Source organism: Pseudomonas shiyinii, assembly GCF_056725765.1.
This window is the reverse complement of the sequence record NZ_CM161522.1, coordinates 792959-850629: the sequence shown is the minus strand read 5'-3', so window position 1 is coordinate 850629 and position 57671 is coordinate 792959. Positions and strand designations below refer to the sequence as shown.

47 protein-coding genes (2 of these 47 running past the window's edge) are annotated in these 57671 nt (G+C 64.0%); 32 read left to right on the top strand and 15 right to left on the bottom strand.

Going from position 1 to position 57671, the window contains the following annotated elements; translation table 11 throughout:
• On the bottom strand, positions 1-447 hold the 5' portion of the coding sequence (locus ACXHGZ_RS04045; protein WP_084856025.1) for a peroxiredoxin. It extends 156 nt beyond the left edge of the window; 447 of the gene's 603 nt are visible here — the first part of the coding sequence; it begins with the start codon at positions 445-447; its stop codon lies beyond the left edge, outside the window.
• A gap of 215 nt (positions 448-662) precedes the next feature.
• Here ACXHGZ_RS04045 and ACXHGZ_RS04040 point away from each other — a divergent pair, with 215 nt between their 5' ends.
• Both ACXHGZ_RS04040 and bfr read left to right on the top strand, forming a co-directional pair.
• Complete coding sequence (locus ACXHGZ_RS04040; RefSeq protein ID WP_084856023.1) at positions 663-884, top strand: bacterioferritin-associated ferredoxin; 222 nt, start codon at positions 663-665, stop codon at positions 882-884.
• Positions 885-1083: 199 nt separating this feature from the next.
• Positions 1084-1557, top strand: coding sequence for a bacterioferritin (gene bfr / locus ACXHGZ_RS04035; RefSeq protein WP_084856022.1), 474 nt, complete (start codon positions 1084-1086; stop codon positions 1555-1557).
• 83 nt (positions 1558-1640) lie between these two features.
• Here the strand turns inward: bfr and grxD are convergent, their stop codons facing one another.
• Entirely contained in the window at positions 1641-1976 is a 336-nt protein-coding gene (gene grxD / locus ACXHGZ_RS04030) for a Grx4 family monothiol glutaredoxin (RefSeq protein WP_043206518.1), read from the bottom strand.
• A 439-nt stretch (positions 1977-2415) separates the two neighbouring features.
• On the opposite strand from grxD, the gene argF reads away from it, so the two are divergent.
• Positions 2416-3336: an ornithine carbamoyltransferase gene (argF, locus tag ACXHGZ_RS04025; protein ID WP_480462517.1), complete on the top strand. Its 921-nt coding sequence runs from the start codon at positions 2416-2418 to the stop codon at positions 3334-3336.
• The gene (locus ACXHGZ_RS04020) at positions 3333-4442 is read left to right on the top strand and encodes an ABC transporter ATP-binding protein (RefSeq protein ID WP_480462516.1); all 1110 of its coding nucleotides are present in this window, start codon (positions 3333-3335) and stop codon (positions 4440-4442) included. The genes argF and ACXHGZ_RS04020 overlap by 4 nt, the downstream gene beginning before the upstream one ends.
• 179 nt (positions 4443-4621) lie before the next feature.
• Here the strand turns inward: ACXHGZ_RS04020 and ybaK are convergent, their stop codons facing one another.
• A complete protein-coding gene (ybaK, locus tag ACXHGZ_RS04015) occupies positions 4622-5092 on the bottom strand; it encodes a Cys-tRNA(Pro) deacylase (RefSeq protein WP_084856014.1) in 471 nt (156 codons plus the stop codon).
• A gap of 302 nt (positions 5093-5394) precedes the next feature.
• Between ybaK and ACXHGZ_RS04010 the strand changes: the two genes are divergently transcribed.
• From ACXHGZ_RS04010 to ACXHGZ_RS03955, 12 genes are all read left to right on the top strand, one after another.
• Positions 5395-6246, top strand: a complete 852-nt coding sequence (locus ACXHGZ_RS04010; protein ID WP_480462513.1) for an MIP/aquaporin family protein — start codon at positions 5395-5397, stop codon at positions 6244-6246.
• Positions 6247-6313: 67 nt separating this feature from the next.
• Positions 6314-7813, top strand: a complete 1500-nt coding sequence (glpK, locus tag ACXHGZ_RS04005; RefSeq protein WP_084856010.1) for a glycerol kinase GlpK — start codon at positions 6314-6316, stop codon at positions 7811-7813.
• Positions 7814-8031: 218 nt separating this feature from the next.
• Positions 8032-8787 (top strand): DNA-binding transcriptional repressor GlpR, encoded by a 756-nt coding sequence (glpR, locus tag ACXHGZ_RS04000; protein WP_084856008.1) that lies wholly within the window; start codon positions 8032-8034, stop codon positions 8785-8787.
• Positions 8788-8988: 201 nt separating this feature from the next.
• Complete coding sequence (glpD, locus tag ACXHGZ_RS03995) at positions 8989-10521, top strand: glycerol-3-phosphate dehydrogenase (protein WP_480462511.1); 1533 nt, start codon at positions 8989-8991, stop codon at positions 10519-10521.
• A 131-nt stretch (positions 10522-10652) separates the two neighbouring features.
• Entirely contained in the window at positions 10653-14792 is a 4140-nt protein-coding gene (locus tag ACXHGZ_RS03990; RefSeq protein ID WP_480462509.1) for an NEL-type E3 ubiquitin ligase domain-containing protein, read from the top strand.
• A 304-nt stretch (positions 14793-15096) separates the two neighbouring features.
• Positions 15097-16017 (top strand): glutamate/aspartate ABC transporter substrate-binding protein, encoded by a 921-nt coding sequence (locus ACXHGZ_RS03985; protein ID WP_084856003.1) that lies wholly within the window; start codon positions 15097-15099, stop codon positions 16015-16017.
• Between the two features lie 145 nt (positions 16018-16162).
• Positions 16163-16909, top strand: coding sequence for an amino acid ABC transporter permease (locus ACXHGZ_RS03980; protein ID WP_084856001.1), 747 nt, complete (start codon positions 16163-16165; stop codon positions 16907-16909).
• Positions 16910-17581: an amino acid ABC transporter permease gene (locus ACXHGZ_RS03975; RefSeq protein ID WP_084855999.1), complete on the top strand. Its 672-nt coding sequence runs from the start codon at positions 16910-16912 to the stop codon at positions 17579-17581.
• Complete coding sequence (locus ACXHGZ_RS03970; protein WP_043206506.1) at positions 17578-18312, top strand: amino acid ABC transporter ATP-binding protein; 735 nt, start codon at positions 17578-17580, stop codon at positions 18310-18312. The genes ACXHGZ_RS03975 and ACXHGZ_RS03970 overlap by 4 nt, the downstream gene beginning before the upstream one ends.
• Before the next feature lie 64 nt (positions 18313-18376).
• Complete coding sequence (aauS, locus tag ACXHGZ_RS03965) at positions 18377-20281, top strand: two-component sensor histidine kinase AauS (protein WP_480462506.1); 1905 nt, start codon at positions 18377-18379, stop codon at positions 20279-20281.
• 64 nt (positions 20282-20345) lie between these two features.
• A complete protein-coding gene (aauR, locus tag ACXHGZ_RS03960; protein ID WP_480463986.1) occupies positions 20346-21620 on the top strand; it encodes a two-component response regulator AauR in 1275 nt (424 codons plus the stop codon).
• A gap of 24 nt (positions 21621-21644) precedes the next feature.
• On the top strand, positions 21645-21971 hold the full coding sequence (locus ACXHGZ_RS03955) for a GlpM family protein (RefSeq protein WP_368829702.1): 327 nt from the start codon (positions 21645-21647) through the stop codon (positions 21969-21971).
• A gap of 65 nt (positions 21972-22036) precedes the next feature.
• On the opposite strand, the gene ACXHGZ_RS03950 is transcribed toward ACXHGZ_RS03955, so the two are convergent.
• Positions 22037-23035: an alpha/beta fold hydrolase gene (locus tag ACXHGZ_RS03950; RefSeq protein WP_480462505.1), complete on the bottom strand. Its 999-nt coding sequence runs from the start codon at positions 23033-23035 to the stop codon at positions 22037-22039.
• A 195-nt stretch (positions 23036-23230) separates the two neighbouring features.
• Here ACXHGZ_RS03950 and metR point away from each other — a divergent pair, with 195 nt between their 5' ends.
• A complete protein-coding gene (gene metR, locus ACXHGZ_RS03945; protein WP_084855990.1) occupies positions 23231-24148 on the top strand; it encodes a transcriptional regulator MetR in 918 nt (305 codons plus the stop codon).
• Here metR and ACXHGZ_RS03940 read toward each other — a convergent pair.
• Positions 24132-24545: an NUDIX hydrolase gene (locus ACXHGZ_RS03940; RefSeq protein ID WP_480462504.1), complete on the bottom strand. Its 414-nt coding sequence runs from the start codon at positions 24543-24545 to the stop codon at positions 24132-24134. The genes metR and ACXHGZ_RS03940 overlap by 17 nt on opposite strands.
• Before the next feature lie 152 nt (positions 24546-24697).
• On the opposite strand from ACXHGZ_RS03940, the gene ACXHGZ_RS03935 reads away from it, so the two are divergent.
• From ACXHGZ_RS03935 to ACXHGZ_RS03925, 3 genes are all read left to right on the top strand, one after another.
• Positions 24698-28984: a DEAD/DEAH box helicase gene (locus tag ACXHGZ_RS03935; protein ID WP_480462502.1), complete on the top strand. Its 4287-nt coding sequence runs from the start codon at positions 24698-24700 to the stop codon at positions 28982-28984.
• 167 nt (positions 28985-29151) lie between these two features.
• On the top strand, positions 29152-30771 hold the full coding sequence (locus ACXHGZ_RS03930; RefSeq protein ID WP_480462501.1) for an FMN-binding glutamate synthase family protein: 1620 nt from the start codon (positions 29152-29154) through the stop codon (positions 30769-30771).
• 155 nt (positions 30772-30926) lie between these two features.
• Entirely contained in the window at positions 30927-31439 is a 513-nt protein-coding gene (locus ACXHGZ_RS03925) for a YkgB family protein (protein WP_480462499.1), read from the top strand.
• 149 nt (positions 31440-31588) lie between these two features.
• Here ACXHGZ_RS03925 and ACXHGZ_RS03920 read toward each other — a convergent pair whose 3' ends face one another.
• Entirely contained in the window at positions 31589-33007 is a 1419-nt protein-coding gene (locus ACXHGZ_RS03920) for an amino acid permease (protein ID WP_480462497.1), read from the bottom strand.
• A 420-nt stretch (positions 33008-33427) separates the two neighbouring features.
• On the opposite strand from ACXHGZ_RS03920, the gene ACXHGZ_RS03915 reads away from it, so the two are divergent.
• The 3 genes from ACXHGZ_RS03915 to ACXHGZ_RS03905 all read left to right on the top strand — a co-directional run bounded on the left by ACXHGZ_RS03915 (position 33428) and on the right by ACXHGZ_RS03905 (position 38040).
• The gene (locus ACXHGZ_RS03915; RefSeq protein ID WP_480462496.1) at positions 33428-36550 is read left to right on the top strand and encodes a transglycosylase domain-containing protein; all 3123 of its coding nucleotides are present in this window, start codon (positions 33428-33430) and stop codon (positions 36548-36550) included.
• A 198-nt stretch (positions 36551-36748) separates the two neighbouring features.
• Entirely contained in the window at positions 36749-37282 is a 534-nt protein-coding gene (locus tag ACXHGZ_RS03910; protein ID WP_480462495.1) for a PadR family transcriptional regulator, read from the top strand.
• Positions 37279-38040 (top strand): siderophore-interacting protein, encoded by a 762-nt coding sequence (locus tag ACXHGZ_RS03905; RefSeq protein WP_480462493.1) that lies wholly within the window; start codon positions 37279-37281, stop codon positions 38038-38040. The genes ACXHGZ_RS03910 and ACXHGZ_RS03905 overlap by 4 nt, the downstream gene beginning before the upstream one ends.
• A gap of 61 nt (positions 38041-38101) precedes the next feature.
• Here ACXHGZ_RS03905 and ACXHGZ_RS03900 read toward each other — a convergent pair whose 3' ends face one another.
• Positions 38102-38743 carry a Pr6Pr family membrane protein gene (locus tag ACXHGZ_RS03900; RefSeq protein WP_480462492.1) on the bottom strand — a complete coding sequence of 214 codons (642 nt, stop codon included), beginning with the start codon at positions 38741-38743 and terminating at the stop codon, positions 38102-38104.
• Positions 38744-38965 (bottom strand): VF530 family protein, encoded by a 222-nt coding sequence (locus ACXHGZ_RS03895; protein ID WP_480462490.1) that lies wholly within the window; start codon positions 38963-38965, stop codon positions 38744-38746.
• Between the two features lie 181 nt (positions 38966-39146).
• Here ACXHGZ_RS03895 and ACXHGZ_RS03890 point away from each other — a divergent pair, with 181 nt between their 5' ends.
• From ACXHGZ_RS03890 to cmoB, 7 genes are all read left to right on the top strand, one after another.
• Positions 39147-41186, top strand: a complete 2040-nt coding sequence (locus ACXHGZ_RS03890) for a TonB-dependent receptor (RefSeq protein WP_480462488.1) — start codon at positions 39147-39149, stop codon at positions 41184-41186.
• 337 nt (positions 41187-41523) lie between these two features.
• Positions 41524-42870 (top strand): carbohydrate porin, encoded by a 1347-nt coding sequence (locus ACXHGZ_RS03885; protein WP_480462486.1) that lies wholly within the window; start codon positions 41524-41526, stop codon positions 42868-42870.
• 30 nt (positions 42871-42900) lie between these two features.
• Positions 42901-45312 carry a glucose/quinate/shikimate family membrane-bound PQQ-dependent dehydrogenase gene (locus ACXHGZ_RS03880; RefSeq protein WP_480462484.1) on the top strand — a complete coding sequence of 804 codons (2412 nt, stop codon included), beginning with the start codon at positions 42901-42903 and terminating at the stop codon, positions 45310-45312.
• A 234-nt stretch (positions 45313-45546) separates the two neighbouring features.
• Positions 45547-47967, top strand: a complete 2421-nt coding sequence (lon, locus tag ACXHGZ_RS03875; RefSeq protein ID WP_480462482.1) for an endopeptidase La — start codon at positions 45547-45549, stop codon at positions 47965-47967.
• A gap of 218 nt (positions 47968-48185) precedes the next feature.
• On the top strand, positions 48186-48578 hold the full coding sequence (locus tag ACXHGZ_RS03870) for a protease inhibitor I42 family protein (RefSeq protein ID WP_224458138.1): 393 nt from the start codon (positions 48186-48188) through the stop codon (positions 48576-48578).
• Between the two features lie 88 nt (positions 48579-48666).
• The gene (cmoA, locus tag ACXHGZ_RS03865) at positions 48667-49410 is read left to right on the top strand and encodes a carboxy-S-adenosyl-L-methionine synthase CmoA (protein WP_224458137.1); all 744 of its coding nucleotides are present in this window, start codon (positions 48667-48669) and stop codon (positions 49408-49410) included.
• A complete protein-coding gene (gene cmoB, locus ACXHGZ_RS03860) occupies positions 49407-50363 on the top strand; it encodes a tRNA 5-methoxyuridine(34)/uridine 5-oxyacetic acid(34) synthase CmoB (protein ID WP_368829663.1) in 957 nt (318 codons plus the stop codon). The genes cmoA and cmoB overlap by 4 nt, the downstream gene beginning before the upstream one ends.
• Positions 50364-50563: 200 nt before the next feature.
• Here the strand turns inward: cmoB and ACXHGZ_RS03855 are convergent, their stop codons facing one another.
• A complete protein-coding gene (locus ACXHGZ_RS03855) occupies positions 50564-50767 on the bottom strand; it encodes a DUF2790 domain-containing protein (protein ID WP_084855957.1) in 204 nt (67 codons plus the stop codon).
• Between the two features lie 265 nt (positions 50768-51032).
• On the opposite strand from ACXHGZ_RS03855, the gene ACXHGZ_RS03850 reads away from it, so the two are divergent.
• The gene (locus ACXHGZ_RS03850) at positions 51033-51707 is read left to right on the top strand and encodes a heavy metal response regulator transcription factor (protein WP_084855955.1); all 675 of its coding nucleotides are present in this window, start codon (positions 51033-51035) and stop codon (positions 51705-51707) included.
• Positions 51704-53086 (top strand): heavy metal sensor histidine kinase, encoded by a 1383-nt coding sequence (locus tag ACXHGZ_RS03845; protein WP_480462478.1) that lies wholly within the window; start codon positions 51704-51706, stop codon positions 53084-53086. Before ACXHGZ_RS03850 ends, ACXHGZ_RS03845 begins: the two co-directional genes overlap by 4 nt.
• 55 nt (positions 53087-53141) lie before the next feature.
• Here the strand turns inward: ACXHGZ_RS03845 and pdxJ are convergent, their stop codons facing one another.
• The 6 genes from pdxJ to lepA form a co-directional block, all read right to left on the bottom strand.
• Entirely contained in the window at positions 53142-53864 is a 723-nt protein-coding gene (gene pdxJ, locus ACXHGZ_RS03840; RefSeq protein WP_411969630.1) for a pyridoxine 5'-phosphate synthase, read from the bottom strand.
• A gap of 62 nt (positions 53865-53926) precedes the next feature.
• Entirely contained in the window at positions 53927-54610 is a 684-nt protein-coding gene (gene recO, locus ACXHGZ_RS03835; RefSeq protein ID WP_084855949.1) for a DNA repair protein RecO, read from the bottom strand.
• 151 nt (positions 54611-54761) lie between these two features.
• Positions 54762-55664 carry a GTPase Era gene (gene era, locus ACXHGZ_RS03830; protein ID WP_084855948.1) on the bottom strand — a complete coding sequence of 301 codons (903 nt, stop codon included), beginning with the start codon at positions 55662-55664 and terminating at the stop codon, positions 54762-54764.
• Positions 55657-56346: a ribonuclease III gene (gene rnc, locus ACXHGZ_RS03825; RefSeq protein ID WP_084855946.1), complete on the bottom strand. Its 690-nt coding sequence runs from the start codon at positions 56344-56346 to the stop codon at positions 55657-55659. Before rnc ends, era begins: the two co-directional genes overlap by 8 nt.
• 164 nt (positions 56347-56510) lie before the next feature.
• Positions 56511-57365 (bottom strand): signal peptidase I, encoded by an 855-nt coding sequence (gene lepB, locus ACXHGZ_RS03820; RefSeq protein ID WP_084855944.1) that lies wholly within the window; start codon positions 57363-57365, stop codon positions 56511-56513.
• A gap of 5 nt (positions 57366-57370) precedes the next feature.
• Positions 57371-57671, bottom strand: partial view of a translation elongation factor 4 gene (gene lepA / locus ACXHGZ_RS03815; RefSeq protein WP_196144276.1) — the end only. The gene runs 1499 nt beyond the window's last position; 301 of the gene's 1800 nt are visible here — the last part of the coding sequence; the start codon falls outside the window, past its right edge; its stop codon occupies positions 57371-57373.

Here is a 57671-nt window from a genome sequence, read left to right as displayed (position 1 = left end):
GCGGCCCAGCGGCAGGTCGTTGACGATCTGCGAACGGACAACGCCGTTCTTGTCGATCAGGAAGGCGCCACGGAAGGCTACGCCGCCTTCGGACTCAACGTCGTAGGCCTTGCAGATGTCGTGGGAGATGTCTGCAGCCAGGGTGTACTTGACCGGGCCGATGCCGCCGTTGTTGACGGGGGTGTTACGCCAGGCGTTGTGGGTGAAGTGCGAGTCGATCGACACGCCGATCACTTCCACGCCGCGCGCCTGGAAGTCAGGGATGCGGTGGTCCAGGGCGATCAGCTCGGATGGGCAGACGAAGGTGAAGTCCAGTGGGTAGAAGAACACCAGGCCGTATTTGCCCTTGATGGCCGAAGCCAGGTTGAAGCTGTCGACGATCTCGCCGTTGGCCAGTACGGCCGGAACGGTGAAGTCGGGGGCTTGTTTACCAACGAGTACGCTCATTCGTTATCTCCTTGATGGTGGTGAAATCAGATACCCGGGAGGGTCGACCTGCCCCGGCATCCAGCAAAGGTTGCCCATCATACACGGCTTCTGGTGACAGGCCGAATCCAACCGCCGGTCGCACCGACACAAAGCTGGAGGAAAGTTCTTTGACACGCATTCTCATTACCATTAAGCTCCACCCCATCGAGCCTCTACCCTGATGGTCTGATCTTATGTATGTGTGTCTTTGTGTCGGCGTCACCGACGGACAGATTCGCGATGCGATCTATGAAGGATGCTGCAGCTACAAGGAAGTCCGGGCCGCCACCAATGTCGGCAGCCAATGTGGCAAATGTGCATGCCTGGCCAAGCAGGTGGTCCGCGAGACCCTGACCGAACTTCAGGTCAGCCAGCAGGCCGCCCTGCCCTACCCCGTTGAATTCAACGTGGCGTAAATCACCGAATTCGAAGAGCCGGACCCAGTGTCCGGTTTTTTTATGCCTTCAATTCAATAAGTTAGCGTTCTAACGCGGTTCACAAACATTCTTATTCCTATTAATTTTCACTTACTATTCAATAACTTAGGTTTGACAGAGGCCCAGGTCGGGCTCAGACTTCCTGTATTGGCATACTTCAACAGGGCAGGAACCCGACATGAAAGGCGACGTAAGCGTCATCCAGCATCTCAACAAGATCCTCGGAAACGAGCTGGTCGCGATCAACCAGTACTTCCTGCACGCGCGGATGTACGAGGACTGGGGCCTGAACAAACTCGGCAAGCACGAGTACAAGGAATCCATCGACGAGATGAAGCACGCTGACAAATTGATCAAGCGTATTCTTTTCCTCGAAGGCATCCCCAACGTGCAGGACCTGGGCAAGTTGCTGATCGGCGAACACACCAAGGAAATGCTCGAGTGCGACCTGAAGATCGAACAGAAAGGCCTGGTCGACCTCAAGGCCGCCATCGCCCATTGTGAAACCGCCGGTGACTTCGGCTCCCGCGAACTGCTTGAAGACATCCTCGAGTCCGAGGAGGAGCACATCGACTGGCTGGAGACCCAGCTGGGCCTGATCGATAAGGTGGGTATCGAGAACTACCTGCAATCGCAGATGGGTGAGGAATAAACCTAGGCGGGCAGGCGACGCGTTCCCTCCATGAAAAAGCCCCGCCTAGGCGGGGCTTTTTCATGCCTGCGACAAAAGCCGGATCAGGCTTCGGAGGCCTTGGCCTTGGCGGCGGCTTCCTTGATCAGGGTCTGCAGCTCACCCTTTTCGAACATTTCCAGCATGATGTCGCTGCCGCCGACCAGCTCGCCACCGACCCACAGTTGCGGGAAGGTCGGCCAGTTGGCGTACTTGGGCAGGTTGGCGCGGATTTCCGGGTTCTGCAGGATGTCGACGTAGGCGAACTTCTCGCCACAACCCATAACGGCCTGCGCAGCACGCGCCGAGAAGCCGCACTGTGGGGCATTCGGCGAGCCTTTCATGTAAAGCAGAATGGTGTTGTTGGCGATCTGCTCTTTGATTGTTTCGATGATATCCATGAAGCACCTCGGCTGAACTTTCCGACGCGATCGTCGGCACGGTGACGCATTGTAACGGAAAGCCGAGCTGCATGCTCGGCCTTGCCAGCCCCGTTGCGGCCTGCGCATGCACAGGGGCGTCGCAAGGTATTTGTCGAGGCTGGGCGCTCCGGACTTCACGACACCGGCGGCATGATTCGCGACGCAGGGTTTGCCAAAGGGCGGACAAGCCGTGTACAACCCACCTGTGGAAAATAAAAAACAGTACGCTCACAAGGGCTTACGACATTCCTTGCAACAGAGCTGCTGTGCCCCCTCTTGGTTTCAGGCGACATTTAATTATAGTATTGCGCCTTCCCCCTATTCCGTCCGCCCCGTGCGGCTTACGCCGCAGGTCGCTCCCGTTGTCAACAAAACCATACGGTCGACCTGCAAACCGTTGCAGATAAGGTAGTCAATCATGAGCGCTAGGCACTTTCTCTCCCTGATGGATTTCACCGCTGACGAACTGCTCGGCGTGATCCGTCGAGGCATCGAGCTGAAGGACCTGCGCAAGCGAGGCGTGCTGTTCGAGCCACTGAAGAACCGCGTGCTGGGGATGATCTTCGAGAAGTCCTCCACCCGTACCCGGGTGTCGTTCGAGGCCGGCATGATCCAGCTCGGCGGCCAGGCCATCTTCCTCTCGCCCCGCGATACCCAACTGGGCCGTGGCGAGCCGATCGCCGACAGCGCCATCGTCCTGTCGAGCATGCTCGATGCGGTGATGATCCGCACCCATGCCCACAGCACCCTCACCGAATTCGCCGCCAACTCCCGGGTCCCGGTGATCAACGGCCTGTCCGACGAATCGCACCCCTGCCAGCTGCTGGCCGACATGCAGACCTTCCTCGAACACCGCGGCCCGATCCAGGGCAAGACCGTGGCCTGGATCGGCGATGGCTTCAACATGTGCAATTCCTACATCGAGGCGGCCCTGCAGTTCGATTTCCAGCTGCGCATCGCCTGCCCGGAAGGCTACGAGCCCGATCCGCGCTTCCTCGCCCTGGGCGGTGATCGCGTGCAGGTCATTCGTGACCCCAAGCAAGCCGTGCAAGGTGCCCATCTGGTGACCACGGATGTCTGGACTTCCATGGGCCAGGAGGAGGAAACTGCACGGCGCCTGGCGCATTTCGCGCCTTACCAGGTCACCCGCGAACTGCTCGACCTGGCGGCACCCGATGCCCTGTTCATGCACTGCCTGCCCGCCCACCGTGGCGAGGAAATCAGCCAGGACCTGCTCGACGACCCTCGTTCGGTCGCCTGGGACCAGGCTGAAAACCGCCTGCATGCACAGAAGGCCCTCCTGGAATTCCTTGTAGAACCGGCTTACCACCACGCATGAGTCAACCGCTATTGCTCAACCTGCGCGACCTGGCCTGCGGCTATGGCGACCAGCGCATCGTCCAGAACCTCAATCTGCACCTGAACGCAGGCGACATCGGTTGCCTGCTGGGCTCCTCAGGTTGCGGCAAGACCACCACCCTGCGCGCGATCGCAGGCTTCGAGCCAGTGCACGAAGGCGAGATCCAGCTGGCCGGCGAAGTCATCTCCCGCGCAGGGTTCACCCTGGCACCGGAGAAGCGCCGGATCGGCATGGTGTTCCAGGACTACGCCTTGTTCCCCCACCTGACCGTGGCGCAGAACATCGCCTTTGGCCTTGGCAGGCATCCACGCCCGAACGAGGTGGTCGAGGAAATGCTCGAGCTGGTCAAGCTCGGCGGCCTGGGCGGGCGCTACCCCCACGAGCTGTCCGGCGGCCAGCAGCAACGGGTGGCCCTGGCCCGGGCCCTGGCACCGGAGCCGCAGTTGCTGTTGCTCGACGAGCCCTTCTCCAACCTGGACGTGGAGCTGCGACGGCGCTTGAGCCATGAAGTGCGCGACATCCTCAAGAGCCGAGGCACCAGCGCCATCCTGGTCACCCATGACCAGGAAGAAGCCTTTGCCGTCAGCGACCAGGTCGGGGTATTCAGGGAAGGCCGCCTGGAACAGTGGGACACGCCCTACAACCTCTACCATGAACCGCAGACCCCCTTCGTCGCCAGCTTCATCGGCCAGGGCTACTTCATCCGTGGCCAGATGAGCAGCCACGAGGCGGTCAAGACCGAGGTAGGCGAACTGCGCGGCAACCGTGCCTACACCATGGCGCCGGGTAGTTCGGTGGACGTGCTGCTGCGTCCGGACGACATCATCCACGCGCCGGACAGCGACCTGCGGGCGAATATCGTCGGCAAGAGCTTCCTCGGTGCCTCGACCCTGTACCGACTGCAACTGCCCACCGGCAGCCAGTTGGAAGCGATCTTCCCGAGCCACGTCGACCATCAGGTCGGCCAGGAAATCGGCATCAACGTGGCCGCCGACCACCTGGTGCTGTTCCCGGTACCAGGCAGTGTCGCAGCGCAACTGCCGCGGCAGGAAAACGGCGTACGCCGCTACAGCTCGGCGACCTGATCGCCGTTTCGGTTGCTGCCCGGTCTTGTGGGCTTGTCCCGCTGATCGGGCGCGCAGCGGCCGTCAATCAGCCAACTCGTTCTACTTGATGAATTGCAGTTGCTGGTTTTACGGCCGCTGCGCGCCCGATCGCGGGACAAGCCCGCTCCTACAGATGTTGAGCGCTGTGGCTGAAGCCTTCAGCCCCGGCCGATCTCGGCGAACGTCCCTTGGGTATGCTCGGCCAGCACCGTTGCGGCCAGTTCTACCTCCAGCCCACGCCGCCCGGCGCTCACATGGATGCTGTCAAATTGCTGTGCCGATGCATCGATGAACGTGCGCAGGCGCTTCTTCTGCCCCAACGGGCTGATCCCGCCCACCAGGTAGCCGGTTGAACGCTGTGCTACCGCCGGGTCCGCCATTTCGCACTTCTTGACTCTCGCTGCCTGCGCCAGCGCCTTGAGGTCGAGCGTGCCGCCTACCGGTACCACCGCCACCAGCAATTCCCCCTTCTCACTGCTGGCCAACAGGGTCTTGAACACACGCTGCGGATCAAGCCCCAGTTTTTCTGCCGCCTCAAGGCCATAGGACGCAGATTTCGGATCATGTTCATAGCTGTGCACGCGATGTTCGGCACGCGCCTTCTTCAAAAGATCGAGGGCGGGGGTCATGTACGGCTCCAATCGGTGGCAAGTCGGCGGCTACTTTAGGCCAATTCCTACAGCCCGACCAGCGTAGCGCCAACGCGCCAGTCTGGCCCAGGAGTTACGAGCGCGCTATGCATCCAGAATGTGACCAATCGTTCACTTTCGACCTTTGACATCAGCGTTTCTTGTCTATATTTTTTCGTTTCTGAATAAATGACACTTTTTTAAAGGTGCATTCCTACACTTGTCCGGCGTCAACGGGGATAGACACCGGACCTTGCTGTCGAGCGCCCAGTGCCTCACAACAACAAGAAACGAGGTCATACATGACGACTGCTCTACGACAACCGACCCTGTCCGGCCAATGCATGGCCGAATTTCTCGGCACCGCACTGCTCATCTTCTTCGGCACCGGCTGTGTCGCAGCCCTCAAGGTCGCCGGTGCCAGCTTCGGGCTCTGGGAAATCAGCATCATCTGGGGGGTCGGCGTCAGCATGGCGATCTACCTCACCGCCGGCATTTCCGGCGCGCACCTGAACCCGGCCGTGAGCATTGCCCTGTGCCTGTTCGCCGGCTTCGACAAACGCAAACTGCCGTTCTACATCCTCGCCCAGGTCTGCGGCGCCTTCTGCGCCGCCGCGCTGGTCTATGGGTTGTACAGCAACCTGTTCTTCGATTTCGAACAGGCCCATGCCATGGTCCGCGGCAGCGAAGCCAGCCTGGAACTGGCGTCGGTGTTTTCCACCTACCCACACCCGGCCCTGTCCATCGCCCAGGCGTTCCTCGTCGAAGTGGTGATCACCGCCATCCTCATGGCCGTGATCATGGCCCTGACCGACGACAACAACGGCCTGCCCCGAGGCGCCATGGCGCCGCTTTTGATCGGCCTGCTGATCGCGGTGATTGGCAGCGCCATGGGCCCTCTGACCGGCTTTGCGATGAACCCGGCACGCGATTTCGGGCCTAAACTGATGACATTCCTGGCCGGTTGGGGCGAGATAGCCTTTACCGGCGGGCGCTCCATTCCCTATTTCCTGGTTCCGGTGTTCGCACCGATCCTCGGCGCATGCCTGGGGGCAGCCCTGTACCGAGGCCTGATCGCCCGTAACCTGCCGATGGCGCAAACCGCGAACCCGCAAACAGACGACAACCCACAGGGCGATACCCAGGCTTCCTGAGGCCAGCGCGCCGGCAAGACACCCGGCCACCCCCTGACCACTCCCTATTTTGTGCAAGGCCACCGACATGACAGATTCCCAGGACAAGAACTACATCATCGCCCTGGACCAGGGCACCACCAGTTCGCGGGCCATCATCTTCGACCGGGACGCCAACGTGGTCGGCACCTCCCAGCGCGAGTTCGTGCAGCATTACCCGCAAGCCGGCTGGGTCGAGCACGACCCGATGGAGATCTTCGCGACCCAGAGCGCGACCATGGTCGAGGCCCTGGCCCAGGCCGGCATCAGCCATGCCCAGGTCGCCGCACTGGGTATCACCAACCAGCGTGAAACCACGGTGGTCTGGGACAAGGAAACCGGGCGCCCGGTATACAACGCCATCGTCTGGCAATGCCGGCGCAGCACCGAGATCTGCGAGCAGCTCAAGCGCGACGGCCACGAAGCCTACATTCGCCAGGCCACCGGCCTGGTCACCGACCCCTACTTCTCCGGCACCAAGCTCAAGTGGATCCTCGACAACGTCGAAGGGGCCCGGGAACGTGCGGAGCGCGGCGAGCTGTTGTTCGGCACTGTCGATACCTGGCTGATCTGGAAGTTCTCCGGCGGCAAGGTACATGTCACCGACTACACCAATGCCTCGCGCACCCTGATGTTCAACATCCACACGCTGCAATGGGACGAGAAGCTCCTGCAGATCCTCGGCATCCCTCGCCAGATGCTGCCCCAGGTGCGTCCCTCCTCCGAAGTCTACGGCCATACCAAGAGCGGTATCGCCATCGCCGGCATCGCCGGTGACCAGCAGTCCGCCCTGTTCGGGCAGATGTGCGTCGAGCCCGGCCAGGCCAAGAACACCTACGGCACCGGTTGCTTCCTGCTGATGAATACCGGCGACAAGGCGGTGACCTCCTCCCACGGCCTGCTCACCACCATCGCCTGCGGCCCGCGCGGCGAAGTGGCCTATGCGCTGGAGGGCGCGGTGTTCAATGGCGGCTCCACCGTGCAGTGGCTGCGCGACGAGCTGAAGATCGTCAACGACGCCTACGACACCGAGTATTTCGCCAGCAAGGTCAAGGACAGCAACGGCGTCTATTTGGTACCGGCCTTCACCGGCCTGGGCGCCCCCTACTGGGACCCTTATGCCCGCGGTGCCCTGTTCGGCCTGACCCGGGGTGTCAAGGTCGACCACATCATCCGCGCCGCCCTGGAGTCGATCGCCTACCAGACCCGCGACGTGCTCGACGCCATGCAACAGGACTGCGGCCAGCGCCTGAGCGAACTGCGCGTGGACGGCGGTGCGGTGGCCAACAACTTCCTCATGCAGTTCCAGGCCGACATTCTCGGCACCTGCGTTGAGCGGCCGAAAATGCGCGAAACCACAGCCTTAGGCGCTGCCTACTTGGCGGGCCTGGCCTGTGGTTTCTGGAGCGGCCTGGACGAATTGCGAGACAAGGCGATCATCGAGCGTGAGTTCAGCCCGCAATTGGACGAAGCGCAAAAGGAAAAGCTCTACAAAGGCTGGCGCAAGGCCGTGGACCGAACCCGCGATTGGGAAGATCACGAGGCCTGAGCCTGCAGATCTCGTCTGCCTGGCCCGACCGATCGCCGGCAAGCCGGTTCCCACTTGTATTGCGCTGCGGTTGTAGACACCGCCGAACCTGTGGGAGCCGGCTTGCCGGCGATAGGGCCAAGGCAGGCAATACGCCGAACCTGAGGTAGCAGGCTGGCCGTCATCCTCTTCCTACGGCATCATTGCAGAATTTGTCCGGCTGCCCCCAAGGACCGCCCATGAATCTGCCTCCCCGCCAACAACAAATCCTCGAACTGGTGCGCGAGCGTGGTTACGTCAGTATCGAAGAAATGGCGCAGCTGTTCGTCGTCACCCCCCAAACCATCCGCCGCGATATCAACCAGCTCGCCGAAGTGAACCTGCTGCGGCGTTACCACGGCGGCGCGGCATACGACTCGAGCATCGAGAACACCGCCTATGCCATGCGCGCCGACCAGATGCGCGACGAGAAGCAGCGCATCGCCGAAGCCGTGGCCCAGCAAATTCCCGACCATGCTTCATTGTTCATCAACATCGGCACCACCACCGAATCCATTGCCCGTGCACTGCTCAACCACAGCCACCTGAAGGTCATCACCAACAACCTGCACGTGGCCGCGATCCTGGGCGCCAAGGACGACTTCGAGGTGCTGGTGGCCGGCGGCACGGTACGGCGCGACGGCGGTGTGGTCGGCCAGGCCAGCGTCGACTTCATCAACCAGTTCAAGGTCGACTTCGCCGTGGTCGGCATCAGCGGCATCGACGAGGATGGCAGCCTGCTGGATTTCGACTACCAGGAAGTGCGGGTCTCCCAGGCGATCATCACCAACGCCCGCCAGGTGATCCTGGCCGCGGACTCGAGCAAATTCGGCCGTAACGCCATGGTTCGCCTGGGCTCGATCAGCCTGGTCGATTGCCTGGTGACGGACCAGCAGCCCACCCCTGCCCTGACCCAACTGTTGAACCAGCACAAGATTCGCCTCGAAGTGGTCTGAAAGTGCCAATCGCGGGCCTAGCCGGACCGCGATTGGCTTGTCAGGTCCGGCGCTGATGTTCGGTATTGTTCATTTCTTTGTCATCAGATCAGTTTTTTCTATAGAGACTGGCTGGCGGACGCCTTTTCGTTGCGCTAGTATTTTCGAAAACGAACATCAGTGTTCACTTTCGATGTGAACCACGCCCAGGAGGCCCTTGCCGTGTCCCACTCCGCTCCGTCCCTGCCCCCGCTCGCCGATTGCTACGACGTCGCCGTGATCGGCGGCGGCATCAATGGGGTGGGCATTGCCGCCGACGCGGCCGGTCGCGGCCTGAAGGTATTTCTGTGCGAAAAGGACGACCTGGCAAGCCACACCTCCTCGGCCAGCAGCAAGTTGATCCACGGTGGCCTGCGCTACTTGGAGCATTACGAGTTCCGCCTGGTCCGCGAGGCTCTGGCCGAGCGCGAAGTCTTGCTGGCCAAGGCACCGCACATCGTCAAGCCGATGCGCTTCGTCCTGCCCCATCGCCCGCACCTGCGCCCGGCCTGGATGATCCGCGCCGGCCTGTTCCTCTACGACCACCTGGGCAAACGCAAGCGCCTGGGTGCCTCGCGCAGCCTGCGCTTCGGCCCTGGGAACCCGCTCAAGCCAGCCATCACCCGCGGCTTCGAATACGCAGACTGCGCAGTGGACGACGCCCGCCTGGTGGTGCTCAACGCCATGGCCGCCCGTGAGAAAGGCGCGCATATCCATACCCACACCCGCTGCCTGCGCGCCGAGCGCGTCGGCGGCGTGTGGGAAGTCGAGCTGCTGCATGCCGATGGCCGTCAGCAGAGCATCCGCGCCCGCGCGCTCGTCAATGCCGCCGGGCCCTGGGTGGCCAGCTTCATCAAGGATGACCTCAAGCTGGAAGCGCCCTACGGCATCCGCCTGATCCAGGGCAGCCACATCATCGTCCCGCGCCTGTACGAGGGCGAACACGCCTACATCCTGCAGAACGAAGACCAGCGCATCGTGTTCGCCATTCCCTACCTGGAGCGATTCACCCTGATCGGCACCACCGACCGCGAATACCGCGGCGACCCGGCCAAGGTGGCGATCACCGACACCGAAACCGACTATCTGCTCAAGGTGGTCAACGAGCACTTCAATCACCAGCTTGGTCGCACGGACATCCTGCACACCTATTCCGGCGTGCGTCCGCTGTGCAACGACGAATCGGACAATCCCTCCGCCGTGACCCGCGACTACACCCTGGCGCTGTCCGCCAGTGAAGGCCAGGCGCCGCTGCTGTCGGTCTTCGGCGGTAAGCTGACCACCTATCGCAAGCTGGCCGAGTCGGCGATGGTCGAACTCAAGCCATTCTTCACCCAGATGCGCGAAAGCTGGACCGCCACCGCGCCGCTGCCTGGCGGTGAAAACATGACCACCGTCCAGGCCCTGGTGGATGCCCTGCTGGCACGCCACGGCTGGCTGCCAATGGACATCGCCAAACGCTGGGCAGTGACCTACGGCAGCCGCGTATGGCAATTGCTCGAAGGCGTGCAAGGCCCTGAAGACCTGGGCCAGGCGATCGGCGGCGGGTTGTTCGCTCGGGAAGTCGACTACCTCTGCCGCTACGAATGGGCCTGCGATGCAGAAGATATCCTCTGGCGGCGTACCAAGCTGGGCTTGTTCACCAGCGCAAGTGAAAAGCAAGTGCTCGAGCAATACCTTCAACGCGAACGCCAGGCGCGCACCCAGGCAGCCTGACTAAACGCGCGGGGAAGTGGCCCTCAATGACGGTACATGGCTGTAGGCGTGCATGAGCGCATTCACTATGTACCGCCAGGCCCCCCTTACGACTTGGTGTTCTAGGTCCTTTAGGACCTGGAGCCCATGGCATGACAAGCACCGAAACCTTCCCCAGCACCTCGGTCGACAATCTGATCGCCCAGCAGCTTCCCGCCTGGTTCATCAACGCCGAGCCCAAGCACCTGGATGCCTATCGACAGGCGCTGCAAGCGCAACAACACGTCACCGATAACCTGCAGCACCTGCTTGGCAGAATCCCGGCAATCGAAGACTTCGCCGCCTCCCACCTTGAAAAAGCGCTGCTCCTGGAGGGGCTCGGACACATCGACCCACGACGCGCCCATGTAGTGGTCAGAGAAACCTTTGAACTGGCCTCGGCTGCGGAGAAACTGCACAGACCGAGCGTCACCTACACCACACGGCAGAGCCTTGTTGCCGCCGCCTTGCATAATTACGAAGCACACGAAACCCAGCCATGGCTGCTGCGCAAGGCGCACCTGGTCGATGCGCAGGAACGCCAGCTGACCATGACCTTCGAGCGCTTTGCCACGCTGTGCCGCACCCTGGACATCGGCGGGAAGTACCAATCGCTTTTGAAAGGTATCCTCGAACCCAAGGCAGGCCGCGGGCAACCGACGAACCAGGCCCGCGCACAGGTGGGGCAGATGTTTCAGGATGGCGTGCGTACGCGCATGCTGGCAGCACTCTACGAAGGACGGTTCAAGGCGCAGCTGGATGAAAGAGACCTGCTGCGGTTGCTGCCGATGTTGCAGGACCCCGCGCAGCCCCACCCTGGAAAAGGCACGCTGACACCACGCCAGCTCTACCTATTGGGCACATGCATGGTAGGCATCGTCGCCTTCGAGTGGCGGCCGGCTCCGAACGCCGATATCGATGAAATCATTCTCTGGATTGCTGATGACCCTGAAAAGAGCGTGCGTCATTACGATTCGTGGAACCAGGTATACAACGATTTGGCCAACCGCCTGAAACACCGAGCCCTGCGTGAATTTTTCAAGCGCTTCATCAAGGCGCAGGACCGAAGCCGGTTCGACACGACGCTTTCACGTCTATTGGCGCAGACACCGAGTGACAAGCCCCTGGAACTGGACGGGCGCCACCTGGCTGTCGAGGGCAACGTATTCGTTCATGTTCGCAGGTCGCTGATCGACAGGGTCTATCAGGACGCAGCCTATATTGCCGTACCCACCGACATCGAAGACCGCTTGAGCAGGCACAAGCGCCTGCAAGGCATGCTCGGCGCCGGCTTGGATCTCCTCGGGCTGGCTGCGTTCGTTGTTCCCGTGGTGGGCCATATCCTGCTGGTCGTCAGCGCCGCGCAGCTGCTCGATGAAGTGTATGAAGGCTATCAGGACTGGCGTGTGGGCGATCGCCAGGGAGCGCTGGATCATCTGTTCGTCGTCGCACAGGGGCTGGCACTCGCAGGGTTGACCGCAGGCGCGATACAGACGCTCAAGCGGGTGCCGCTTGTGGACAGTCTGGCGCCTAAGTGGCTTCCCAAAAGTGGTATCCGGCTGGTTCGAGAGGCTCATTACCTTCCCCTCGAAGAAAGCGCGTCGGTGTTGCTGGAAGGGTTGCACGGAGGGCATTTCGCCGGGCTCTTGTCGACCGATGCCCAGATCTTGCTCGAAGCCACGGGCCTGTCCACCGACCAGTTGCGTCGCCTGTGCCTGGAGCAGGCCGCGCCGCCGGCACGGCTCCTCGATCTCCATGAACGTATGACGCTGCACGCAGAATATCCCGACCTACGCGGCACGGCGTTCGACGAACACCTGGCCACATTGCACCCGCCTGTTTCAGCAGAGCAGAAGGCGTTGACCACGGCATTCGAACGCCTGTCACCGCGGGGAGCGCAGGAAATCATCGAGCACAGCAGTTCGGCCCAGCTGGAACACTTGCGCACGTCCGGGCGTGTGCCACTGAGCATGGCCGAACGCGCACGCTGGTATGTACGTGACAGCCGTGTCGACCTGGCGTGCCTTGGCATTCGCCTGCCGGCGCTGGCCAACTCCGATAGCGAAAGGTTGGCCCTGGGGCTGATCGAGCACATGGCGCCTTGGCCAGCATCGGTGCGCGTCGAACTGCGGGCAGGCAACCCGGAAGGGGCCGTGCTGTATGCAAGCCAAGATGAGGAGGCGACCAAGGTCTTTACTATCGTCAAATCCGAGCACGGTTATGCGCTCGCAGGTGACGCGCACCCTGCCTCCAGGCCCAACGCGCCCTTTCTCGACACCCTGTTGCACTGTCTTGACGACCAACAGAAGGCCAAGCTGGGCAGCGCTCGGTTGCAGGTACGGCAATTACGTGGGGCGTTGGTCAAGGCAGCTGCCGAAGATCGCCGACGTGCGGCGAAACTGATCGGCCTCGCACCGATCGGCGCCGACGTAAGGCCTCCCAGGCGTTTTGCCGATGGCAGGCTTGCCTATACGCTCAGCGGTGGCGGTGAAAGCAGTCGCCAAGCCATTCGGCGAGGCATCCACCAAATCTTTCCGACCCTCAGCGAACTGCAGCTCGACGCCTACCTGCAAGCCGTACGTCAGCGAGGCGAGAACCTGTGGACCCATTATCAGATGCTGCAGCGCCAGCTTACCGAGCTGCGCGAGGCCTTGCGGGCATGGCAGGCTGACTGGCAGACCCCGCTCCAAGCCATCCGCCGCCGCCGTATCGCCGACACCTTGCGCCGCAGTTGGCGGCGCAAGCTGGTCGATGCCAACAACCAGTACGAATTGACCATCGACGGCGAACACACCAGCGCATTACCGAACCTGCCTGAAGGCATCGATTACGCGCACGTGCGCCGCCTGGCGTTGCGCAACATGAATCTGGAAACGATCGATGCGCAGTTCCTCACGCGCTTCCCCAACCTCGTCGATCTGGACCTTAGTGGCAACCGGTTGACCCAAGTACCTATAGGCATCGAGAACCTCACCCAACTCAGGCGCGTGAACCTGGAAAACAACCAGATCGTACTCGACGCAGAAGCCAGCAGCCGCCTGGCTCAATTGCAGCACCTGAATACGCTGGCATTGAGCTACAACCCGCTCAACGGCATGCCGGACCTTTCCGGCTTGCCCCACATGCATGACCTGCGCCTGCGCGCCACCGGGCAGGCCGAGATCGGCCAGGTTCACCAGAACGTGGCACTGCGCGCCCATGTCGACCTGCGCGACAACAGGATCAGCGAGCTGCAGCGAGAAATGCACGGGCTGAGCCTGCGCCTGCGACGGCTGAATCTACATGAGAACCCCCTGAACGAGCGCAGTGCCCAGTACCTGGACGAAGCACGCGATATCGCCGAAGCGGGAGCCCGGGGCAGCGCCTACCATGCCCACGAGGTCGTCGATGCGCATACCCGCTCGACCTGGGTCGCGTCCAGGAAGGCGCAGCTTCGTGCCCAACGCGAGGCCACCTGGGATCGCCTGATCGAAGAACCCGGCTCGGGCGGGTTGTTCAGGTTTCTTGCCGACTTTGCCGAAAGCGAGGATTTCCAGACCTATCCACGTCATTACCGCCGGCGCGTATGGCACATCCTGGAAGCCTGCGAACACAACGAGGCGCTGCGCGAACAATTGTTTCGCGAGGCCGATGGGCCGCGCAGCTGCGACGACCGCCTGTTGCTGATGCTCAATCAGCTGGAAGTGGGTGTTCTGGCCTACCAGGGTCTGGAAGGGGTACCGGTCGCGAGGCGGGAAAGTCGCTTGCTGCACCTGGGGTGGCAACTGCATCGTCTGGACCTGCTCGATGACCTTGCCAACAATCACGTGCAGAGGTTGCGCAGTACCGGGCGCGCCGTCGACGAAATCGAGGTGCGGCTATTCTACCGCTCGCGGCTTGCTGGGGCGCTCGACCTGCCTGCAGCGCCCGATGAGATGCATTTCGCGTCGTTCGCGGATGTATCAACAGCGGACCTGGGCCGAGCACAACTGGAAGTGCTGAGGGCCGATACAGCCGTGGCCATGCTGGACGTGCTCGCCAATCGGCCCTACTGGCAGAATTATCTGCGCGAACGCTTCCCGGAACGTTTCGAGGCGATAACCGCGCCGTATCATGCGCGACTGGAAGCACTCAGGGAGCATGCCATAACCGGTCAGGAACGCGGCTACGAAGAGCGAGCAAGGGCGTTGATGCATGAACTTGCAGAAGAAGAGTCGACCCTGATGCGCACCTTGACGACCGAAGCCTGGGCGCGTTCGAACGCATCGCACTAGCAGCTCGTGCCGTTACGATCAGGCCGGCGGCATGCCGGCCCGCTCGGAGCATCGCAGGCATCCAGGCGTTCGGGTTTCCGAACGAAACCATCGCACTCATTCGGAAACCCGTACGACCCCGACCTCCTTCGATGCCTCAAAAAAGATTGATCCGCCGTATTTTCGGGGCGTTATGATCAATGTCAGGGCTTGGCACGACTCATGCTCTACACTCATTAGCCGAATGCACCCGCTTCTTGCTGTATTCGTAGAACGAAGAGTCCGCCAACGGCTCCATAAAAAAAACAACGTCGAGGAAATTTTGATGCGTATCGTTCGTCAACTGTTGGGCGCCGCCATCGCGGCCGCGGTCATCGCTTCGCCGGCCATGGCCGAAGAGCTGACCGGCACCCTGAAGAAGATCAAGGATTCGGGCACCATCACCCTGGGCCACCGCGACTCCTCCATTCCGTTTTCCTACCTGGCAGGCAAGCCACAGCCCGTGGGCTACTCCCACGACATCCAGCTGGCCGTCGTCGAAGCGCTGAAGAAACAGCTCAACGTGCCTGACCTGAAGGTGCGCTACAACCTCGTCACCTCCCAGACCCGCATCCCGCTGGTGCAGAACGGCACCGTGGACCTGGAGTGCGGCTCCACCACCAACAACGTCGAGCGCCAGCAACAGGTCGGCTTCTCGGTGGGCATCTTCGAAGTCGGTACCCGCCTGCTGACCAAGGTCAAGGACGGTCAACCGGCCTACAAGGACTTCCCGGACCTGGCCGGCAAGAACGTGGTGACCACCGCCGGCACCACGTCCGAGCGCATCCTCAAGGCGATGAACGCCGACAAGCAGATGAAGATGAACGTGATCTCCGCAAAAGACCACGGTGAAGCCTTCAACATGCTCGAAAGCGGCCGCGCCGTGGCCTTCATGATGGACGACGCCCTGCTGGCCGGCGAAATGGCCAAGGCACGCAAGCCTGCCGACTGGGTCATCACCGGCACGCCGCAGTCCTACGAGATCTACGGCTGCATGGTGCGCAAGGGTGACGAGGCGTTCAAGAAAGCGGTCGACGACGCCATCATCGCCTACTTCAAGTCGGGCGAAGTCAACAAGAGCTACGAGAAGTGGTTCCAGCAGCCGATCCCGCCAAAAGGCCTGAACCTGAACTTCCCGATGAGCGAAGAGCTGAAAAAACTGATCGCCGAGCCGACCGACAAGGCAGCGGACGAGAAGAAGTCCTGAACCTCAGCCAGTGGCCGGGGGCTCGAGCCGAGCCGTAATCAACCCGACAGGCCACTCATTAGTGTCTAACCTTTCAACCGAGGGCGCTCGCCGCCCTCGGTTGCTCGAAGGTGCCCGTGAAACAACCGTCTGAGGGGAAATCCCGATGAATTACAACTGGGACTGGGGCGTGTTCTTCAAGTCCACCGGCGTGGGTAGCGAAACCTACCTGGACTGGTACATCGCCGGTCTGGGCTGGACCATCGCCATCGCCATCTCCGCCTGGATCATCGCCTTGCTGCTGGGCTCGCTGCTCGGTGTGATGCGCACCGTGCCGAACCGCCTGGTATCAGGCATCGCCACCGCCTATGTGGAGCTGTTCCGCAACGTACCGCTGCTGGTGCAGCTGTTCATCTGGTACTTCCTGGTACCCGACCTGCTGCCCGAAGGCCTGCAGGAATGGTTCAAGCAGGACCTGAACCCGACCACCTCGGCGCTGATCAGCGTGGTCATCTGCCTGGGCCTGTTCACCGCCGCGCGGGTTTGCGAACAGGTGCGCACCGGCATCCAAGCCTTGCCCCGTGGCCAGGAAGCCGCTGGCCGAGCGCTGGGCTTCAGCCTGCCACAGATCTACATGAACGTACTGCTGCCCCAGGCCTATCGGATCATCATCCCGCCACTCACTTCGGAATTCCTGAACGTGTTCAAGAACTCCTCGGTGGCCTCGCTGATCGGCCTGATGGAACTGCTGGCACAAACCAAGCAGACCGCCGAGTTTTCGGCCAACCTGTTCGAAGCCTTCACCCTGGCCACGCTGATCTACTTCACCCTGAACATGGGCCTGATGCTGTTCATGCGCCTGATCGAGAAGAAAGTCTCGGTACCGGGCCTGATTTCCGTGGGGGGCAAGTAAATGGACATGGATTTCAGCGAAATCATCCCCGCCCTGCCGGCCCTCTGGGAAGGCATGGTGATGACCCTCCAGCTGATGGTCATGGGCGTTGTAGGCGGCATCGTACTGGGCACCCTCCTGGCGCTGATGCGCCTGTCGTCGAGCAAGCTGCTGTCGAACCTGGCCGGCGCCTACGTCAACTATTTCCGCTCCATCCCACTGCTGCTGGTGATCACCTGGTTCTACCTGGCGGTGCCGTTCGTGCTGCGCTGGATCACCGGCGAAGACACCCCGGTGGGCGCCTTCACCTCCTGTGTGGTGGCGTTCATGATGTTCGAGGCCGCGTACTTCTGCGAAATCGTGCGTGCCGGCGTGCAGTCGATCTCCAAGGGCCAGATGGGCGCCGCGCAGGCACTGGGCATGACCTACGGCCAGACCATGCGCCTGATCATCCTGCCCCAGGCATTCCGCAAGATGACTCCGCTGCTGCTGCAACAGAGCATCATCCTGTTCCAGGACACCTCACTGGTCTACACCGTGGGCCTGGTGGACTTCCTCAACTCGGCCCGCTCCAACGGCGACATCATCGGGCGCTCCCATGAGTTCCTGATCTTCGCCGGTGTCGTCTACTTCCTCATCAGCTTCTCCGCTTCGTGGCTGGTCAAGCGTCTGCAAAAAAGGATCGCCGTATGATTTCCATCAAGAACGTCAACAAGTGGTACGGGGACTTCCAGGTGCTGACCGACTGCAGCACCGAGGTCAAGAAAGGCGAGGTGGTGGTGGTCTGCGGCCCGTCCGGCTCGGGCAAGTCCACATTGATCAAGTGCGTCAACGCCCTGGAGCCATTCCAGAAAGGTGACATCGTGGTCGACGGTACCTCGATCGCCGACCCCAAGACCAACCTGCCCAAGCTGCGCTCGCGGGTAGGCATGGTGTTCCAGCACTTCGAACTGTTCCCACACCTGTCGATCACCGAGAACCTGACCATCGCCCAGCGTAAGGTGCTCGGCCGCAGCGAAGCGGAAGCCACCAAGAAGGGCCTGGCCCTGCTCGATCGCGTCGGCCTGGGCGCCCATGCCAAGAAGCATCCCGGCCAGCTTTCCGGCGGCCAGCAGCAACGCGTGGCCATCGCCCGCGCGCTATCGATGGACCCGATCGTCATGCTGTTCGACGAGCCGACTTCGGCGCTGGACCCGGAGATGGTCAACGAAGTGCTGGACGTGATGGTGGAACTTGCCCACGAGGGCATGACCATGATGTGCGTGACCCACGAAATGGGCTTTGCCCGCAAGGTGGCCAACCGGGTGATCTTCATGGACAAGGGCAGCATCATCGAGGATTGCCAGAAGGAAGACTTCTTCGGCAACCCAGAAGGCCGCCACGAACGCACCCAGCATTTCCTCAGCAAGATCCTGCAGCACTGAGTCGGCTCGTGCCGCTGCCCGGTGCATCCGGGCAGCGGACGCTGGTCGTGACAAGGCCACTGTGATGAAATGCGACCCCTCGCTCCTTCGCCCTGCCCAACCTGTCGTGAAATCCCGCCTGATTCGCCAATTGCTGCTGCCGCCGCTGATCATCCTGTTGATGGTCGGCCTGGGCCTGGCCGGCTACCTGATCAGCGAGAGCAACGGCATCCGCACCCTGAACGAAAACGGCGAGCGCCAGCTCGAGCTGCATGCGCGCACGGTCGAGAGCGAAATCAGCAAGTACACCTACCTGCCGAGCTTGCTGGAGCTCGAAGACAGCGTCTCGCGCCTGCTCACCGACCCCGACGGTGGTTATCGCCAGACCGTCAATGAATACCTCGAAGGCCTGAACCGCCGCAGCCGCAGCCGGGCCATCTTCGTACTCGACACCAGCGGCCGGGTCCAGGCCACCAGCAACTGGCGCGACGCCGACTCCTTCCTGGGCGAGGACCTGTCGTTCCGCGCCTATTTCCAGGATGCCGTGCGCGGCGAGCCTGGCCGCTTCTATGGCATCGGCAGCACCACCGGCGAAGCCGGCTACTACCTGGCCCACGGACTGGAGGAGCACGGTAAGATCATCGGCGTGGCGGTGATCAAGGTGCGTCTGGACACCCTTGAGGAGCGCTGGCAACGGGCGCGCCTGGAGGCGTTCGTCAGTGACGAGAACGGCATCATCATCCTCTCCAGCGACCCGGCCCGCCGGCTCAAGTCGGTACGCCCGCTCACCCCGCAGATCAAGGAACGCCTGGCGCGCAGCCTGCAGTACTACTGGTGGCCGCTGAACGAGTTGCAACCCTTGGCCCGCGAAACCCTGGCCGACGGCGTAGAAAAGCTCACCTTCCCTGCCAACAGCGAAAGCGGCCAGGGCAAACCCCAGAACATGGCCTACCTGGCCCAGACCCGGCGCCTGGTCGATACCCCCTGGCATTTCACCCTGCTCACGCCGCTGCAGGACCTGCACCGTGAATCCATGGTACAGGGCATCCTGGTGGGCGTGGCCTTCGCCCTGTTGACGATCCTGGCCATCGCCTGGAACGAACGACGCAAGGTAATCGCCACCCGCCTTGCCGCTCGCGAAGCCCTGGAAGAAGCCAACAGCCAACTGGAGCGGCGCATCGCCGAGCGCACCGCCGACCTGCGCGCCAGCAACGAACGCCTCAAGGGGCAGATCCGCGAGCGCCGGCATGCCGAACAGACCTTGCGTCACGCCCAGGACGAACTGGTGCAGGCCGGTAAGCTGGCGGCCATCGGGCAGATGTCCACCAGCATCGCCCATGAACTCAACCAGCCGCTGGCCGCCCTGCGGACATTGTCGGGCAACACCGTGCGCTTCCTCGAACGCGGCGCCCTGGAAACCGCCAGTACCAACCTGCGCACCATGAACGACCTGATCGACCGCATGGGGCGTATCACCGCCAGCCTGCGCTCTTTCGCCCGGCGCGGCGACGACAGCGGCCAGGCCTCGCTCCACAAGGCCGTGGAGGCCAGCCTGCAGGTGCTGGGCAACCGCATCGCCCGCGTCAACCTGCAATTGCACCGCCAGTTCGACGACCAGCTATTGGCCATCGACCAGACCCGCCTGGAGCAGATCCTGGTCAACCTGATCGGCAACGCCCTGGACGCCATGGCCAGCCAGCCCCAACCACAGCTCTGGCTGGAAGGCGAAATACAAGGCGACAAATACCGTCTGCGGGTGCGCGACAATGGCCATGGCATCGATGCCGAGGCCCGCAAGCACTTATTCGAACCCTTCTTCACCACCAAACCCGGCGAGCATGGCCTGGGCCTGGGCCTGACCCTGTCGGCGAGCCTGGCCGCCGCCGCCAAGGGGTCCCTGGGCGTCGAGCATCCCGCCAGCGGCGGTACCGCCTTCGTCCTCGCCCTGCCCCTGGTCATGCCTACCGGCACATCGGCTGAACCACTATGAATAAAGGGTCCCCATGAACCAAGCACCCTTGACCGTCCTGATCGTCGAAGACGACCCCCACGTACTGCTGGGTTGCCAGCAGGCACTGGCGTTGGAGGACATCGCCTGCGAAGGCGTGGGCAGCGCCGAACAGGCGTTGGAACGCATCGGCGAGGATTTCGCCGGTATCGTCGTCAGCGACATCCGCCTGCCGGGCATGGATGGCCTGGAACTGCTCGGCCGCCTCAAGGCGCGCGATCGCAGCCTGCCTGTGGTACTGATCACCGGCCACGGCGATATCGACATGGCTGTCGGTGCCATGCGCAACGGCGCCTACGACTTCATGGAGAAACCGTTCTCCCCGGAGCGCCTGGTGGAGGTGGTGCGCCGCGCCCTGGAGCAACGCGGCCTGTCTCGTGAAGTGCATGCCCTGCGGCGCCAGCTGGCTGGCCAGAGCACCCTCGAGGGCCGCATCATCGGCCGCTCGCCGGCTATGCAGAACCTGCGCGAATTGATCGCCAATGTCGCCGATACCTCGGCCAACGTGCTCATCGAAGGCGAAACCGGTACCGGCAAGGAGCTGGTCGCCCGCTGCCTGCACGATTTCAGCCGGCGCCAGGGCCAGCCCTTCGTTGCGCTCAATTGCGGTGGCCTGCCGGAGAACCTGTTCGAAAGCGAGATCTTCGGCCATGAAGCCAACGCCTTCACCGGTGCGGGCAAGCGGCGTATCGGCAAGATCGAGCATGCCAATGGCGGCACGCTGTTCCTGGACGAAGTGGAGAGCATGCCGATCAACCTGCAGATCAAGCTGCTGCGCGTGCTGCAGGAACGCACCCTGGAGCGCCTGGGCTCGAACCAGAGCATCCCGGTGGACTGCCGGGTGATCGCCGCCACCAAATCGGACCTGGACGCCATGGGCCAGTCCGGCCAGTTCCGCAGCGATCTGTACTACCGCCTGAACGTGGTCACCCTGGAACTGCCGCCCTTGCGCGAGCGCCGCGAAGACATCCTGCAACTGTTCGAGCACTTCCTCCAGCAGTCGGCCTTGCGCTTCGACCGCGAAGTGCCGGAGCTCGACAGCCAGACCGTGTCGCGGCTGATGGCCCACGACTGGCCCGGTAATGTGCGTGAGCTGCGCAACGTCGCCGAGCGCCATGCCCTTGGCCTGCCGGCCTTCAAGAAGAGCGCGGGCGGCGCCAGCCAAGGGCTGGGGTTCGCCGAGGCGGTTGAGGCCTTCGAGCGCAACCTGCTCAGTGACGCCCTGCAACGCACCGGTGGCAACCTCAGCCAAGCCAGCCAGGAACTGGGCATGGCCAAGACCACGCTGTTCGACAAAGTGAAGAAATACGGCCTGAGCTGAACAAGGAACGCCAACGTGGACCTGATACTCAAGGCCAGCCTGGGCGCCACCGTCGTGGTGCTCCTGGCCATTCTTTCCAAGACGCGCAACTACTACATCGCCGGGTTGGTGCCACTGTTTCCGACTTTCGCCCTGATCGCGCATTACATCGTCGGCAAGGGCCGGTCATTGGCGGACCTGAAGACCACCATCCTGTTCGGCATGTGGTCGATCATTCCCTATTTCATCTATCTGGCGGCCTTGTACGTGCTGGTCGACAGAATGCGCCTGGAGGCCTCGCTGGCCCTGGCCACAGTGGCCTGGCTGGTGGCAGCGACGGTGTTGGTCACCTTGTGGATGCGCTTTCATTGAAACAGCTGGGGCCGCGTTGCGGCCCAATCGCGGCACAAGGCCGCTCAGGGTCTGTGACGGTCCGGTTACAGAAGCCCTGCCACGTGCCTTGGCGCTTCCCGATGTGACTTCAGGTAAGGCAGCACCGCCGCCAGCAACGGCGCCTTGAACGGTTCCTGGAAACGATGGGCCAGGCCCGGAATCAAGCGCAGCTGGCTGCCCTGGATATGCGCGGCCAGGTGCACGCCATGCATCACCGGCAACAGCGGGTCAGCCGTGCCGTGCACCACCAGCGTCGGCACGCGCAGTTGGTTGAGCAGCGCCACCCGGCTGGGCTCGGCGAGGATCGCCATGATCTGGCGCTTGACGCCGTCCGGGTTGAACGCCCGGTCATAGGCGTCCGCAGCCTGTTGCAGCAACGCCGAGCGCTCGTCGGCGATATCGGGGCTGCCCAAGGCGGCCAGCAGGTCGGCCTGGTGCTCGATGGCCATAGCCCGGTTGGGCGCATCGCGACGCGCCAACAGCTGCACCAGCGCTGGGCTGGGTGCAGGCAAGCCGGCATCGCCAGAACTGGACATCACCAGCGTCAGGCTGCGCACGCGCTGTGGGGCCATGGCCGCCAGATGCTGGGCGATCATGCCACCCATACTGACCCCCAGTACATGGAACTGCTCCACGTCCAGCGTATCCATGAGCCGCAAGCCGTCGCTGGCCATGTCGGTCAAGGTATAGGGTGCAACCACCGGCAACCCCAGCTTGTAGCGCAGCAATTCTACAGTCAGGCTGGCCGTGGCCGGCGCTTGGTTCCAGCGCGACAAGCCGACATCGCGATTGTCGTAGCGAATGACGCGAAAACCCTGCCGGCACAGGGCCTCGACCACATCGTCGGGCCAATGGATCAATTGCCCTCCCAGGCCCATGACCAACAGCAGTACAGGGTCCGACGGCGCACCGACGCTTTGGTAGACCACGCTCAGCTCGCCCAGCTCGGCCCGTTGCACCGGCACCTGGGCGTCGCAGCGCTGAGCCGCCGCAGCGGCCGGCACACTGACCAACAAGAATAAAAAGACCAATAAAGCCCGCATGAAAGAAACACCAGAATGCAGATCCCCAGTAGAGCGCGAGTCTGATGAAATCCCTTCGAGCGCGCTGCCACAAAACCATGACAGTTTGATTAAGGCTGCCGGGCGGTCATCTGCGCCGTACTCGACAGCAACGCACAACATGAGGGAAACTCAAGCATCTGCATCCATTATCCAGTGTTACCCCCGGAGTCATCTGTGCTGGAAATCCGCCACCTGAAAACCCTTCATGCCCTGCGCGAGGCCGACAGCCTGGTGGAAGCCGCCGAACGCCTGCACCTGACCCAGTCGGCCCTCTCGCACCAGTTCAAGGAACTGGAAGAGCGCCTGGGCATGACCCTGTTCGTGCGCAAGTCCAAGCCGATCCGCTTCACTAGCGCCGGCCTGCGCCTGCTGCAGTTGGCCGACGCTACCCTGCCCCTGCTGCGTGGTGCCGAGCGTGATATCGCACGCCTGGCGGGCGGCACTGCAGGGCGCTTGCATATGGCCATCGAATGCCACAGTTGCTTCCAGTGGCTGATGCCCACCATCGACCAGTTCCGCGACGCCTGGCCGGAAGTGGAGCTCGACCTGGCCTCAGGCTTCGCCTTCGCCCCACTGCCGGCCCTGGCCCGTGGCGACCTGGACCTGGTGGTGACCTCCGACCCGGTGGACCTGCCCGGCATCACCTACGTGCCACTGTTCACCTACGAGGCGATGCTCGCCGTGGCCAACCAGCACCCGTTGGCCGGCAAGCCCTATATCGTGCCCCAGGACCTGCTGGACCAGACCCTGATCACCTACCCGGTGGAGCGCGACCGCCTGGACATCTTCACCCGCTTCCTGGAGCCGGCCGATATCGAGCCGGCTGCGGTGCGCACTTCGGAGCTGACCGTGATGATGATGCAACTGGTGGCCAGCGGCCGTGGCGTATGCGGCATTCCCCATTGGGCACTGCACGAGTACAGCTCGCGGGGCTACGTCAAGGGCAAGCGGCTGGGCGAAAAGGGCCTGTTCGCCACGCTCCACGCTGCGGTGCGCACCGACATGCTCGATGCGCCGTACATGCGCGACTTCCTGCTGACGGCCAAGGACACCTCGTTCTCGACCCTCGACGGCGTCAGCGCGGTGCGTTGAGCGCCTGGCGATAGAGCGGCAGGATCAGGTCGCGGGTCAGGGGCGCCAGCTCAAAGTCCGGGGCCTGATCAGCGGCCAGCCAGACCACTTCTTCGATCTCTGCTGCCGGGGCGACGTCCTCGGCGCTGTCGACCCGGAACAGCTCGGCCTGAACTTCAAAGCCTGGCTCGTTAGCGGCCGGTGCGCTGAACTGGCCAAGATAGACCGCTTGTGTGGGGTCCAGCCGCAGCCCCAGCTCCTCATGCAGCTCACGCACCAACGCCGCTTGGGGCGACTCACCAGCATCGATCTTGCCACCGGGCTGCATGAACGCCTGGGTGCCGCGCTTGCGAACCAGCAGGGTACGGCCTTGCGGGTCGATCAGAAGGGCGGCGGCGATACGGATGGTCTTGGACATTGAGGAGCTCGCTGGACAACGGAAAACGGCGGGCAAGGATCCCATGCAGGTCGAGGGCTGACAAGCTGCCCGCTCCTACAGAAGGGCCGCGGCAGACGGCCCAGGACGAACGGCCCCTTGCCAACCCGACCTTCACCCGCCATAAACAACATATGAACCTCCCTGCCCAGCACCACCCCGTGCTCGACCTGTTCCACCCCGCCATCGGTGCCTGGTTCCGGCAGCACTTCGCCACGGTCACCGACGCCCAGGCCCGGGCCTGGCCGCTGATTCACGCCGGCCAGTCGATGCTGCTCGCCGCGCCGACGGGCTCAGGCAAAACCTTGAGTGCCTTCCTGGCCGTGCTCGACGAGCTGTTTCGCCAGGGCCTGGAACATGACGGCGAGCTGCCCCCGCACACCCAGGTGGTCTATGTCTCGCCCCTCAAGGCGCTGTCCAACGACATTCGCCTGAACCTCGACCTGCCGCTGGCCGGCATCGGCCAGGCGCTGCAAGATCAAGGGTTGAAGGCGCCGCGCATCACCACTGCCGTGCGCACCGGTGATACGCCGCAAAAAGAACGCGTGGCCATGCGCAAGCGGGCACCGCATATCCTGGTGACCACGCCCGAATCGCTCTATGTGCTGCTCGGCTCGGCCTCCGGTCGCGAAGGCCTGGCCAATGTGCACACGGTGATCGTCGACGAGATCCACGCCCTGGCCGGCAACAAGCGAGGCTGTCACCTGGCCCTGACTCTGGAGCGCCTGCAAGCGCTGTGCGGCCGGCCTCTGCGGCGCATCGGCCTGTCCGCTACGCAGCGCCCCGTGGAGCGGGTGGCGCAGTTTCTGGTCGGTCACCAGCGTCCGTGCGCCATCGTCGACGTCGGCCATGCGCGCCGCCGCGACCTGGCCATCGAAGTCCCGCCGGTACCGCTGGGGGCGGTAATGGCCACCGATGTCTGGGGCCTGGTCTACGACCGTATCGCCGCGCTCGCCCGAGAGCATCGAACCACCTTGGTGTTCGTCAACACCCGGCGCCTGGCCGAACGCCTGACGCGGCACCTGAGCGAGCGCCTGGGCCAGGATGCCGTGGCGGCGCACCATGGCAGCCTGGCCAAGGAACACCGCCTGGCAGCCGAACAGCGTCTGAAGGCAGGCCAACTGCAGGTGCTGGTGGCCACCGCCTCGCTGGAGCTGGGCATCGACATCGGCGGAGTCGAGCTGGTCTGCCAGATCGCCTCGCCCGGCTCGATCTCGGCGTTTCTGCAACGTGTCGGACGCTCCGGGCACCAGGTCGAAGGCATCCCCAAGGGGCGGCTGTTCCCGACCTCGCGGGACGACCTGATCGAATGCGTGGCCTTGCTCGAAGGTGTGCGCCAGGGCGAACTCGATCAACTGCAGATACCCCACGCACCGCTGGACGTACTGGCCCAGCAGATCGTCGCCGAAGTGAGCAACCAGCCCTGGCCGGAGCAGGCCCTGTACGACTGCCTGCGCCAGGCCATGCCCTATGCCGGGCTGGACCCAGCGCACTACCAGGCGCTGCTGCGCATGCTCGCCGAGGGCTACAACGGCCGCCAGGGCGTGCGCAGCGCCTACCTGCACCGCGATGCCGTCAGCGCTACCCTGCGCGGGCGCCGCGGCAGCCAGCTGACGGCGTTGACCAGCGGCGGCACCATTCCCGAGACCGCCGACTATGCCGTGCTGCTCGAACCCCAGTCGCTGAACATCGGCAGCGTCAACGAAGACTTCGCCGTGGAAAGCATTGCCGGCGATATCTTCCAACTGGGCAACGCGTCCTATCGCATTCTGCGGGTCGAGCCTGGCCGGGTACGGGTCGAAGATGCCCATGGCCTACCGCCGACCATTCCATTCTGGCTCGGCGAGGCTCCGGGGCGCAGCGATGAGTTGTCCGCCGCCGTCGCCCGCCTGCAGGCGCAGGTCGACGAACGCTTGCAGGCCAGCGGCGGACAATTCGAACCGGTACTGGCGTGGTTGCAGCAGGCGTTCGGGCTGGAAGCAGGCAGCGCCAGCCAGTTGCTCGACTACCTCGGGCAGGCCTGGCGGGTGCTGGGCGCCCTGCCTTCGCAGGAAACGCTGGTGATGGAACGCTTCTTCGACGAAACCGGCGGCACCCAATTGATCATCCATTCGCCCTACGGCAGCCGGATCAACCGCGCTTGGGGGCTAGCGCTGCGCAAACGCTTCTGTCGTACCTTCAACTTCGAGCTGCAGGCCGCGGCCAGCGAAGACGCGATCGTGCTGTCGCTGTCCACCAGCCACAGCTTCGAGCTCGATGAAGTCTGGCGCTACCTGGCCAGCCGCAGCGCCGAGCCGATCCTGGTCCAGGCCCTGCTCGACGCCCCACTGTTCGGCGTGCGCTGGCGCTGGAACGCCGCCGTGGCCCTGGCCTTGCCGCGTTATGTCGGCGGGCGCAAGGTGGCGCCACAGATCCAGCGGATGAAGAGCGAAGACCTGATCGCGGCGGTGTTCCCCGACCAGATCGCCTGCCTGGAGAACATCGCCGGCGAACGGCAGATCCCCGACCATCCGCTGGTGGAACAGACCCTGGACGATTGCCTGCACGAAGCCATGGACAGCGAAGGCTGGCTGGCCCTGCTACGGCGCATGGAGAACGGCGAGATACGCCTGCTCGCCCGCGACCTGCCCGCACCCTCCCCCTTGGCTGCGGCCATTCTCAATGCCCGCCCCTATACCTTCCTGGACGATGCCCCGCTGGAGGAGCGCCGGACCCAGGCGGTACTCAACCGGCGCTGGAACGACGTGCACAGTGGCGATGACCTGGGGGCATTGGATATCGAGGCCATCGCCGCCGTGCAGGCCGAGGCCTGGCCACAACCGGGCAATGCCGATGAGATGCACGAAGCCTTGATGAGCCTGGGCGCCATCAGTGCCGGGGAAACCCACCTGGGCAACGATTGGCCAGGCCTGCTGGCCCGGTTGGCCCAGGCAGGCCGTGCGTGCCTGCTGCGCAGCGGCGAAACGGCCCTGTGGCTGGCGCGCGAACGCCTGAGCCTGCTGCTGGCGTGCTACCCAGATGCTCGTCTGGAACCCTCGCTGGGCCTGTTGCCGGGGTTCGACCAGCCTTTGGAAAAGGATGCCGCGCTGGTCGAGCTGTTGCGCGCGCGGCTCAGCGGTTTCGGCCCGCTAACGGTGGCCCAGATCGCGGCACCGCTGGGCCTGCCCGGTAGGGTTATCGAACAGGCCCTGGTCCACCTGGAAGTGGAAGGCTATGTGCTGCGCGACCACTTCAGCCCTGGCCAGCAGACCCTGCAGTGGTGCGAGCGCCATCTGTTGGCGCGCATCCATCGCTACACGGTCAAGCGCCTGCGCCGGGAAATCGAGCCGGTAACCCTGCAGGACTACATGCGCTTCCTGTTCGACTGGCAGCACCTGGCGGCCGACGAACGCCTGAGAGGGCCGCAGGCAGTGGCCGAGGTGCTCGGCCAGTTGCAAGGCTTTCCCAGCGCGGCCGGGGCCTGGGAGGCCGAACTGCTGCCCGCCCGGATCAAGGACTACAGCCCGCACTGGCTCGACGATGCCTGCCGCAGCGGCCAATGGGCCTGGAGCCGCCTGGCGACGACGCTGTCCACCAGCACCCTGTCCAGCACACCGCTGGTACTGTTGCCGCGCGAGCACCTGGGCCTCTGGCGCAGCCTGGCACCGATGCCCGCGCTCGATGACCTGGCGCCACGGGCGCAACGGGTGTACGAGACACTGCAGGCCCAGGGCGCCCTGTTCTTCGACGAGCTCACCCAGGAAGCCCACCTGCTGCCCAGCGAACTGGAAACCGCATTGCAGCAATTGGTGGGCGCCGGGCTGGTCGGAGCCGACAGCTTCACGGGCCTGCGCAGCCTGATCACACCCGCCGCCAAGCGCACCTCACGCAACAGCCGTCGCGGGCGCCCGCCGATGGCCAGCGACATGGCACAGGCCGGGCGCTGGGCGTTGCTGCGTCGTGGCAATACCATGCCGGACGCCGACCAACGCCTGGAACACGTCGCCCGGACCTTGCTGCGCCGCTACGGCGTGATCTGCTGGCGCCTGTTGGAGCGCGAGAGCGACGTGCTGCCGCCTTGGCGCGACCTGTTGCGTTGCTACCACCGGTTGGAGGCCCGGGGCGAAATCCGCGGCGGGCGATTCATTGCCGGGCTGGCCGGGGAGCAGTTCGCCCTGCCGGAGGCGGTCGCCCTGCTGCGCCAGGTACGACGGCGGGCAGCAGATGGCGGGCTGGTGATGATCAGCGCCTGTGACCCACTGAACCTGCTGGGGACGCTGTTGCCAGGCAACAAGGTGCCTGCGGTGGTCGGCAACCGGTTGCTGTACCGCGACGGCGTGCCGGTGGCCACACGGGTGGCGGGCCGCTACGAGTATCTGCTGGAAGCATCGACCGCAGAGCAGGAGGCCTGGCGGCAGCGTCTGCTGCGCGATATCGCCTGACGCCATACGACCGCGTCTCGGGACAAGCCCGCTCCCAAAGGCCAGCGTCGATGACCGATCTTTCATCTTCCCGGCCCGCGATCGACTGGCAATGCGCTACCCAATGGGGCTATGGTCGGGGCTTGCCCAGGCCCTGAGCCTGACCGAGCCATTCGCAAGGACCCCGTATGAGCCTGTCACTTCTCAGTCGCTATGCCTTTTTCGCCGCCTGTGTCCTGTTCACCTTGGCGAGCCTGCCGTTCCTGCACCACGAATGGCTGTGGCCGTTCACTCTCACCACCGCCGTGCTCAGCCTCATCGGCCTGTTCGACCTGCTGCAGCAACGCCACGCGGTGCGGCGCAACTACCCGATCCTCGGCAACATCCGCTACTTGGTCGAAGGGATACGCCCGGAGATCCGTCAGTACTTGCTCGAAGCCGACAGCGATGCCCTGCCCTTCTCCCGCGCCCAGCGTTCGCTGGTGTATGCCCGGGCCAAGAACGAAGCGTCGGACAAACCCTTCGGCACCTTGATCGACGTATACGAATCAGGCTTCGAGTTCATCGGCCACTCCATGCGCCCGGCGCCCCTGGCTGATCCAGCAAGCTTTCGCGTGACCGTCGGCGGCCCGCAGTGCAGCCAGCCGTACTCGGCCTCGATCTTCAACATTTCGGCCATGAGCTTCGGTTCGCTGAGCGCCAACGCCATCCGGGCACTCAACCAGGGGGCCAAGCTCGGCAATTTCGCCCATGACACCGGCGAAGGCAGCATCAGCCCGTACCACCGCGAGAATGGCGGCGATCTGGTCTGGGAGCTGGGTTCAGGCTACTTCGGCTGCCGCACCCCGGACGGGCGCTTCGACCCCGAGCGTTTCGCCGAACAGGCGCGCGACCCGCAGGTGCGCATGATCGAGATCAAGATGAGCCAGGGCGCCAAGCCCGGCCACGGCGGAATCCTGCCCAAGCACAAGGTGACCGAGGAAATCGCCGCCACCCGCGGCGTGCTGATGGGCGAGGACTGCATCTCGCCATCGCGCCACAGCGCCTTCTCCACGCCCATCGAGATGATGCAATTCATCGCCCGCCTGCGTGAGCTGTCCGGCGGCAAGCCGGTGGGCTTCAAGTTCTGCCTGGGCCACCCCTGGGAGTTCATGGGCATCGCCAAGGCCATGCTGGAAACCGGCATCCTGCCGGACTTCATCGTGGTGGACGGCAAGGAGGGCGGCACGGGCGCCGCTCCGGTGGAGTTCACCGACCATATCGGTGTGCCATTGCGCGAAGGCCTGTTGTTCGTGCACAACACCCTGGTGGGCCTGAACCTGCGCGACAAGATCAAGCTGGGCGCCAGCGGCAAGATCGTCAGCGCCTTCGACATCGCCAGCGTACTGGCCATCGGCGCCGACTGGGCCAACGCGGCTCGCGGCTTCATGTTCGCCATTGGTTGTATCCAGTCGCAGAGCTGCCACACCAATAAATGCCCCACCGGAGTCGCGACCCAGGATGCCCTGCGCCAGCGCGCCCTGGTGGTACCGGACAAGGCCCAGCGCGTGCTCAACTTCCACCACAACACCTTGCGCGCCCTGGCCGAGATGCTTGCTGCGGCAGGCCTGGAACACCCGGCACAGCTGGAGGCCAAGCACCTGGTGCGGCGTATCTCCGCCACCGAGATCAAGCTGTTTTCGCAGATGCACGTGTTCCTCAAGCCAGGCGAGTTGCTTACCGGTGAGGTCAACGGGCAATTCTATTCACGCATGTGGCAGATGGCCCGGGCCGACAGTTTCGAGCCGCATAGTGAAATAGCCGCCTGAGGCGACCATGCCCGGTGCGCCTGTTCCGGGAACAGGTGCATCGGGTAATTCAGAGAATATTCCTACAACAAGCAGGGCCAGATCCTACCCACCCGTTAAATGGTCGTTAATCCGCGAACGACACGCTCGGTGCCTCTCATCCAGGAGTGCGCATCATGAGCCCAACCGACAATCCGACCCCTCCCGTTACCCGTACCGCATCGCTCCCGCAGCAACTGCTGCAAATAGGCAGGCACATCGCTGTGCTGGGCGTGGTCATGCCCATGTTGATGATCGGCCTGCTCAAGTTCACCTTCATCGAAGTCGAGGCGCTCAAGCCGCTCATCAGCCAGACGCCTTGGCTGGCCTGGTTGTACGCAGTATTTGGCGAGGCAGGGACATCCTACCTGCTGGGGGTGGTGGAGATACTGGCCGCCGTGCTGCTCATCGCCAGCCGATGGTCGGTCAAAGCAGCCATTGCCGGTGGAGCGCTGTGCACGCTCACCTTCGTCACGACACTGTCGATCATGCTGGCCGTGCCGATCTGGGAGGCTGCTTCAGGCGGATTCCCCTGGCTCAATCGCGCGGGCAGTTTCCTGATCAAGGACCTGGCGCTGCTGGGTGTGAGCCTTGTGGTATTGGCGGAGGGGCTAGCTCGCCATCAAGCTCGGAAAATCACCCGCACCTAGCCCGAATGCCTGTCAGTCAAGGCCCCATCGCCGGCAAGCCGGCTCCCACCTGCCCTGCGCTGCTGTTGTAGACACCGCGGAACCTGTGGGAGCCGGCTTGCCGGCGATGGGCTGCGAATGGGCCGCAAAGCGGCCCCGAAGGCGTGGGATCAGGAAGCGGTGCTCGCCGCACCTTGCGCGTCTTTCGGCGCCAGGCGGAACGCGTAGTACAGCACCGTCAGCAGGACCAGGAACGCCGGGCCGATGTACAGGGCCACGCGGGTATCCTCGAAATAGGCCATCAGGCCCACCACCAACACCAGGAAGGCCAGGGCCAGGTAGGAGCTCAGCGGCCACAGCCACATGCGGTACTTCAGCGCCTGACGCTCGGCGGTGGACAGGCCGGCACGGAACTTGAGCTGGGCCAGCAGGATCATCACCCAGGTCCAGATCGCACCGAAGGTGGCGATCGAGGTCACCCAGACGAACACTTTCTCCGGCACCAGGTAATTCGCCAGCACGCCCAGCAGCAAGGCACCGATCGACAGCAGCAGCGCATTGCGCGGCACGCCGCTTTTCGAAGTGCGGGCGAAGGGCGCCGGGGCCTGGCCGTTCTGCGCCAGGCTGTAGAGCATGCGCCCGGTGCTGAAGATGCCGCCGTTGCACGAGGACAGCGCGGCGGTGATCACCACGAAATTGATGATGCCAGCAGCGGTCTTGATACCCAGGCGCTCGAAGGTCATCACGAACGGGCTGCCCTGGCTGCCGATCTCGTTCCAGGGGTAGATCGACAGGATCACGAACAGCGCACCGACATAGAACAGCAGGATGCGCCAGAACACCGAGCCGATGGCCTGTGGAATGGTCTTCTGCGGGTTGCGCGCTTCGCCGGCGGTCAGGCCGATCATCTCTACACCCAGGTAGGCGAACATGACCATCTGCAGCGACATCAGCACGCCGGTCACGCCGTTGGGCATGAAGCCGCCATTGCTCCACAGGTTGGAGATACCCATGGCCACGCCGTCGTTACCGAAGCCGAAGGCGATGATGCCGATACCGCCCAGGACCATGGCAATGATGGTGACGATCTTGATCAGGGCGAACCAGAACTCGAACTCGCCGAACGCCTTGACCGCGATCAGGTTGATCGCCCCCATGCTGCCCAGGGCGGCCAGGGCCCAGATCCAGCGCGGCACGTCGGGGAACCAGATACCCATGTAGATGGCCACTGCGGTGATTTCCGCGACACAGGTCACCAGCCACAGGAACCAGTAGTTCCAGCCGGTGAGGAAGCCCGCCAGCGGGCCGAGGTAGTCCTGGGCATAGCGGCTGAAGGAGCCGGCTACCGGGTTGTGCACGGCCATTTCGCCGAGCGCACGCATGATCACCAGGATGGCCAGGCCACCGATGATGTAGGAAAGCATGATCGCAGGACCGGCCATTTCGATGGCCTTGGCTGAACCGAGGAACAGGCCTACACCGATACAGGCGCCCAGCGCCATCAGACGGATGTGCCGTTCGCCCAGCTCGCGCTTGAGTGGGCCGCCCTGGGCGGTCTCACCATGGGCAGGGTGGTTGCCGACTGGCATAGCAATACAACCTCATTTTGTTATTGGATTGACCTTCGCGCAGAACCAGCCAGGCCGGTGGGCGTGGCGTCGTCTTGCCGGGCGGGCCTCGTGGGCCGGCCTGTCCGCCGGTGAACGGCAGGACGAAGGGGTCGAGCAGTATAGGAATCCGCCTGTAGGGCTTTTCACTATATAAACAGGGAAATTTGGAGAGAATTCTCGGCCAAAAACCCTTTCACCGAAGGCATAAATCCCTTCCGCCCCACCCTTGCGAAGAATGGGGGCGGCTACCATAGCAACATTGCCCAAGAATGGAAGCCGCACCAAAGCCGTATATTCCTACCTAGGATTTCACTGCTTCTTACAAATTTTTCACCAAACCCTGCCAACGTCTAAGCTTCAGACAAAGCAAGACGAAAAAACTGGCCGGATTTGAAGACTATGGGCGCACTGTGGCAATCGGAACCAACCAGAACGGAAGCACCCGAGACACATCTGGCTGAGGCTCCATTGCCCAAGACTCCACGCCAGCGTCGGCTGTGGTGGCGGCTGATCGTGCTCATCGTGCTGCTGGCGATCGTCGCCATAGGTTTTGCCGCCTATGACGAAATGCGCACCTCGAAACTGCAGGCGCGCGAATTCAGCCGGCTGGCCAGCACCCTTACCTACTCGCTCGAACCCGGCCCGAGCGATGCCATCGTGTACCCAGGTGACGGGCCCTTCGACAAACGCCTGGGCTACAGCGCACTGGGCGAATTCCTGCCGCGCCTGCTCAAGCGTGACTACCTGATCAGCGAGCAGGTGCGCTTCTCGCCGGCTTTGATGAACTATGTCGAGCACGGCCTGTTCGTGCCCTACGTGGAAAAGATCCAGACCGGCCTGTCGATCACCGACTGCCGGGGCGAGGACCTGTACCACTACAACTACCCCCAGCACCTGTACCCGGACTTCGCCTCGATCCCTCCGGTGGTGGTCAACAGCCTGCTGTTCATCGAAAACCGCGACCTGCTCAAGCCCGACGACCCGCACAACAACCCGGCAGTGGACTGGCCGCGCTTCGCCAAGGCCGCCTACAGCCAGGTCGCCAAGTACCTGGCCCTGCCCGGTCAGTCGGCCGGTGGCAGTACCCTGGCGACCCAATTGGAGAAATACCGCCATTCGCCGGACGGCCTGACCGTCTCCGGCGCCGAGAAGATCCGCCAGATGATTTCCGCCAGCGTGCGCGCCTACCTGGCCGGGCCGGACACCACCGAGGCACGGGAGCGCATCGCCCGCGACTACCTCAACAGCGTGCCGCTCTCGGCAGTACCGGGCCACGGCGAAGTACATGGCATGGCCGAGGGCCTGCGGGTCTGGTACGGCGCCGACTTCGACCAGGTCAACCAGGTGCTCTCCTCCACCACCACCGACCCTGAGAGCATGGCTGCCCGGGGTTTGGCGCTGCGCCAGGTTCTGTCGCTGATGATCGCCCAGCGCAGGCCCTCCCATTACCTGTCCAAGGGCCGGGTTGAGCTGGCCGAGCTCACCAATGCGCATATCCGCGTGCTGGCCGCCAACGGCGTGATCGACCGGCCCCTGGCCGATGCCGCGCAGGCCAGCAAGGCGGTGTATCGCGACTGGGTGGCCCAACCGACCATCGTGCCGATCGTCACCAACAAGGGCATCAGCCTGGCTCGCAACCGCCTGGCGGCCATGCTCAACCGCCCCCTGTACGACCTGGACCGCCTCGACGTGTCCGCCACCAGCACCCTGCAGGCCGACCTACAGATGCAAGTCAGCCAATACCTGAAGAACCTCTCCGACCCCGAGTTCGCCGCGCAGATGGGGCTGATCGGCGAACGCTTGCTGACCACCAAGACCACCGACCAGGTGCGCTACAGCTTCACCCTGTTCGAGCGCACCGCCGACGGCTCGCGGGTACGGGTACAGACTGACAGCACCGACCAGCCCTTCGACATCAACGAAGGCAGCAAACTGGAGCTGGGCTCCACCGCCAAGCTGCGGGTGCTGACCACCTACCTGGAGATCATCGCCGAACTGCACGACAAGTACGCCGGCAAGCCCGTGGCCGAGCTGAAGAAAGTGCCAGTGGCCGAACTCGACCGTATCACCCAATGGTCGCTGGAATGGCTGATGCAGAACAGCAAGGACCAGAACCTCGACGCGATGCTCGATGCGGCCCTCGAGCGCAAGTACTCGGCCAACACCGGCGAAGCCTTCTTCACCGGCGGTGGCATGCACGTGTTCAACAACTTTCGCAAGGAAGACAACAGCCGCAATCCGACCCTCAAGGATGCCCTGCGCGAATCGATCAACCTGCCGTTCATCCGCCTGATGCGCGACCTGGTGCGCTACGTTACCTACCAGCAGCCCTATAACCGCGAGCCACTGCTCAAGGACGACTCCGATCCACGCCGTCAGGAATACCTGGCACGCTTCGCCGACAAGGAAGGCACCAACTACCTGATGCGCTTCTGGCGCAAGTACCAGCGCAAGACCTCCCAGCAGCGCCTGGACACCTTCCTCGACAGCATGCGCGTGACGCCGCAGCGCCTGGCCGCCGTACACCGCTACCTGTTCCCCGAAGCGGGCCAGGAAACCTTCAACGCCTTCGTCCGCGCCCACAGCGCCAATGACAAGAAGGCCCTGGCCAAGCTCACCGACGGGCGCCTGTCGGAAATGTACGACGCCTACGGCCCGGGCAAGTACGACCTGCCGGACCAAGGCTACATCGCCAAGGTGCACCCGCTGGACCTGTGGCTGCTGGGCTACCTGTTGAAGAACCCTGGCGCCTCGCTCACCGAAATGGTCAACGACAGCCGCTTCGAGCGCCAGGAGGTCTACAGCTGGTTGTTCAAGAGCCGCCACAAGGGCGCCCGCGACAGCCGCATCCGCACCATGGTGGAGATCGAGGCCTTCCTGGACATCCACCAGCGCTGGAAGCGTGTGGGCTACCCGTTCGACCATCTGGTGCCGTCGCTGGCCACCGCCATCGGCAGCTCCGGCGACCGTCCGGCGGCCCTGGCCGAACTGGTGGGCATCATCCAGAACGATGGCGTGCGCTTGCCCACCTTGCGCATCGATACCCTGCATTTCGCGGCCAACACGCCCTACGAGACCAAGCTGATCAGCGACCCGGACCGTGGCCAGCGGATCCTCCCGGTGGCGGTGGCCCGGGCCCTCAAGGGGGCGATGTCCCAAGTGGTGGACGCCGGTACCGCACGGCGCATTTCCGGCAGCTTCAAGTTGCAAGACGGTACGTCGCTGGTCATGGGCGGCAAGACCGGCACCGGTGACAACCGCATCGAAAGCTTCGGTGCAGGCGGCCGGCTGATCGGCTCGCGCTCGCTTAACCGCACCGCCACCTTCGTGTTCTTCCTCGGCGAGAACCACTTCGGCACCCTTACCGCCTTCGTCCCGGGCCGCACGGCAGAAGCCTTCACCTTCACCTCGGCCCTGCCGGTGCAGGTTCTCAAAGGCATGGCACCAATCCTCATGCCCTACCTGGAACCGGGCAGCGCCACGGAGTGCAAGGCACCGCAGCTGGCGGCTCGTGTGCAATAAACAAGGGCCGCTTCGCGCCCCATCGCCGGCAAGCCGGCTCCCACCAGTCCGGTGCTGCTGGTGTAGACACCCCCTGAGCCGGCGATTGGGCCGGATCTATCAAAAATACTGATGAGAATTATCCGCATTTAGAGCCTTGTGCTGAGATATATCTTGAGTAATATCTTGCGATATATCTAAACCCAAAGGCACCCGCCAATGCGTGACCACGACCCCTTCGAACGCCGCCCCAGCCGCGGCGAACGCGGCCCCCGGGTATTCGCCCCAGGCGATCTCAGGCTGCTCCTGCTGTCGATGCTGGCCGAGCAACCAGGCCATGGCTATGACCTCATCCGCCAGATCGAAAGCCTCTTCGACGGCAGCTACACCCCTAGCCCCGGCGTCATCTACCCCACCCTGAACTACCTGGAAGAGGCCGAATTGATCACAGGCCACGTGCAGGGCAGCAAACGCCTCTATGCCATCACCGAGGCCGGCCGCCGGGCCTTGGCCGACCAGGCCGTGGCGCTCGATGGCGTACGCATGCGCATCGAGGTGAGCAAACGCGCCCTGCGCGGCCACGACCGCCCGCCTGAAATCCACGAGGCGGTCAGCAATCTGCGCCATGCCCTGCACATGCACAGCGGGCACTGGAGCACCGAGGAAATCGAGCGCGTGCGCAAACTGCTCAACGATACGGCCAAGGCCATCGCCTCCGGCCCGGATGAACCTGTCATGGAGAACACCCCATGAGCGACACCATTGTTCGCGTCAACCACGAAATCCGCCAACGCCGCCTGCAGGTCCTGCGGGTCATCGACCTGACGCCACGCATGCGCCGTATCACCCTCGCAGGCCCGGAGCTACAAGGTTTCACCAGCCTCGGCAGCGACGATCACATCAAGCTGCTGTTCGCCCGGAACCCGGACGAACAACGGGCCATCGACGCCCGGACCCTCGGCCGTGACGGCGGCGCCCGCCCGACCATGCGCGAATACACGCCACGGCGCATCGACCTGGCGGCCAACGAGCTGGACATCGACTTCGTGCTGCACGGCGACGGCCCCGCCTCGACCTGGGCCGCCCAGGCCACCCCCGGCCAGATCCTGGACATAGCAGGCCCACGCGCCTCGATGGTGGTGCCGGACATTTTCGACAGCTACCTGCTGATCGGCGACGAAACCGCCCTGCCCGCTATCGGCCGCCGCCTGGAGGACTTGCCTGCGGGCCGCCAGGCGCTGGTGCTGGTCCAGGTCGAAAGCGAGCAGGAGCGCCAGCCGTTGCCGAGCAAGGCGCAGGTCGAGGTGATTTGGATCCACCGGCATGAGCAAGACCTGCTGGCCCTGGTGAAAGGTCTGGCACTACCGCAAGGTGCGCTGTACACCTGGGTCGCGCTGGAGAAGACCCTCACCCGCCAGGCCAAGGCGCTGTTGCTGGAGAAGGGCGTGCGTGAAGATGCGCTGAAAGCGGCAGCCTACTGGCGCCTGGACAGCAGTGCCGACGACGCATGAAGAATGCAGTCGGTGCAGCGCTGTAGAAATGGGCTCGCCCCGCGATGGGGCCAGCGCCGCCTCAACAGGCTCGCGCCAAACGCCGCCCCTGCCACCGATCCAGCCCGATCAACACCAACCCGATCCCCCAGAAGCCGACCAGCACCCCAAGGGCATTGAGCATCACCTGCCCATAGCCAAGGCTGGTCACGTCGATGAACGGGTAGGCGTACATGCCGATTTCGCTTCCCCGCCACAAGGCATAGGCAAAATACAGCGCCGGGTACAGGCTCCACGCCGCCAGGTGCCACAACCGCAGGCTGCCCTTGGGCACCCTGCACCACCAGTACAGCACGCACAGCAGCGGCATCACGTCGTGCAGCAGTTCATCGGCCAGCCATTGCCAGCCCTGGGGCTGCCACAGATGGCGCAGCAATACGCTGTAGGCCAGCGCCACCAGCACGATGCTCGCAGTGATACCCGAGCCCACCATGGGCGACAGGAAGAACCGCCGCGCGCCTGATGCCCGGCCGAATGCCGCGTAGCTGAGCAGTGTGGCGACCAGGGTATTGGTCAGGACGGTGAAATAACCAAAGACATTGATCAGCCCGCCGACCAGGCTGGCCTGCTCCTGCCAACGCGCCCAGAGCACCAGGTAGACCTGTATGGCAAGGCCGCTCCAGCCCAGCAATGCGCTCAAGCTCAGCCAGGGATGCCGCTGCATTCAGCCCGCCCGTTGCAGCTTCACGTAGAGCTGCTCCACCTTCTCCCTCGCCCATGGCGTCTTGCGCAGGAAGGTCAGGCTCGACTTGATGCTCGGGTCGCTCTTGAAGCAACGGATATCGATACGCGCGGCCAAGCCCTGCCATTGGTAGTGGGCGACCAGCTCGGTGAGGATCTGCTCCAGGGTCTTGCCATGCAGCGCGTTGTGTTGGGCCGTGCCCATGGTTGTGCTCCAGCGGGTAAAGATGCGCACCTTACACGAGTGTAGTGGCCCGGTGGGCTGCCGAGCACTGCTGCGTTGCGTGGCGAGCCGAAAACCGCTGGCCAGAGGGAAACGGTTTGTGCTGGAATAGTGATGTTATATTGTAACAACAGCCATTTCTGCCAAGGAACGCCACAGTCCCATGCTGCACATCCCGCTGCGTCTTTCTCCCCTCGCCGTTGCCCTCTGGCTCGCCTCCACGCCCAGCCAGGCGCTGGAGCTCGAACCCCAGGTCATCACCGCGAACCCGCTGGGCAATCGTCAACTCGCCACGCCCACTACCGTCCTCGAAGGCGACGCCTTGCTTCAACAGCAACAAGGCAGCCTCGGCGAAACCCTCAACAAGCAGCCCGGCGTCGCCTCCACCTGGTTCGGCCCTGGCGCCAGCCGTCCGGTGATCCGCGGCCTGGATGGCGACCGCATCCGCATCCTGCGCAACGGCGTCGGCGCCCTGGATGCCTCGTCCCTCTCCTATGACCATGCCGTGCCGCTGGACCCTGTGAACGTGGAGCGCATCGAGATCATCCGTGGCCCGGCCGCCCTGCTGTACGGCGGCAATGCTATCGGTGGGGTGGTCAATACCTTCGACAACCGCATCCCCGACGCACCCATCGAGGGCCTGCACGGGGCCGGCGAGCTACGCTACGGCGGCGCCGACACCACCCGCAGCAGTGCCGGCAAGCTCGAGGCGGGCAATGGCGCCTTCGCCCTGCACCTGGACGCCAACAGCCGCCAGTTCAACGACCTGCACATCCCCGGGTACGCCCGCAGTTCCAAGGTGCGCGATGTAGACGAGCCCGGCAGCCGGCACCGCCTGGAAAACAGCGATGGGCGCCAGGATGGTGGCGCGATCGGCGGCGCCTACCACTGGGACCACGGCTATACCGGCCTGTCCTACAGCCGCTATGACAGCAATTACGGCTCGGTTGCCGAACCGGGCGTACGCCTGGACATGCAGCAGGACCACTACGGTTTCGCCTCCGAGCTACGCGACCTGGACGGCCCGTTCAGTTCGGTCAAGTTCGATGCCGGCTACACCGACTACCAGCACCGCGAGATCGAAAGCGGCGAAGTCCACACCACCTTCAAGAACAAAGGCTACGAAGCCCGCCTCGAAGCCCGTCACCAGCCGCTCGGGCCATTCGAGGGGGTGATTGGCGCCCAGGTCAGCCGCAATGAATTCTCCGCCCTGGGCGAGGAAGCGTTCGTGCCGCACACCGATACCGACAGCCTGGCGCTGTTCTTGCTGGAGCAGTGGCAAGCCAGCGAGCGCCTGGCCCTGAGCCTCGGCGCACGCCTGGAACACACCCGGGTCGACCCCGATGCCAAGGGCAACGAAACGTTCGCTGGAGCAGACAGCACCGCCAGCTTCAATGCCGCCAGCCTGTCCTCGGGCGCGGTGTACCAGCTCGACCCGGTCTGGTCGCTGGCCGCAAGCCTCGGCTACACCGAACGTGCGCCGACCTTCTACGAGCTGTACGCCAATGGCGCCCATGTCGCCACGGGCGCCTATGAAGTAGGCGACCCGAACCTGGACAAGGAAAAGGCCCTTTCCGCTGACCTGGCGCTGCGTTTCGACAACGGCACGCACAAGGGCAGCGTCGGCGTGTTCTACAGCCATTTTCGCAACTACATCGGCCTGATCGGCACGGGCAACCTGCGCGAAGGTCATGACCACGATCACGAAGAACACGACCATGAACATGACCATGGCGACCTGCCTGAGTACCTGTACCAGGGCGTACGGGCCCGCTTCTATGGCATCGAAGCCCAGGACCGCTGGCAATTGCTCGAGAATCGCTACGGCAGCTTCGCCCTGGAACTGTCCGGCGACTACACCCGCGCCAAGAACCTCGACAGCGGTGAGGCATTGCCACGCATTGCACCGCTACGCCTGAACACCGGGTTGGTCTGGGAACGGGACCGCTGGCAGGCACGGGTGGATGTGCAACATGCCGCTTCGCAGCATCGCAAGCCTGCCAACGAGACCAGCACCGATGGCTACACCACCCTGGGCGCCAGCCTGGGTTACCGCTTCGACATCGGTCAGAGCCAGTGGCTGGCCTTCGTGCGCGGCGAGAACCTGACCGACCAGACAGTACGCTACGCCAGTTCGATCCTGCGGGACGTAGCGCCAGCGGCCGGGCGCAGTGTACAGGTCGGCTTGCGCACCTCGTTCTGACGTTGTGCTGCCCCTGTAGGAGCAGCCTTGTGCCGCGATCGAAGGCGAAGCCCTTGCCAGGCGACGGCGATATCAGGTCGGGCCTGATCGCGGGACAAGCCCGCTCCTACAGGGACTACCTGCACTCTGCGCGAAAGCGCAGCTCGGTGCCGTACTGTTACTTCTCAAGCAACAATCCACTGCGACATTTTGTCTTTTTTTCTTACAAGTTCCCCTATATCCTCCACGCCGCACGCTGAAACGCTTCACCCCTGAACCTTGCAGCCGTTTCCATCGAAGGGCCCGTCCATTCGATGCGATTGCCGTTGCCCAATAATCAAAAAGATAGCGCTATCTCATGTTCCAACTGCCCAATATCCGCTCTTCCAGCCTTGCCCTCGCCACCCTCCTCTGTGGCCTGCCCTCCGCCAGCGGCGCCCATGAAATGTTCGCCAGCGACTCGCCCTGGATGCTCGGCGACTGGAACGGGGCCCGCAGCGAACTGCTGGAAAAAGGCTACGACTTCACCTTCGGCTACACCGGCGAAATGGGCAGCAACCTGCATGGCGGCTACGACCATGACCGCACCGCGCGCTACAGCGACCAGTTCACCTTCGGTAGCCACCTGGACCTGGAGAAAATCCTCGGCTGGCACGACAGCGAATTCCAGCTGACCATCACCGAACGCCACGGCCAGAACATCAGCAACGACCGCATCAACGACCCGCGTGTCGGCGGTTTCACCTCGGCCCAGGAAGTCTGGGGACGCGGTGAAACCTGGCGCCTGACCCAGCTGTGGATCAAGCAGAAGTACTTCGATGGCGCCCTGGATGTGAAATTTGGCCGCTTCGGCGAAGGCGAGGACTTCAACAGCTTCCCCTGCGACTTCCAGAACCTGGCGTTCTGCGGCTCCCAGGTGGGCAACTGGGTGGGCGGCATCTGGTACAACTGGCCCGTCAGCCAGTGGGCGCTGCGGGTGCGCTACAACCTCAACGACGAACTCTACGCCCAGGTCGGCGTGTTCGAGCAGAACCCCTCGAACCTGGAGTCGGGCAACGGCTTCAAGCTCAGCGGCAGCGGCACCCAGGGCGCCGTCATGCCGATCGAACTGGTATGGAGCCCAAGGATCAATGGTCTTGAAGGGGAATATCGCGCCGGCTACTACTACAGTAATGCCAAGGCACAGGATGTTCTGAAGGACAGCGATGGTCAGCCAGCAGCCCTGAGCGGCCAGGCCTACCGCAGCAGCTCGAGCAAGCATGGCTTCTGGCTCGGCGCGCAGCAGCAGGTAACCTCGCTGGCCTCGGACCAGTCCCGCGGCCTGAGCCTCTTCGCCAATGCCACGATGCACGACAAGAAGACCAATGCCATCGACAACTATGTTCAGGCAGGTGTGGTGTACAAAGGGCCATTCGATGCCCGCGCCAAGGACGATATCGGCTTCGCCCTCGCTCGCGTGCACGTCAACCCCGGCTACCGCAAGAACGCCCGCCTCATCAACCAGGCCGCCGGCCTGGCCGACTACGACAACCCCGGCTACCTGCCCGTGCAGGACACCGAATACAGCGCCGAACTCTACTACGGCATCCACCTTGCCGACTGGCTCACCGTACGCCCCAACCTGCAGTACATCCGTCATCCGGGCGGAGTGTCGCAGGTCGACGCCGCCCTGATCGGCGGCCTGAAGATCCAGAGCAGTTTCTAACCCCACCCTTCGACCTACGGAGAACATACGATGAGCACTGACGGTGCCAAGAATGGAACCCGCTGGCTACCGCGCCTTCTGGGCGTGCTGCTGTTGCTGATGGGCCTGGCCCTGCTGGCCGGTGGCATCAAGCTGAGCCAGCTGGGAGGTTCCCTGTACTACCTGATCGCCGGCATTGGCTTTGCCTTGTCCGGTATCCTCCTGCTGGCCATGCGCCGCATCGCCCTGGGCCTGTATGGCCTGGTGCTACTGGGCAGCACCGCCTGGGCCTTGTGGGAAGTGGGCCTGGACTGGTGGCAACTGGTGCCACGCCTGGCCATCTGGTTCGCCATTGGCGTGTTGTTGCTGCTGCCCTGGGCCCGTCGCCCATTGGTCGGCCCTTCCTCCAAGGTCAACACAGCGCTGTTGAGCGTCGCGGTCGTCGCATCCGGCGCCAGCGCCCTGGGCAGCCAGTTCACCCACCCGGGCGAAGTGTTCGGCGAACTGGGCCGCGAGAGCAGCGAGATGGCCAGCGCCGCACCGGCCATGCCGGACGGTGAGTGGCAGGCCTACGGCCGTACCGAGTACGGCGACCGCTATTCGCCGCTGCGCCAGATCACCCCGCAGAACGCCTACCGCCTGGAAGAGGCCTGGCGCATCCGCACCGGCGACCTGCCGACGGAAAACGACCCGGTGGAGCTGACCAACCAGAACACCCCGCTGAAGGTCAATGGCAAGCTCTACGCCTGCACCGCCCACAGCCAGCTGCTGGCCCTGGACCCGGACACCGGCGCCGAGATCTGGCGCTACGACCCGCAGGTCAAGAGCCCAGTCGGCACCTTCAAGGGCTTCGCCCACATGACCTGCCGCGGCGTCTCCTACTACGACGAGAACCGCTATGTCAGCCGTGACGGCAGCCCCGCGCCGAAGGTCTCCGAGGCCGGCCAGGCCGTGGCCCAGGCCTGCCCGCGTCGCCTCTACCTGCCGACCGCCGATGCGCGCCTGATCGCCATCAATGCCGACACCGGCAAGGTCTGCGAAGGCTTCGCCAACCAGGGCGTGATCGACCTGACCCGTGGCATCGGCCCATTCACCGCCGGTGGCTACTACTCCACCTCGCCCGCAGCGATCACCCGTGACCTGGTGATCATCGGCGGCCACGTGACCGACAACGAGTCGACCAACGAGCCGTCCGGCGTGATCCGCGCCTACGACGTGCACGACGGCCGCCTGGTGTGGAACTGGGACAGCAACAACCCGGACGACACCGCGCCCCTGGCCGACGGCAAGATGTACAGCCGCAACTCGGCCAACATGTGGTCGATCGCCAGCGTCGACGAAGAGCTGGGCATGATCTACCTGCCGCTGGGCAACCAGACCCCTGACCAGTGGGGCGCGAACCGCACACCAGGCGCCGAGAAGTACAGCGCCGGCATCGTCGCCCTGGACCTGGCCACCGGCAAGGCGCGCTGGAACTACCAGTTCACCCACCACGACCTGTGGGACATGGACGTGGGCAGCCAACCGACCCTGGTGCACCTGAAGACCGACGACGGCGTCAAGCCGGCGGTCATCGTGCCCACCAAGCAAGGCAGCCTGTATGTGCTCGATCGCCGCGACGGCACCCCGATCGTGCCGATCCGCGAGATCCCGGTACCCCAGGGCGCAGTGAAAGGCGACCGCACCTCGCCGACCCAGGCCCGCTCCGACCTCAACCTGCTCGGCCCCGAGCTGACCGAACAGGCCATGTGGGGCGCCACGCCGTTCGACCAGATGCTGTGCCGTATCCAGTTCCGCGAACTGCGCTACGAAGGCCAGTACACTCCGCCATCGGAGCAGGGCTCGCTGGTCTACCCGGGCAACGTCGGCGTGTTCAACTGGGGCAGTGTCTCGGTCGACCCGGTGCGCCAGCTACTGTTCACTTCGCCGAACTACATGGCCTTCGTCTCGAAGATGGTGCCGCGCGAGAAAGTCGCCGCCGGCAGCAAACGCGAGAGCGAAACCAGCGGCGTGCAGCCGAACACCGGTGCGCCGTACGCGGTGATCATGCACCCGTTCATGTCGCCGCTGGGCGTGCCTTGCCAGGCGCCGGCCTGGGGCTATGTGGCCGCCATCGACCTGTTCACCAACAAAGTCGTGTGGAAGCACAAGAACGGCACCACCCGCGACAGCACCCCGGTACCGATCGGCCTGCCCGTGGGCGTGCCGAGCATGGGCGGCTCGATCGTCACCGCAGGTGGCGTGGCTTTCCTCAGCGGCACCCTGGACCAGTACCTGCGCGCCTATGACGTGAACAACGGCAAGGAGCTGTGGAAAGCTCGCCTGCCAGCCGGCGGCCAGGCCACACCGATGACCTACACCGGCAAGGATGGTAAGCAGTACGTGCTGGTCACCGCTGGCGGCCATGGTTCGCTGGGCACCAAGATGGGTGACTACATCATTGCCTACAAGTTGGCCGAGTAACGTTCCCGAGCCCCGCCTGCGGGGCTCATTGGCCTGAACCGCCTCATCGCCGGCAAGCCGGCTCCCACCTGTCCTGCGCTGTTTTCAGAAACACCGCCATACCTGTGGGAGCCGGCTTGCCGGCGATGAGGCTCGTGCAGGTCACGCACGGATGAACCCCTCCCCTTCGTCTACCATTGAAACCTGCCAACCACCGCCCCATCTAAGCACCATAGTCATTCACGCAGGTGCCCCATGAGCGACCAGCAGGATCTTCCGGACCACCCAGACGAACACGAAACAGTCGAACACCTCGAAGCCAAGGCCACGCCTGGCCACCACCTCGCCCTGCCCGGCCAGCAACTGCCGGACAAGGTCTACGTGATCCCGATTCACAACCGCCCGTTCTTCCCGGCCCAGGTCCTGCCGGTGATCGTCAACGAAGAACCCTGGGCGGAAACCCTCGACCTGGTGGCCAAGACGCCACACCATGCCCTGGCGCTGTTCTTCATGGACGAGCCCGCCGAAGACCACCGCCATTTCGACACCTCGGCCCTGCCGCAGTACGGCACCCTGGTCAAGGTCCACCATGCCAGCCGCGAGAACGGCAAGCTGCAATTCGTCGCCCAGGGCCTGACCCGGGTGCGCATCCGCACCTGGCTCAAGCACCATCGCCCGCCCTACCTGGTGGAGGTGGACTACCCGCGCCAACCGGCCGAGCCCACCGACGAAGTGAAGGCCTACGGCATGGCCCTGATCAACGCGATCAAGGAGCTGCTGCCGCTCAATCCGCTGTACAGCGAAGAGCTGAAGAACTACCTCAACCGCTTCAGCCCCAACGACCCGTCACCCTTGACCGACTTCGCCGCGGCGCTGACCTCCGCCACCGGTTCGCAGTTGCAGGAAGTGCTCGACTGCGTGCCGATGCTCAAGCGCATGGAGAAAGTCCTGCCGATGCTGCGCAAGGAAGTCGAGGTCGCACGCCTGCAGAACGAGATCTCCGCCGAGGTCAACCGGCAGATCGGCGAACACCAGCGCGAGTTCTTCCTCAAGGAACAGCTCAAGGTCATCCAGCAGGAGCTGGGCCTGACCAAGGACGACCGCAGCGCCGACCTCGAGCAGTTCCAGCAACGCCTGGAAGGCAAGACCCTGCCGGAGCAGGCGAAAAAACGGATCGACGAAGAGATGGGCAAGCTGGCGATCCTCGAGACCGGCTCGCCCGAATACGCCGTCACCCGCAACTACCTGGACTGGGCCACCGCCCTGCCCTGGGGCGTGTACGGCCAGGACAAGCTCGACCTCAAGCACGCGCGCAAGGTCCTCGACCAGCATCATGCCGGCCTCGACGACATCAAGGAGCGTATCCTCGAATTCCTCGCCGTGGGTGCCTGGAAGGGTGAGATCAGCGGTTCCATCGTGCTGCTGGTGGGCCCGCCCGGGGTGGGCAAGACCAGTATCGGCAAGTCCATCGCCGAAAGCCTCGGCCGGCCGTTCTACCGTTTCAGCGTCGGCGGCATGCGCGACGAGGCAGAGATCAAGGGCCACCGGCGCACCTACATCGGTGCCCAGCCAGGCAAGCTGGTGCAAGCGCTGAAGGACGTCGAGGTGATGAACCCGGTGATCATGCTCGACGAGATCGACAAGATGGGCCAGAGCTACCAGGGCGACCCGGCCTCGGCCTTGCTCGAGACCCTCGACCCCGAGCAGAACGTCGACTTCCTAGACCACTACCTGGACCTGCGCCTGGACCTGTCCAAGGTCCTGTTCGTGTGCACCGCCAACACCCTGGACTCGATCCCCGGCCCCCTGCTCGACCGCATGGAAGTGATCCGCCTCTCCGGCTACATCACCGAGGAGAAACTGGCGATCGCCAAGCGTCACCTGTGGCCCAAGCAGCTGGACAAGGCCGGCGTGGCCAAGAGCAGCCTGGCTATCAGCGACAGCGCCCTGCGCACGGTGATCGAGGGCTACGCCCGCGAGGCCGGTGTCCGCCAGCTGGAAAAACAGCTGGGCAAGCTGGTGCGCAAGGCGGTGGTCAAGCTTCTGGAGAACCCCGACGCCAAGCTCAAGATCGGTACCAAGGACCTGGAGCCGGCCCTGGGCATGCCGGTGTTCCGCAGCGAGCAGGTGCTGGCCGGCAAGGGTGTGATCACAGGCCTGGCCTGGACCAGCATGGGCGGCGCCACACTGCCGATCGAAGCCACCCGTATCCATACCCTCAACCGCGGCTTCAAGCTCACCGGCAAGCTGGGCGATGTGATGAAGGAATCCGCCGAAATCGCCTACAGCTACGTCAGCTCCAACCTCAAGCAGTACGGGGGCGACCCGGGCTTCTTCAACGAAGCCTTCATCCACCTGCACGTACCCGAGGGCGCCACGCCCAAGGATGGCCCTAGCGCCGGCATCACCATGGCCAGCGCCCTGCTGTCCCTGGCCCGCGACCAGGCGCCGAAGAAAGGCGTGGCCATGACCGGCGAGCTGACCCTGACCGGGCAGGTACTGCCGATCGGTGGCGTGCGCGAGAAGGTGATCGCGGCACGCCGGCAGAAGATCTTCGAGCTGATCCTGCCGGAAGCCAACCGCGGTGACTTCGAAGAACTGCCCGACTACCTGCGCGAAGGGTTGACGGTGCATTTCGCCAAGCGCTTCGCCGACGTGGCGAAGGTGTTGTTCTGATGCTGTAAAGCGCCCCATCGCCGGCAAGCCGGCTCCCACAGGTATAGCGGTGTCTCTGAAAGCAGCGCAGTACAGGTGGGAGCCGGCTTGCCGGCGATGGGGCCATCCTCAGCGCTGGCCATGTGTGTGGGGCGTGTCCCGCGAGTGGTCCGGCCAGGCAACACAAAACGCCACCCGGTTCGGTTATCCTCAGGCCATCGCCAGCCTACGGAGCCACCATGACCACCTTTCGTCTGCTCGCCCCCCTGGGCCTCGCCCTGCTCACCGCCTGCGCCCAGCACCCGACGCACACCGTCGAACTGGACGCCGAGAGCGAATGTCCCCAACACCTTCAGGTCGGCCAGAACCTGACCCTGACCCTACCCAGCAACCCCAGCACCGGGTACCGCTGGCTGGTGCAAAACCCTGCACCGGAGGTCCTGCAAAGCATGGGGCCGGAGGTCTACAACACCCCTGAGGAGGCCGGTATCGTCGGCAGTGCCGGGACATCCACCTGGCGCTTCCAGGCCAAGGCCAGCGGCGAGGGGCACTTGATCCTGGTCTACCAGCAGCCCTGGGCGCCGGAAGTACGGCCGGTGCAGACCTTCGACTGCGCGATCCAGGTGCAATAACGGCAGCTTCCGATCAGTCGGTCATGCATCCGCGTCACGGTTTGGCTAAAATGCCCGCCCTTCATATCGCCAGCCAGCCGGACTCACCGTGAGCAAAGAACCCGACCGCCTTTTCGCCCAGCCCCTGGAGCAGGTGCCCGACTTCGTCTTCAACGAGGATGTGGTGCGCGTGTTCCCGGACATGATCAAGCGTTCGGTGCCCGGTTACCCGACCATCGTCGAAAACCTCGGCGTGCTCGCCGCCCGCTTCGCCCAGCCGAACACCGCTCTGTACGACCTGGGCGCTTCGCTGGGGGCAGTGACCCAATCGCTGCGCCGCCATGTGCGCAACGATGGCTGCCGGGTCATCGCCGTGGACAACTCCGCGGCCATGGTCGAACGCTGCCGCCAGTACCTGACCGCACAGGACTCGATGTTCCAGGAACTGCTGCCGGTGCAGGTGCTCGAGGCGGATATCCTCACCCTGCCCCTGGAACCGGCCTCGGTGGTGGCGATGAACTTCACCCTGCAATTCATCGCGCCCGAGCGACGCCTGGAACTGCTCGGCCGTATCCGCCAGGCCCTGCTGCCCGGCGGCGCGCTGATCCTTTCCGAGAAGCTGCGCTTCGAGGACGACCAGGAGCAGACGCTGCTCAACGAACTGCACCTGGACTTCAAGCGTGCCAATGGCTACAGCGAACTGGAAATCGCCCAGAAACGCAGCGCCATCGAGAACGTGATGAAACCCGACACCCTGCAAACCCACACGCAGCGCCTGCGCGACGCGGGGTTCTCCAAGGTCGTCCCCTGGTTCCAATGCCTCAACTTCGCCTCACTGATTGCCCTGCCATGATCGATCTCTCTCCCCTCGTCCGCCGCCTGGCGGGAACCCCGCTTGCCGCTTGGTCCCAAGGCCTGCAGGCACAACTGCAGGCCAAGCTGGAAAAAGGCCACGGTGACCTCGACCGCTGGCGCGGCGCCCTGGAGGCCTTGCCGCAGTTGACGCCGAGCGAGATCGACCTGGCCAACGGCCTGCGCCTGGACTGCGCCTGCGACCAGGCCACCCGTACCCGCATGCATGACGCTCTGATGGGCCTGTCGCCGTGGCGCAAGGGGCCGTTCGACCTGTTCGGCGTGCACGTGGACACCGAATGGCGCTCGGACTGGAAGTGGTCGCGGGTCAGCCCGCACCTGGACCTCAAGGGCAAGCGCGTGCTCGATGTCGGCTGCGGCAACGGCTACTACCAGTGGCGCATGCTCGGTGCCGGTGCCGACATGGTGATCGGCGTCGACCCGAACTGGCTGTTCTTCTGCCAGTTCCAGGCGGTGCAGAAATACCTGCCCGACCTGCCCGCCTGGCACTTGCCGTTCGCCCTGGAAGAGCTGCCGGCGAACCTGGAAGGCTTCGACACCGTCTTTTCCATGGGGGTGTTCTATCACCGACGCTCGCCCATCGAGCACCTGCTGGCGCTCAAGGACTGCCTGGTCAAGGGCGGCGAGCTGGTACTGGAGACCTTGGTGATCGAGGGTGACGAACACCAGGTGCTGGTGCCTGAGGACCGTTACGCACAGATGCGCAATGTCTGGTTCCTGCCGTCGGTGCCGGCGCTGGAGCGCTGGCTGCGCCGGGCCGGGTTCAGCGATGTGCGCTGCGTGGATGTCAGCGTCACCAGCGTGCAGGAGCAGCGCAGTACCGACTGGATGCGCTACCAGTCGCTGGAGCACTTCCTCGACCCGAACGACCATAGCCGCACGGTCGAAGGCCTGCCGGCGCCGCGCCGCGCCACCTTGCTGGCACGCAAATAAAAAAGGCGTCCCGTCAGCCATTGCGCGTCCATAGCAGGACAAGCCGGGCAGCCGCCCCACAGATAAAGCGCTAACCCTTCAGGGCATGCTACTGGCATTGCCCCTGTGGGAGCGGGCTTGTCCCGCGATGGGCGCGCAGCGGCCCTCGGAACGCCAAACACACCTTCGACAGCGGAGCACCTGCGAAGGCGACGACACCGTCAATCCTTGGCCAGCTCGCGGGTCTTCTCCTGCGCCTTGCGCTCCCGCGCGACCACCGCTCGCTCCTTGTCGCCATGGACACGCTGCTGGTCTTGCCGGAACGCTTCCCAGAACTGGCGGGAACGCTCAGCACCGCCTTCGGCCAGCGCCACAGTGCTGCCCAGGGTGAGTACGGCGAGCAACAGATACTTGGTCAGGTTCATCGTGTTTGCCTCGTGTGATAGCCATTCATGGAGCCATCCTAGCGAGGCACAGCTAACGCCAAGGTGAGGCGGACATTACAGTGCTGCAAGGCTTGCCCCCTCGCATGACCCTCGAAAGGCACCGGCCTATCGCCAGGATGACCGCTGCATTACAAATCCGTTATCCGCGGCCCCTCGCCGTTCGCATGCCGTAACATCCCCGCCCTTGACCCTGATCCTGCTACAGGGTCGAGAATCGCCGCCTTTCACCACACGAGCCCTGCCCATGCGCCTACTGATCATCGAAGACGAGCTGCGTACCGCCGATTACCTGCAACAAGGCCTGCGCGAGAACGGCTACGTGGTCGACTGCGCCCACACCGGGATCGATGGCCTGCACCTGGCCCGGCAGCAGCCCTACGACCTGGTGATCCTCGACGTCAACCTGCCGGAACTCGACGGCTGGAGCGTGCTGCAACGCCTGCGGGCCGAGTCGTCCACGCGCATCATGATGCTCACGGCGCACGGTCGCCTGGCCGATCGGGTCCGGGGGCTGGACCTGGGCGCCGACGACTACTTGCTCAAGCCGTTCGAGTTTCCCGAACTGCTGGCACGTATCCGCACCCTGTTGCGGCGCAACGACCAACACCTGCAACCGAGCACACTGCGCGTTGCCGACCTGGAGCTGGACCCCGGCCGCCACCGCGCCTTCCGTGCCGGCCGGCGTATCGACCTCACCGCCAAGGAGTTCGCCCTGTTGCACCTGTTGATGCGCCAGAGCGGCGAAGTCCTGTCGCGCACACAGATCATCTCGCTGGTCTGGGACATGAACTTCGACTGCGACACCAACGTCGTGGAAGTGTCGATCCGCCGCCTGCGGGCGAAGATCGACGACCCGTTCGAAGACAAGCTGATCCACACCCTACGCGGTGTCGGCTATGTGCTCGAGGCTCGCCCGTGAAGCAGGCAAGCCTGTCCCTGCGCCTGGGCCTGTCGGTGACCCTCATGGGCGCGGCGCTGGTGTTGCTACTGGCGTGCCTGGCCGTATTCGCCCTGGACCACGAACTCGACAGCCGAGCACGCAAGGACCTGACGCGCAAGATGCTGCAGGTCGAGCACAACCTGCGCGTGGACCTGCGCAACGAAGACCTGGGCCGGCGTGCCCATCCCTTGCTCGACCTGGTCATGGGCCATGACAACCTGAGCCTGAGCGTGCTGGCGCTGAACGGTCGCCACCCTTTGCTGTTGAGCCTGGGCCCAGCCTTGGCGGCCCAGGCGAGCCAGCTGCCAGTCGAATCACGACTGACCTTCCATGCCTGGGCCGACAGCGCCGGCAACCAGTTCCTCACGGCCACCCGACTGATGCGCCTGCGCGACGACACGCCCGTGCGGGTGATGATGTCGCTCAACCGCGCCGACGACAGCGCCCTGCTCCAGGCCTACCTGCACTCGACCCTGCTCGCCTTGCCGCTGCTGCTGCTGCTGATCGGCTTCAGTGCCTGGAAGCTGGTTCAACGCGGCCTGCGCCCATTGCGCCATTTCCGCCGCGTCGCCGGCCGGGTGTCGGCCCAGGAGCTGGAGCATCGTCTGCCCGACAGCGACCTGCCCCATGAACTGGCCGAGCTGGCCAGGGCCATCAATGTCATGCTCGACCGCCTGGACCAGGGCGTCAGCCAGCTGTCCCAGTTTTCCGATGACCTGGCCCACGAATTGCGCACACCTATCAGCAACCTGATGGGCAAGGCCCAGGTCACCCTGGCCCGCGAGCGCGACGCCCCTCGTTACCGGGAGGCCCTGGAGGAAAGCGTCGAAGAACTGACCCGACTCAACCGCATCATCAACGACATGCTCTTCCTCGCCCAGGCCAGCCAGCCGCAGGCTCAGCTCTCCCAGGTGCCGCTGGCACTGGCCGAGGAAGCCGGGCGAGTCGTCGAACTGTTCGCCTTCAGTGCCGAGCTCAAGGGGGTCGAACTGCGCTTGCGAGGCTGGGGCACGGCACTTGGGGACCGGCTGATGTTCCAGCGGGCACTGTCCAACCTGCTGAGCAATGCCATCCGACACAGCCCGGAGAACCAAGTGGTGGAGGTAGCGATCGAGCGTCGAGGCGACGAAGTCAGGCTGGCGGTGGAAAACCAGGGGCCGGGCATTGCCCAGGCACACCTGCCGCACCTGTTCGAACGTTTCTATCGCGCAGGGAGTGGGCGCTCCCGGCAGGAGGGCGGAACAGGCCTGGGGCTGGCGATCGTGAAGTCGATCATGCAGCTGCATGGCGGGCGGGTCGAGGTCAGTAGCCAGCGCCAGGGGCCGACACGGTTCGCCTTGGTGTTTCGGGCAGAATGATGTTTGCCGTCTGGCCTGATCGCTGGGCAAGCCCGCGATCAGGCCATGCGAAAAATCAGCGGGAAGCCGCCACGATCAGCGCCTTCATCTCCGCCACCGCCGCCTTGAAGCCGACGAACAGGGCATGGGCCACCAGCGCATGGCCGATGTTCAGTTCGTTGATGCCCTTGATCGCCGCCACCGCCTCGACGTTGTGGTAGTGAAGGCCGTGGCCGGCATTGACGATCAGCCCCTGCCCCACGCCAAAGGCCACGCCATCGACGATACGCTGCAGTTCGTCGGCCACTTCGGTGGGCGTCTGGGCATCGGCGTAACGGCCGGTGTGCAGCTCGACCGCAGGTGCGCCGACGCGACGCGAGGCCTCGATCTGGCGCTCATCCGGGTCGATGAACAAGGAAACCTCGGCCCCCGTACGTGCCAGACGCTCTACGGCAGCCTTGATCCGCGCCTCCTGGCCAGCGACATCCAGGCCGCCTTCGGTGGTGAGCTCCTGGCGGGTTTCCGGCACCAGGCAAATGTGCGCCGGGCGGATTTTCTCGGCGAAGGCCATCATCTCTTCGGTAACGCCCATTTCGAAGTTCATGCGCGTCTGCAGCACGTCCTTGAGCAACAGCACATCGCGCTCCTGGATGTGGCGGCGGTCTTCACGCAGATGCACGGTGATGCCATCGGCCCCCGCCTCCTCGGCATCCAGCGCGGCCTTGACCGGGTCCGGGTAACGGGTGCCCCGGGCTTGGCGCAGGGTCGCCACGTGGTCGATGTTGACGCCGAGAAGCATGCGGTTGCTGTGAGTCACGAAAGGGCTCTCCTGAAGTGTGAGCCCCACAGCATACGATGTGCTCAGCGCTTGCGAAACAGTTCCCGACTCACCAGGGGCTTGGGGCCCAGATGAACCGCCAGGGCCTGGCGCATGAGGCGCTTGGCCGCCAGCAAGGCGCCAGGCGCCGCCCAGTCGGCCTGGCCCAGTGCCAGCAACTCGGCTCCGGTGAACAACCCAGGCTGCGCCAGGTACACACGCTCCAGGCCCGCATCCACCTGCAAGCGATACAGCCCGGTGCTTTCGATCGGGTCGTCGTTGATGTCGTGGTCCAGGGCGAAGGCATACCCCAGTTCGTCCAGCAGGCGCCATTCGAAGGCCCGCAGCAGTGGTTCCAGCGCGCGGCCGGCGGCCAGGGCCTGGAGCGTCAGGGTGTAGTGTTCGAACAAACCAGGGTGCGGGGCCTCTGCCGGCAGCAGGCGCATCAACAGCTCGTTGAGGTAGAGCCCGCTGAACAGGGCATCGCCATGCAACCAGCCGGCAATGCCGATGCTGTCGAGGCGGCCGACGTTCTTCAGCTCGCCGCGTCCGCGCAGCTCCACCTCCAACTCCACGAAGGGGCGTACCAGGCTGCCACCCTTGCCCCGGGCACGGCGCAGCACCGCCCGCACGCGCCCCTGCGGCGTGAAGAAGTCCACCAGCGCACTGGTTTCCTTGTAGGCACGACTATGCAGCACGTAGGCCGGCTGGCCGACTGGTTGTTCCATGGAAATCACTCGCCCCGGTTCGGCACATGCCCCTGTAGGAGCGGCCTTGTGCCGCGAAAGGGCTGCGAAGCGGCCCTATGTTCAAGGGCCGTTCTGCGGCCCTTTCGCGGCACAAGGCCGCTCCTACAAGGGGCGTGGCCGGCCTGTGGAGTTACAGGTCGCCGTAGCCCAGCGAGCGCAGGGCACGCTCGTCGTCGGACCAGCCGCCCTTGACCTTGACCCAGAGGTTGAGCATGACCTTGGCGTCGAACAGCAGCTCCATGTCCTTGCGCGCCTCGGAACCGATGCGCTTGATGCGCTCGCCCTTGTCGCCAATGATGATTTTCTTCTGCCCGTCACGCTCGACCAGAATCAGCGCGTGGATGTGCAGCACATGGCCCTGCTGCTTGAACTCTTCGATTTCCACGGTGATCTGGTATGGCAGCTCCGCCCCGAGCTGGCGCATGATCTTCTCGCGAACCAGTTCGGCGGCCAGGAAGCGGCTGCTGCGGTCGGTGATCTGGTCTTCCGGGAAGAAGTGCTCGTTCTCCGGCAGGTGCTTGGCGATCAGGGCCTCGAGGGCCTCGAGGTTGTGCCCCTGTTGGGCGGAGATCGGCACGATCTCGGCATTCGGCAGTTGCTGCTGCAGCCATTGTAGGTGCGGGATCAGCTCGGCCTTTTCTTCCATGCGGTCGGTTTTGTTGACGGCCAGGATCACCGGGCCGGTGACGTACTGGACCCGCTCGAGCACCAGCTGGTCTTCATCGGTCCAGCGGGTACGGTCGACCACGAAGATGACCACGTCGACGTCCTTCAGGGCCGCCGAGGCGTTGCGGTTCATGTAGCGGTTCAGGGCCTTGTCGTTGGCCTTGTGCATGCCGGGGGTGTCGACGTAGATCGCCTGCACGTCACCCTCGGTCTTGATGCCGAGCATGTTGTGGCGGGTGGTTTGCGGCTTGCGCGAGGTGATCGCCAGCTTCTGGCCGAGGATGTGGTTGAGCAGGGTCGATTTGCCCACGTTGGGGCGGCCGACGATGGCCACGTAGCCGCAGCGGGTCGGGTTGCTATCAGTCATTGCCATTCTCCACGCCCAGGGCGATCAATGCGGCGGCGGCGGCGACCTGCTCGGCGATACGCCGGCTCACGCCCTGGCCACGGCTCTTGTTGTTCAGCAGCACCACCTCGCATTCGACGAAGAAGGTGCGGCAGTGCGGTTCGCCCTGGATGTCCACCACTTCGTAGCGTGGCAGTTCGCAGGCACGCGACTGCAGGAACTCCTGCAGGCGGGTCTTGGGGTCCTTGTTGGTATCGACCAGGGTCAGGCCGTCGAACTCACCGGCCAGCCAGGCCAGGATGCGTTCACGCGCTGCCGCCATATCGGCGTCCAGGTAGATCGCACCGATCAATGCCTCCAGGGCATCGGCCAGGATCGACTCACGGCGAAAGCCGCCGCTCTTGAGCTCACCCGAGCCCAGGCGCAGGTACTCGCCCAGGTCGAAGCCACGGGCCAGGCGGGCCAGGGTCTCTCCCTTGACCAGGCGTGCGCGCAATCGCGACAGCTGGCCTTCCCGGGCCTGGGGGAAACGCTCGAACAGCGCTTCGCCGACCACGAAGTTGAGGATGGCATCGCCCAGAAACTCCAGGCGTTCGTTATTGCGCCCGGCATAGCTGCGATGGGTCAGGGCCAGCAGCATCTGGTCCTGGTTCTTGAAGGTATAGCCGAGCTTGCGCTCCAGGCGAGCAAGGGAAGCACTCATGGGGCCACCCGTGGGTTGTTCAACGCGTTGTTCAAATCAACATCCTGAAAGACTGTTTGGCTGTGGTCCGCCACCTTGTGGGCGGCAGAATCTCTCGATCCCTGAGAACACAGCCTATGTCAGAAATGCATTCGGCGCTGTCTGCCAGACAGCGCCGTTGGGTATCAATGGATCAGGCCGACCCGCGACAGGTTGGGGAAGTGGCTGAGCTTAGGCTCCGGCCAGCTCATCCAGACCGCGAAGGCCTTGCCGACGATGTTCCGATCCGGAACCATGCCGTGCAGTTCCTTCGGAATGTTCGGATCGTCCCAGTAACGGCTGTCGTTGGAGTTGTCGCGGTTGTCGCCCATCATGAAGTAATGGCCGGCGGGCACGGTCCATTGCTGGTCCGGCGGCATGCGGTAGCGGCTCATCTCCTTGCGGATCAGGTGCTCGGCCTCGCCCAGCTTCTCCTTGTACAGCTGGGCGCTGCCCAGGGTACCCGGCTCGGCGCCGACCAGTTGCTCGGCTACCGGCTGGCCATTGACATACAGGCGCTTGTCGCTGGTGTAACGAACCTGGTCGCCCGGCAGGCCGACCACGCGCTTGATGTAGTTGACGTTCGGGTCGCTGGGGTAGCGGAACACCATCACGTCGCCCCGCTGCGGGTCACCGATCTCGATGACCTTCTTGTCGATCACCGGCAGGCGAATGCCATAGGAGAACTTGTTCACCAGGATGAAATCGCCCACTTCCAGGGTGGGTTTCATCGACCCCGAAGGGATCTGGAACGGCTCGACCAAGAACGAACGCAGCACCAGCACGATGAACAGCACCGGGAAGAACGACTTGCCGTACTCGACCAGCAACGGCTCCTTGTTCAGGCGCTCGAGCACGGCCATCTCGGGCTGGCTGACGCTGCCCTGGTAGTTGGCGACCGCCGCTCGCCGGCGCGGGGCCAGGAACAGCAGGTCGATCAGACCCAACAGGCCGCAGACGGCAACGGCGATGACGAGCAACAGCGGGAAATTTAGCGACATAGGACCTAGCTATCCAACCTGAGCACGGCGAGGAAGGCTTCCTGTGGGATCTCCACGTTGCCGACCTGTTTCATGCGTTTCTTACCGGCCTTCTGCTTCTCCAGCAGCTTCTTCTTACGGCTGACGTCACCGCCATAGCATTTAGCCAGTACGTTCTTTCTGAGTGCCTTGACGGTGGTACGCGCCACGATCTGGCCGCCGATGGCTGCCTGGATCGCCACGTCGAACATCTGCCGAGGGATCAGTTCCTTCATCTTTTCAGTCAGCGCACGGCCCTTGTAGTGGGCGTTGTCGCGATGAACGATC

Bases quoted from the DNA above. Each gene is read 5' to 3' on its own strand.
- ACXHGZ_RS03970 (WP_043206506.1), top strand. From the start codon at position 17,578: ATGATTTCCATCAAGAACGTCAACAAGTGGTACGGGGACTTCCAGGTG.
- era (WP_084855948.1), bottom strand. From the start codon at position 55,664: ATGACTGATAGCAACCCGACCCGCTGCGGCTACGTGGCCATCGTCGGC.
- ACXHGZ_RS04040 (WP_084856023.1), top strand. From the start codon at position 663: ATGTATGTGTGTCTTTGTGTCGGCGTCACCGACGGACAGATTCGCGAT.
- pdxJ (WP_411969630.1), bottom strand. From the start codon at position 53,864: ATGCTTCTCGGCGTCAACATCGACCACGTGGCGACCCTGCGCCAAGCC.
- ACXHGZ_RS03950 (WP_480462505.1), bottom strand. From the start codon at position 23,035: ATGCGGGCTTTATTGGTCTTTTTATTCTTGTTGGTCAGTGTGCCGGCC.
- ACXHGZ_RS04010 (WP_480462513.1), top strand. From the start codon at position 5,395: ATGACGACTGCTCTACGACAACCGACCCTGTCCGGCCAATGCATGGCC.
- ACXHGZ_RS03885 (WP_480462486.1), top strand. From the start codon at position 41,524: ATGTTCCAACTGCCCAATATCCGCTCTTCCAGCCTTGCCCTCGCCACC.
- cmoB (WP_368829663.1), top strand. From the start codon at position 49,407: ATGATCGATCTCTCTCCCCTCGTCCGCCGCCTGGCGGGAACCCCGCTT.
- ACXHGZ_RS03975 (WP_084855999.1), top strand. From the start codon at position 16,910: ATGGACATGGATTTCAGCGAAATCATCCCCGCCCTGCCGGCCCTCTGG.
- ACXHGZ_RS03855 (WP_084855957.1), bottom strand. From the start codon at position 50,767: ATGAACCTGACCAAGTATCTGTTGCTCGCCGTACTCACCCTGGGCAGC.
- lon (WP_480462482.1), top strand. From the start codon at position 45,547: ATGAGCGACCAGCAGGATCTTCCGGACCACCCAGACGAACACGAAACA.
- ACXHGZ_RS03910 (WP_480462495.1), top strand. From the start codon at position 36,749: ATGCGTGACCACGACCCCTTCGAACGCCGCCCCAGCCGCGGCGAACGC.
- aauS (WP_480462506.1), top strand. From the start codon at position 18,377: ATGAAATGCGACCCCTCGCTCCTTCGCCCTGCCCAACCTGTCGTGAAA.
- glpR (WP_084856008.1), top strand. From the start codon at position 8,032: ATGAATCTGCCTCCCCGCCAACAACAAATCCTCGAACTGGTGCGCGAG.
- ACXHGZ_RS03980 (WP_084856001.1), top strand. From the start codon at position 16,163: ATGAATTACAACTGGGACTGGGGCGTGTTCTTCAAGTCCACCGGCGTG.
- ACXHGZ_RS03900 (WP_480462492.1), bottom strand. From the start codon at position 38,743: ATGCAGCGGCATCCCTGGCTGAGCTTGAGCGCATTGCTGGGCTGGAGC.
- ACXHGZ_RS04020 (WP_480462516.1), top strand. From the start codon at position 3,333: ATGAGTCAACCGCTATTGCTCAACCTGCGCGACCTGGCCTGCGGCTAT.
- argF (WP_480462517.1), top strand. From the start codon at position 2,416: ATGAGCGCTAGGCACTTTCTCTCCCTGATGGATTTCACCGCTGACGAA.
- ACXHGZ_RS03925 (WP_480462499.1), top strand. From the start codon at position 30,927: ATGAGCCCAACCGACAATCCGACCCCTCCCGTTACCCGTACCGCATCG.
- rnc (WP_084855946.1), bottom strand. From the start codon at position 56,346: ATGAGTGCTTCCCTTGCTCGCCTGGAGCGCAAGCTCGGCTATACCTTC.
- ACXHGZ_RS03880 (WP_480462484.1), top strand. From the start codon at position 42,901: ATGAGCACTGACGGTGCCAAGAATGGAACCCGCTGGCTACCGCGCCTT.
- ACXHGZ_RS03870 (WP_224458138.1), top strand. From the start codon at position 48,186: ATGACCACCTTTCGTCTGCTCGCCCCCCTGGGCCTCGCCCTGCTCACC.
- ACXHGZ_RS03935 (WP_480462502.1), top strand. From the start codon at position 24,698: ATGAACCTCCCTGCCCAGCACCACCCCGTGCTCGACCTGTTCCACCCC.
- ACXHGZ_RS03930 (WP_480462501.1), top strand. From the start codon at position 29,152: ATGAGCCTGTCACTTCTCAGTCGCTATGCCTTTTTCGCCGCCTGTGTC.
- recO (WP_084855949.1), bottom strand. From the start codon at position 54,610: ATGGAACAACCAGTCGGCCAGCCGGCCTACGTGCTGCATAGTCGTGCC.
- ybaK (WP_084856014.1), bottom strand. From the start codon at position 5,092: ATGACCCCCGCCCTCGATCTTTTGAAGAAGGCGCGTGCCGAACATCGC.
- ACXHGZ_RS03990 (WP_480462509.1), top strand. From the start codon at position 10,653: ATGACAAGCACCGAAACCTTCCCCAGCACCTCGGTCGACAATCTGATC.
- ACXHGZ_RS03985 (WP_084856003.1), top strand. From the start codon at position 15,097: ATGCGTATCGTTCGTCAACTGTTGGGCGCCGCCATCGCGGCCGCGGTC.
- ACXHGZ_RS03850 (WP_084855955.1), top strand. From the start codon at position 51,033: ATGCGCCTACTGATCATCGAAGACGAGCTGCGTACCGCCGATTACCTG.
- ACXHGZ_RS03920 (WP_480462497.1), bottom strand. From the start codon at position 33,007: ATGCCAGTCGGCAACCACCCTGCCCATGGTGAGACCGCCCAGGGCGGC.
- glpK (WP_084856010.1), top strand. From the start codon at position 6,314: ATGACAGATTCCCAGGACAAGAACTACATCATCGCCCTGGACCAGGGC.
- ACXHGZ_RS03895 (WP_480462490.1), bottom strand. From the start codon at position 38,965: ATGGGCACGGCCCAACACAACGCGCTGCATGGCAAGACCCTGGAGCAG.
- ACXHGZ_RS03905 (WP_480462493.1), top strand. From the start codon at position 37,279: ATGAGCGACACCATTGTTCGCGTCAACCACGAAATCCGCCAACGCCGC.
- ACXHGZ_RS03940 (WP_480462504.1), bottom strand. From the start codon at position 24,545: ATGTCCAAGACCATCCGTATCGCCGCCGCCCTTCTGATCGACCCGCAA.
- bfr (WP_084856022.1), top strand. From the start codon at position 1,084: ATGAAAGGCGACGTAAGCGTCATCCAGCATCTCAACAAGATCCTCGGA.
- lepB (WP_084855944.1), bottom strand. From the start codon at position 57,365: ATGTCGCTAAATTTCCCGCTGTTGCTCGTCATCGCCGTTGCCGTCTGC.
- ACXHGZ_RS03890 (WP_480462488.1), top strand. From the start codon at position 39,147: ATGCTGCACATCCCGCTGCGTCTTTCTCCCCTCGCCGTTGCCCTCTGG.
- ACXHGZ_RS03915 (WP_480462496.1), top strand. From the start codon at position 33,428: ATGGGCGCACTGTGGCAATCGGAACCAACCAGAACGGAAGCACCCGAG.
- grxD (WP_043206518.1), bottom strand. From the start codon at position 1,976: ATGGATATCATCGAAACAATCAAAGAGCAGATCGCCAACAACACCATT.